Source organism: Shinella sp. R2-11 (genome assembly GCF_055330205.1).
Window position 1 is genome coordinate 1 of record NZ_JBVAPC010000012.1, and the last position, 55682, is coordinate 55682.

53 protein-coding genes, 1 tRNA gene and 2 pseudogenes (1 of these 56 running past the window's edge) are annotated in these 55682 nt (G+C 66.0%); 31 read left to right on the top strand and 25 right to left on the bottom strand.

Going from position 1 to position 55682, the window contains the following annotated elements:
• The 6 genes and pseudogenes from ACZ1A1_RS22930 to ACZ1A1_RS22955 all read left to right on the top strand — a co-directional run.
• Positions 1-148, top strand: a pseudogene (locus tag ACZ1A1_RS22930) (electron transfer flavoprotein subunit alpha/FixB family protein); the annotation flags it as partial.
• A 148-nt stretch (positions 149-296) separates the two neighbouring features.
• Positions 297-1169 carry a 3-hydroxybutyryl-CoA dehydrogenase gene (locus tag ACZ1A1_RS22935; RefSeq protein ID WP_415215795.1) on the top strand — a complete coding sequence of 291 codons (873 nt, stop codon included), beginning with the start codon at positions 297-299 and terminating at the stop codon, positions 1167-1169.
• 138 nt (positions 1170-1307) lie between these two features.
• Positions 1308-2291 carry a sulfate ABC transporter substrate-binding protein gene (locus ACZ1A1_RS22940; protein ID WP_463621738.1) on the top strand — a complete coding sequence of 328 codons (984 nt, stop codon included), beginning with the start codon at positions 1308-1310 and terminating at the stop codon, positions 2289-2291.
• 76 nt (positions 2292-2367) lie between these two features.
• Positions 2368-3189 (top strand): sulfate ABC transporter permease subunit CysT, encoded by an 822-nt coding sequence (cysT, locus tag ACZ1A1_RS22945; protein ID WP_463621739.1) that lies wholly within the window; start codon positions 2368-2370, stop codon positions 3187-3189.
• Entirely contained in the window at positions 3189-4088 is a 900-nt protein-coding gene (gene cysW / locus ACZ1A1_RS22950) for a sulfate ABC transporter permease subunit CysW (RefSeq protein WP_463621786.1), read from the top strand. Before cysT ends, cysW begins: the two co-directional genes overlap by 1 nt.
• Positions 4085-5107: a sulfate/molybdate ABC transporter ATP-binding protein gene (locus tag ACZ1A1_RS22955; protein WP_463621740.1), complete on the top strand. Its 1023-nt coding sequence runs from the start codon at positions 4085-4087 to the stop codon at positions 5105-5107. The genes cysW and ACZ1A1_RS22955 overlap by 4 nt, the downstream gene beginning before the upstream one ends.
• Positions 5108-5211: 104 nt before the next feature.
• Here ACZ1A1_RS22955 and tlpA read toward each other — a convergent pair whose 3' ends face one another.
• A complete protein-coding gene (gene tlpA, locus ACZ1A1_RS22960; protein WP_463621741.1) occupies positions 5212-5886 on the bottom strand; it encodes a thiol:disulfide interchange protein TlpA in 675 nt (224 codons plus the stop codon).
• Between the two features lie 23 nt (positions 5887-5909).
• Between tlpA and argH the strand changes: the two genes are divergently transcribed.
• The 4 genes from argH (at position 5910) to ACZ1A1_RS22980 (ending at position 11566) form a co-directional block, all read left to right on the top strand.
• On the top strand, positions 5910-7313 hold the full coding sequence (gene argH, locus ACZ1A1_RS22965) for an argininosuccinate lyase (protein WP_463621742.1): 1404 nt from the start codon (positions 5910-5912) through the stop codon (positions 7311-7313).
• Positions 7314-7417: 104 nt separating this feature from the next.
• Complete coding sequence (lptM, locus tag ACZ1A1_RS22970) at positions 7418-7603, top strand: LPS translocon maturation chaperone LptM (protein WP_463621743.1); 186 nt, start codon at positions 7418-7420, stop codon at positions 7601-7603.
• Positions 7604-7618: 15 nt separating this feature from the next.
• Complete coding sequence (lysA, locus tag ACZ1A1_RS22975) at positions 7619-8887, top strand: diaminopimelate decarboxylase (protein ID WP_424547586.1); 1269 nt, start codon at positions 7619-7621, stop codon at positions 8885-8887.
• Positions 8888-8992: 105 nt separating this feature from the next.
• Complete coding sequence (locus ACZ1A1_RS22980) at positions 8993-11566, top strand: TIGR02302 family protein (protein ID WP_463621744.1); 2574 nt, start codon at positions 8993-8995, stop codon at positions 11564-11566.
• 12 nt (positions 11567-11578) lie between these two features.
• On the opposite strand, the gene ACZ1A1_RS22985 is transcribed toward ACZ1A1_RS22980, so the two are convergent.
• The 3 genes from ACZ1A1_RS22985 to ACZ1A1_RS22995 form a co-directional block, all read right to left on the bottom strand.
• Positions 11579-11938 carry a response regulator gene (locus ACZ1A1_RS22985; RefSeq protein ID WP_463621745.1) on the bottom strand — a complete coding sequence of 120 codons (360 nt, stop codon included), beginning with the start codon at positions 11936-11938 and terminating at the stop codon, positions 11579-11581.
• Between the two features lie 201 nt (positions 11939-12139).
• Positions 12140-12685: a hypoxanthine phosphoribosyltransferase gene (hpt, locus tag ACZ1A1_RS22990; RefSeq protein ID WP_313196306.1), complete on the bottom strand. Its 546-nt coding sequence runs from the start codon at positions 12683-12685 to the stop codon at positions 12140-12142.
• A 101-nt stretch (positions 12686-12786) separates the two neighbouring features.
• Positions 12787-13455: a hypothetical protein gene (locus ACZ1A1_RS22995; protein ID WP_463621746.1), complete on the bottom strand. Its 669-nt coding sequence runs from the start codon at positions 13453-13455 to the stop codon at positions 12787-12789.
• Positions 13456-13639: 184 nt separating this feature from the next.
• Between ACZ1A1_RS22995 and ftsE the strand changes: the two genes are divergently transcribed.
• From ftsE to ACZ1A1_RS23015, 4 genes are all read left to right on the top strand, one after another.
• Positions 13640-14299: a cell division ATP-binding protein FtsE gene (gene ftsE, locus ACZ1A1_RS23000; protein WP_119259060.1), complete on the top strand. Its 660-nt coding sequence runs from the start codon at positions 13640-13642 to the stop codon at positions 14297-14299.
• On the top strand, positions 14292-15299 hold the full coding sequence (locus tag ACZ1A1_RS23005; RefSeq protein ID WP_318910117.1) for a cell division protein FtsX: 1008 nt from the start codon (positions 14292-14294) through the stop codon (positions 15297-15299). The genes ftsE and ACZ1A1_RS23005 overlap by 8 nt, the downstream gene beginning before the upstream one ends.
• A gap of 71 nt (positions 15300-15370) precedes the next feature.
• Entirely contained in the window at positions 15371-16078 is a 708-nt protein-coding gene (locus tag ACZ1A1_RS23010; RefSeq protein WP_463621747.1) for a YdcF family protein, read from the top strand.
• Positions 16079-16153: 75 nt separating this feature from the next.
• Positions 16154-16966: a lysophospholipid acyltransferase family protein gene (locus ACZ1A1_RS23015; RefSeq protein WP_463621748.1), complete on the top strand. Its 813-nt coding sequence runs from the start codon at positions 16154-16156 to the stop codon at positions 16964-16966.
• Here the strand turns inward: ACZ1A1_RS23015 and ACZ1A1_RS23020 are convergent.
• Positions 16945-17496 carry a gamma-glutamylcyclotransferase gene (locus ACZ1A1_RS23020; protein WP_415215806.1) on the bottom strand — a complete coding sequence of 184 codons (552 nt, stop codon included), beginning with the start codon at positions 17494-17496 and terminating at the stop codon, positions 16945-16947. The genes ACZ1A1_RS23015 and ACZ1A1_RS23020 overlap by 22 nt on opposite strands.
• A 77-nt stretch (positions 17497-17573) precedes the next feature.
• Between ACZ1A1_RS23020 and ACZ1A1_RS23025 the strand changes: the two genes are divergently transcribed.
• Positions 17574-18584, top strand: a complete 1011-nt coding sequence (locus ACZ1A1_RS23025) for a DUF2125 domain-containing protein (RefSeq protein ID WP_463621749.1) — start codon at positions 17574-17576, stop codon at positions 18582-18584.
• Here ACZ1A1_RS23025 and ACZ1A1_RS23030 read toward each other — a convergent pair whose 3' ends face one another.
• The gene (locus tag ACZ1A1_RS23030) at positions 18585-19514 is read right to left on the bottom strand and encodes a prephenate/arogenate dehydrogenase family protein (protein ID WP_415215808.1); all 930 of its coding nucleotides are present in this window, start codon (positions 19512-19514) and stop codon (positions 18585-18587) included.
• Positions 19515-19547: 33 nt separating this feature from the next.
• Entirely contained in the window at positions 19548-20315 is a 768-nt protein-coding gene (locus tag ACZ1A1_RS23035) for a class I SAM-dependent methyltransferase (RefSeq protein ID WP_318910112.1), read from the bottom strand.
• 91 nt (positions 20316-20406) lie between these two features.
• Here ACZ1A1_RS23035 and gloB point away from each other — a divergent pair, with 91 nt between their 5' ends.
• Entirely contained in the window at positions 20407-21171 is a 765-nt protein-coding gene (gloB, locus tag ACZ1A1_RS23040) for a hydroxyacylglutathione hydrolase (protein ID WP_463621750.1), read from the top strand.
• Positions 21172-21173: 2 nt separating this feature from the next.
• Here gloB and yddG read toward each other — a convergent pair whose 3' ends face one another.
• Together yddG and ACZ1A1_RS23050 are read right to left on the bottom strand one after the other, a co-directional pair.
• The gene (gene yddG, locus ACZ1A1_RS23045) at positions 21174-22055 is read right to left on the bottom strand and encodes an aromatic amino acid exporter YddG (RefSeq protein WP_463621751.1); all 882 of its coding nucleotides are present in this window, start codon (positions 22053-22055) and stop codon (positions 21174-21176) included.
• A gap of 36 nt (positions 22056-22091) precedes the next feature.
• Positions 22092-22868: a DUF3108 domain-containing protein gene (locus tag ACZ1A1_RS23050; RefSeq protein ID WP_313196295.1), complete on the bottom strand. Its 777-nt coding sequence runs from the start codon at positions 22866-22868 to the stop codon at positions 22092-22094.
• Between the two features lie 277 nt (positions 22869-23145).
• Between ACZ1A1_RS23050 and rpmB the strand changes: the two genes are divergently transcribed.
• Together rpmB and ACZ1A1_RS23060 are read left to right on the top strand one after the other, a co-directional pair.
• Positions 23146-23439, top strand: coding sequence for a 50S ribosomal protein L28 (gene rpmB / locus ACZ1A1_RS23055; protein ID WP_119259069.1), 294 nt, complete (start codon positions 23146-23148; stop codon positions 23437-23439).
• Between the two features lie 113 nt (positions 23440-23552).
• Positions 23553-24191, top strand: a complete 639-nt coding sequence (locus tag ACZ1A1_RS23060; protein WP_463621752.1) for a VUT family protein — start codon at positions 23553-23555, stop codon at positions 24189-24191.
• 13 nt (positions 24192-24204) lie between these two features.
• Here the strand turns inward: ACZ1A1_RS23060 and ACZ1A1_RS23065 are convergent, their stop codons facing one another.
• From ACZ1A1_RS23065 to ACZ1A1_RS23080, 4 genes are all read right to left on the bottom strand, one after another.
• A complete protein-coding gene (locus ACZ1A1_RS23065) occupies positions 24205-25227 on the bottom strand; it encodes an esterase-like activity of phytase family protein (protein ID WP_463621753.1) in 1023 nt (340 codons plus the stop codon).
• The gene (gene cobT / locus ACZ1A1_RS23070; protein ID WP_463621754.1) at positions 25217-27115 is read right to left on the bottom strand and encodes a cobaltochelatase subunit CobT; all 1899 of its coding nucleotides are present in this window, start codon (positions 27113-27115) and stop codon (positions 25217-25219) included. Before cobT ends, ACZ1A1_RS23065 begins: the two co-directional genes overlap by 11 nt.
• A gap of 16 nt (positions 27116-27131) precedes the next feature.
• Positions 27132-28130 (bottom strand): cobaltochelatase subunit CobS, encoded by a 999-nt coding sequence (gene cobS, locus ACZ1A1_RS23075; RefSeq protein ID WP_119259072.1) that lies wholly within the window; start codon positions 28128-28130, stop codon positions 27132-27134.
• Positions 28131-28246: 116 nt separating this feature from the next.
• A complete protein-coding gene (locus ACZ1A1_RS23080) occupies positions 28247-28879 on the bottom strand; it encodes a J domain-containing protein (RefSeq protein WP_463621787.1) in 633 nt (210 codons plus the stop codon).
• Between the two features lie 113 nt (positions 28880-28992).
• On the opposite strand from ACZ1A1_RS23080, the gene ACZ1A1_RS23085 reads away from it, so the two are divergent.
• Positions 28993-29274, top strand: a complete 282-nt coding sequence (locus ACZ1A1_RS23085) for a BolA family protein (protein ID WP_318910106.1) — start codon at positions 28993-28995, stop codon at positions 29272-29274.
• Positions 29275-29277: 3 nt separating this feature from the next.
• On the opposite strand, the pseudogene ACZ1A1_RS23090 reads toward ACZ1A1_RS23085, so the two are convergent.
• From ACZ1A1_RS23090 to ACZ1A1_RS23100, 3 genes and pseudogenes are all read right to left on the bottom strand, one after another.
• Positions 29278-30219, bottom strand: a pseudogene (locus ACZ1A1_RS23090) (transporter associated domain-containing protein); the annotation flags it as partial.
• The gene (gene aroB / locus ACZ1A1_RS23095) at positions 30177-31304 is read right to left on the bottom strand and encodes a 3-dehydroquinate synthase (RefSeq protein WP_463621755.1); all 1128 of its coding nucleotides are present in this window, start codon (positions 31302-31304) and stop codon (positions 30177-30179) included. The gene aroB and the pseudogene ACZ1A1_RS23090, both read right to left, overlap by 43 nt.
• A gap of 10 nt (positions 31305-31314) precedes the next feature.
• Positions 31315-31896, bottom strand: a complete 582-nt coding sequence (locus ACZ1A1_RS23100; RefSeq protein ID WP_415215817.1) for a shikimate kinase — start codon at positions 31894-31896, stop codon at positions 31315-31317.
• A 173-nt stretch (positions 31897-32069) separates the two neighbouring features.
• Here ACZ1A1_RS23100 and ACZ1A1_RS23105 point away from each other — a divergent pair, with 173 nt between their 5' ends.
• From ACZ1A1_RS23105 to ACZ1A1_RS23125, 5 genes are all read left to right on the top strand, one after another.
• Positions 32070-32219: a hypothetical protein gene (locus tag ACZ1A1_RS23105; RefSeq protein ID WP_119259121.1), complete on the top strand. Its 150-nt coding sequence runs from the start codon at positions 32070-32072 to the stop codon at positions 32217-32219.
• Positions 32216-33163, top strand: coding sequence for a site-specific tyrosine recombinase XerD (gene xerD, locus ACZ1A1_RS23110; protein ID WP_463621756.1), 948 nt, complete (start codon positions 32216-32218; stop codon positions 33161-33163). The genes ACZ1A1_RS23105 and xerD overlap by 4 nt, the downstream gene beginning before the upstream one ends.
• 77 nt (positions 33164-33240) lie before the next feature.
• Positions 33241-34194: an acetyl-CoA carboxylase carboxyltransferase subunit alpha gene (locus tag ACZ1A1_RS23115; RefSeq protein WP_313196286.1), complete on the top strand. Its 954-nt coding sequence runs from the start codon at positions 33241-33243 to the stop codon at positions 34192-34194.
• Positions 34195-34388: 194 nt separating this feature from the next.
• Positions 34389-35903, top strand: a complete 1515-nt coding sequence (locus ACZ1A1_RS23120) for a L,D-transpeptidase family protein (RefSeq protein ID WP_463621757.1) — start codon at positions 34389-34391, stop codon at positions 35901-35903.
• Positions 35900-36142 carry a sulfurtransferase TusA family protein gene (locus ACZ1A1_RS23125; RefSeq protein ID WP_313196284.1) on the top strand — a complete coding sequence of 81 codons (243 nt, stop codon included), beginning with the start codon at positions 35900-35902 and terminating at the stop codon, positions 36140-36142. Before ACZ1A1_RS23120 ends, ACZ1A1_RS23125 begins: the two co-directional genes overlap by 4 nt.
• Position 36143: 1 nt before the next feature.
• Here ACZ1A1_RS23125 and ACZ1A1_RS23130 read toward each other — a convergent pair whose 3' ends face one another.
• Entirely contained in the window at positions 36144-37313 is a 1170-nt protein-coding gene (locus ACZ1A1_RS23130; protein WP_463621758.1) for a CobW family GTP-binding protein, read from the bottom strand.
• A gap of 14 nt (positions 37314-37327) precedes the next feature.
• Entirely contained in the window at positions 37328-38440 is a 1113-nt protein-coding gene (locus tag ACZ1A1_RS23135; protein ID WP_463621759.1) for a D-alanyl-D-alanine carboxypeptidase family protein, read from the bottom strand.
• Positions 38441-38571: 131 nt separating this feature from the next.
• Between ACZ1A1_RS23135 and ACZ1A1_RS23140 the strand changes: the two genes are divergently transcribed.
• Positions 38572-39732: a M20 aminoacylase family protein gene (locus ACZ1A1_RS23140; RefSeq protein ID WP_463621760.1), complete on the top strand. Its 1161-nt coding sequence runs from the start codon at positions 38572-38574 to the stop codon at positions 39730-39732.
• Between the two features lie 59 nt (positions 39733-39791).
• On the opposite strand, the gene ACZ1A1_RS23145 is transcribed toward ACZ1A1_RS23140, so the two are convergent.
• Complete coding sequence (locus ACZ1A1_RS23145; protein WP_415215826.1) at positions 39792-40058, bottom strand: hypothetical protein; 267 nt, start codon at positions 40056-40058, stop codon at positions 39792-39794.
• Between the two features lie 159 nt (positions 40059-40217).
• Between ACZ1A1_RS23145 and ACZ1A1_RS23150 the strand changes: the two genes are divergently transcribed.
• Positions 40218-40294 (top strand) — tRNA-Arg (locus ACZ1A1_RS23150).
• Between the two features lie 19 nt (positions 40295-40313).
• On the opposite strand, the gene ACZ1A1_RS23155 is transcribed toward ACZ1A1_RS23150, so the two are convergent.
• Positions 40314-40694: a CAP-Gly domain protein gene (locus tag ACZ1A1_RS23155; protein ID WP_119259083.1), complete on the bottom strand. Its 381-nt coding sequence runs from the start codon at positions 40692-40694 to the stop codon at positions 40314-40316.
• 26 nt (positions 40695-40720) lie between these two features.
• The gene (locus ACZ1A1_RS23160; protein ID WP_463621761.1) at positions 40721-41437 is read right to left on the bottom strand and encodes an META domain-containing protein; all 717 of its coding nucleotides are present in this window, start codon (positions 41435-41437) and stop codon (positions 40721-40723) included.
• A 191-nt stretch (positions 41438-41628) separates the two neighbouring features.
• Between ACZ1A1_RS23160 and dxr the strand changes: the two genes are divergently transcribed.
• The gene (gene dxr / locus ACZ1A1_RS23165) at positions 41629-42804 is read left to right on the top strand and encodes a 1-deoxy-D-xylulose-5-phosphate reductoisomerase (RefSeq protein ID WP_463621762.1); all 1176 of its coding nucleotides are present in this window, start codon (positions 41629-41631) and stop codon (positions 42802-42804) included.
• A gap of 18 nt (positions 42805-42822) precedes the next feature.
• Here dxr and hemA read toward each other — a convergent pair whose 3' ends face one another.
• The 4 genes from hemA to ACZ1A1_RS23185 form a co-directional block, all read right to left on the bottom strand.
• Positions 42823-44037 carry a 5-aminolevulinate synthase gene (hemA, locus tag ACZ1A1_RS23170; protein WP_463621763.1) on the bottom strand — a complete coding sequence of 405 codons (1215 nt, stop codon included), beginning with the start codon at positions 44035-44037 and terminating at the stop codon, positions 42823-42825.
• Positions 44038-44277: 240 nt separating this feature from the next.
• Positions 44278-45084, bottom strand: coding sequence for an FAD binding domain-containing protein (locus ACZ1A1_RS23175; RefSeq protein WP_463621764.1), 807 nt, complete (start codon positions 45082-45084; stop codon positions 44278-44280).
• 12 nt (positions 45085-45096) lie between these two features.
• Positions 45097-47445, bottom strand: coding sequence for a xanthine dehydrogenase family protein molybdopterin-binding subunit (locus ACZ1A1_RS23180; RefSeq protein WP_463621765.1), 2349 nt, complete (start codon positions 47443-47445; stop codon positions 45097-45099).
• Between the two features lie 107 nt (positions 47446-47552).
• A complete protein-coding gene (locus ACZ1A1_RS23185) occupies positions 47553-48044 on the bottom strand; it encodes a (2Fe-2S)-binding protein (RefSeq protein WP_463621766.1) in 492 nt (163 codons plus the stop codon).
• 455 nt (positions 48045-48499) lie between these two features.
• On the opposite strand from ACZ1A1_RS23185, the gene ACZ1A1_RS23190 reads away from it, so the two are divergent.
• The 4 genes from ACZ1A1_RS23190 to ACZ1A1_RS23205 form a co-directional block, all read left to right on the top strand.
• A complete protein-coding gene (locus ACZ1A1_RS23190; protein ID WP_463621767.1) occupies positions 48500-48766 on the top strand; it encodes a YMGG-like glycine zipper-containing protein in 267 nt (88 codons plus the stop codon).
• Positions 48767-49022: 256 nt separating this feature from the next.
• Entirely contained in the window at positions 49023-50945 is a 1923-nt protein-coding gene (locus ACZ1A1_RS23195; protein WP_463621768.1) for an autotransporter assembly complex protein TamA, read from the top strand.
• Positions 50946-51047: 102 nt separating this feature from the next.
• A complete protein-coding gene (locus ACZ1A1_RS23200) occupies positions 51048-55220 on the top strand; it encodes a translocation/assembly module TamB domain-containing protein (RefSeq protein WP_463621769.1) in 4173 nt (1390 codons plus the stop codon).
• A 94-nt stretch (positions 55221-55314) separates the two neighbouring features.
• Positions 55315-55682, top strand: partial view of a chemotaxis protein CheW gene (locus tag ACZ1A1_RS23205; RefSeq protein WP_313196269.1) — the 5' portion only. The gene runs 109 nt beyond the window's last position; 368 of the gene's 477 nt are visible here — the first part of the coding sequence; the start codon lies at positions 55315-55317; the stop codon falls past the right edge of the window.

The following is a 55682-nucleotide window of genomic DNA, read 5'->3' on the forward strand; positions in this document are numbered from 1 at the left end:
CGCCATCCAGCACCTTGCCGGCATGAAGGACTCGAAGGTCATCGTGGCGATCAACAAGGACGAGGAAGCGCCGATCTTCCAGGTCGCCGACTACGGCCTCGTCGGAGACCTCTTCGAAATCCTCCCGGAGCTCGAAAAGGCGCTCTGAGCCGGTTTCATGCCTCCTTTCGCGACGATGATTTCACTGGAAAAATGCGTCGCGGGGCTTTATCACTTCCACCGGGCCGGCTCGACCGGCCCGGTATTTTTTTGCCTGCGCCGAGGGCGCGGACTGAAGTGACGGGGCGATTGGCGCTATGATCAAGAACGTCGGTATTGTGGGTGCGGGCCAGATGGGGTGCGGGATCGCGCATGTCGCGGCCCTTGCCGGCTACAAGGTCCATATCTACGACCTGTCGCCCGAGCGTATCGAGGCAGGGCTTGCCACGATCAACGGCAACCTCGCCCGCCAGGTCTCCTCCGGCAAGATGAGCGACGAGGACCGCAAGAAGGCGCTCGCGCTGATCAAGGGCTCCTCGGACATCAACGACCTTTCCGACGCCGATCTCGTCATCGAGGCGGCGACCGAGGACGAGACCGTCAAGCGCAAGATCTACGGCCAGGTCTGTTCCGTGCTGAAGCCGGAGGCGATCCTCGCCACCAACACGTCCTCGCTGTCGATCACCCGCCTCGCCTCGGCCACCGACCGGCCGGAACGCTTCATGGGCATCCACTTCATGAACCCGGTGCCGGTGATGAAGCTGGTGGAGCTCGTGCGCGGCATCGCGACCGAGGAAGGCACCTTTGCCGCCGCCAAGGAATTCGTCACCAGGCTCGACAAGACGATCACGGTCGCGGAGGATTTCCCGGCCTTCATCGTCAACCGCATCCTGCTGCCGATGATCAACGAGGCGATCTATACGCTCTATGAGGGCGTCGGCTCGGTCGAGGCCATCGACACGGCCATGAAGCTCGGTGCGAACCATCCGATGGGGCCGCTTCAGCTTGCCGATTTCATCGGCCTCGATACCTGCCTTTCGATCATGCAGGTGCTGCATGACGGGCTCGCCGATTCCAAGTATCGCCCGTGCCCGCTGCTGGTGAAATATGTCGAGGCCGGCTGGCTCGGCCGCAAGTCCGGCCGCGGCTTCTACGACTATCGCGGCGAGGTTCCGGTCCCGACCCGCTGACGGGCGGAGAATCCGCGAAGCTTCCCTTTCAGGGAAAAATGTTCCGCCTGTCGCCGCGTGCGCGACAGGCCCGTGCCTCGGAGACTGTCCGGCCGCTCGTTATTGTCTGCCCCATTCTCTCGCATCGGGGTTTTTCAGATGAAACGTTTGCTCCTTCTCGGCGTGGCCCTTCTCGGCCTTGCCGCTCCGCTCTCCGCCAACGCCGCCGACAAGCTGCTCAACGCTTCCTACGACGTGGCGCGCGAGCTTTTCGCCGCCGAGAACGAGGCCTTCGTGAAGGCGCATCCGGGCGTCACCATCGACCAGTCGCATGGCGGCACCTCCAAGCAGGCGCGCGCCATCGTCGAGGGCCTCGAGGCCGATGTCGTGACCTTCAACCAGGTGACGGACATCGACTTCCTCGTGAAGAACGGCTTCGTCGCCGAGGACTGGCAGAAGGCGTTTCCGAACAATGCTTCGCCCTTCTACTCCTTCCCGTCCTTCCTCGTGCGCGCCGGCAATCCGAAGAACATCAAGGACTGGTCCGACCTTGCCCGTGACGACGTGAAGGTCATCTTCCCGAACCCGAAGACCTCGGGCAATGCGCGCTACACCTATCTCGCCGCCACGGCCTATGCGAAGGAAGCCTTCAACGACGACCCGGCGAAGGTCGAGGAATTCGTCACCAAGATCTTCGACAACGTGCCGGTCTTCGACACGGGCGGCCGCGCGGCGACGACGACCTTCGTCGAGCGCGAGATCGGCGACGTCATCATCACCTTCGAGGCGGAGACCAAGTCGATCGCCAAGCAGTATGGCGAGGACAAGTTCGAAAGCGTCGTGCCCTCCGTCTCGCTGCTCGCCGAATTCCCGGTCGCGGTGGTCGACAAGGTGGCCGAGGCCCATGGCAGCCGGGATCTGGCAAAATCCTATCTCGACTTCCTCTATGCGCCGGAAGGCCAGAAGATCGCCGCCGAATTCGGCCACCGCGTCCTTGACGAGAAGGTCGCCGCCGAGTTCAAGGACCAGTTCCCGGACATCCGCCTCGTCAATGTCGACGACGTCTTCGGCGGCTGGGACAAGGTCTCGAAGGAGCATTTCTCCGAAGGCGGCACGCTGGACAAGATCTACGGCAGCCGCTGATCCCTCCCTCTTCATTCTTCAAGGCAGCCGGCGGGCGCAAAACCCGCCGGTTGTGGTATGAGAAAGGAACGTCCGTTTGAAACGGCGTGTACTGCCCGGCCTGCCGCTCGCGCTCGGCATCACCCTCGTCTATGTGGCCATCATCGTGGTGCTGCCGCTGGCGGCGCTCGTCTTCAAGGCGGCGAGCCTCGGGCCGGCGGACTACTGGCGCATCGTCTCCTCCGACCGCGCCCTTGCGAGCTACCGCGTGACGGTGCTCTGCGCGCTGGCGGCGACGGCCTTCAATCTCCTCTTCGGCATGGCGCTCGCCTGGGTGCTGGTGCGCTACCGCTTTCCCGGCCGCCGGCTGGTCGATGCGCTGGTGGACCTGCCCTTCGCGCTGCCGACGGCCGTCGCGGGCATTGCGCTCACCACGCTCTTCGCCGCCAACGGCTGGTTCGGCGGCCCGCTTTCCCATCTCGGCATCAAGGTCGCCTATACGCCGCTCGGCATCATCGTCGCCATGAGCTTCACCAGCATCCCCTTCATCGTGCGCACGGTGCAGCCGGTGCTGGAGGAACTCGATCCGGCGCTGGAGGAGGCGGGGCAGACGCTCGGGGCGAGCGATCTTTCCATCTTCGCCAAGGTCATCCTGCCGCTTCTGGCGCCCGCGCTGCTGGCGGGCGTCTCGCTCTCCTTCGCCCGCAGTCTCGGCGAGTTCGGTGCCATCATCTTCATCGCCGGCAACCAGCCGTTCTCGACGGAGATCACCGCGCTCCTCGCCTTCATCCGGCTGGAGGAATACGATTATCCCGCCTCCGCCGCCATCGCCTCCGTCATGCTGCTGACGGCCTTCGTCATGCTGGCGATCACCAATCTCATGCAGGCCCGCGCCCTGCGCTACACGGTGAGGGGCTGATCATGGCACATCACGCAAAGGGCAAGCCGCCGCGCGTCGGCGACAATCCCCTCTTCCGCCGCGTCCTGCTGACGGTGGTCCTCCTGCTTGTGGCGCTGATGATCATCGCGCCGCTCGTCGTCATCGCCGTCGAAGCCTTCTCGCGTGGGATCGACTATTTCGCGAAATCCATCGCCGATCCCGACACGCGCCACGCCATCCTGCTGACGGTGGTCACGGCGCTCATCGCCGTGCCGATCAACACGGCCTTCGGGGTCGCGGCCGCTTGGGCCGTCACCAAGCACGACTTTCCCGGCAAGCGGCTGCTAACCGTCGTCATCGAGATTCCCTTCTCGGTCTCGCCCATCGTCGCGGGTGTTTCCTATCTCTTCGTCTTCGGCTTGCAGGGGCTCTTCGGCCATGTGCTGGAGGCGGCGGGGATCAAGATCCTCTTCGCACTGCCCGGCATTGTGCTCGCCAGCATGTTCGTGACCGCGCCCTTCGTGGCGCGCGAGCTGATCCCGCTCATGCAGGCGCAGGGTCGCGATTTGGAGGAGGCGGCGACGTCGCTCGGGGCGAGCGGCTGGCGCACCTTCTTCTCGGTCACGCTGCCCAATATCAAATGGGCGATGCTCTATGGCGTGGTGCTGTGCAATTCGCGCGTGATGGGCGAGTTCGGCGCCGTCTCCGTCGTCTCGGGCAATATCCGCGGCCAGACCAACACGCTGCCGCTCCATATCGAACTGCTCTATCACGACTATAACGCGGCCGGCTCGTTTGCCGCCGCATCCATCCTTGCCGGCCTTGCCATCGTCACGCTCCTTGCCAAGGTGGCGCTGGAGCGGCAGGGCGCGGGCCGCGTGCAGCGCCCCTCCGCCCTTGCGGGCGCAGACAGCATCACTCCGGAGGTCAAGCCTTGAAGATCCGTCTCGAAAATGTGGTCAAGGAATTCGAGACCTTCCGCGCCGTGCACGGCGTCGCGCTCGATATCGAAAGCGGCGAGCTGGTCGCGCTGCTCGGCCCGTCCGGGTCCGGCAAGACGACGATCCTGCGCATGGTCGCGGGCCTCGAATATGCCGATGCCGGGGCGATCTATTTCGGCGAGGAGAATGCGACGGACATTCCGGTGCGCGAGCGCGGCGTCGGCTTCGTCTTCCAGCATTACGCGCTCTTCCCGCATATGACGGTCGGCGAGAACATCGCCTTCGGCATGAAGGTCTCCAGGGTGAAGCGCACGCCGCAGGCGATCGAGGCGCGCGTCAGGGAACTGCTCGACCTCGTGCAGCTCGGCGGGCTGAAGGACCGCTTCCCGGGCCAGATCTCCGGCGGCCAGCGCCAGCGCGTGGCGCTGGCACGGGCACTCGCCGTCGATCCGCGCGTGCTGCTGCTCGACGAGCCTTTCGGTGCGCTCGACGCCAATGTACGGCGGGACCTGCGCCGCTGGCTGCGCAAGATCCACGACGAGCTCGGCATCACCACGCTCTTCGTGACGCACGACCAGGAAGAGGCGCTCGACCTTGCCGACCGCGTGGTCATCCTCAACAAGGGGCGGATCGTGCAGGAGGGCACGCCCGAAGCCGTCTGCCGCAACCCCGCCGATGCCTTCGTGATGAATTTTCTGGGCGATGCCAACCGGCTCGACGCGGATATCCGCGGCGGCAGGGCCTATGTCGAGGACGTCGCCTTCGAGGCCGAGGGCGTCGCCGATGGCGGCGGGCAGATTCTTTTCCGTCCTGCGGACGTCACCTGGCGCGAGGACGGAGAGGGGATCGCGGCGAAGATCGTCCGGGTCATCGACCGGCCTGATTCGCGCCGCGTGCTGGCGATGACCGGCAGCGGCCAGCCGGTGGAATTCGACACCGCACCGGAATTCCCGCATCGCAAGGGCGAGGCGGGCTTCATCGAGATCCGCCGGCCGCGGGTCTACGCGGTGGCTTGAAGGGTTCGGGTGGCGGGTTCACCCCCCTCTGCCCTGCCGGACATCTCCCCTTGTGGGGGATTGCCCGGCAGGGCAGAGGGGGGTATCTCTGGCAAGGCTAGGCTTCAGCTCTTCGGCGCGGCCAGCGCGGCGTTGATCAGCGCCTTGGCATCCTCGCCGTCCCAAGCGGCGGGGCCGTTCATGGCGGAGATCAGGCAGCCCTTGTCGTCCATCAGCAGCGTGACGGGCAGGCCGAAGGCCAGGCCCTCCTTCTTCAGCGTGTTGAAGACGCCCATCGAGGCGTCTCGGTAATAGCCGAGATCGTGGACCTTCGTTTCTTCGAGGAAGGTCTTCGGCTTCTCGTCGTCGCCGGTGTCGATGTTGATCGCCACCACTTCGAACCTGTCGCTGCCGAGGTCCTTCTGCAGCGCATTGAGCGCCGGCATCTCCTCGCGGCAGGGCACGCACCAGGTCGCCCAGAGATTGACCAGCAGCGTCTTGCCGGCAAAGTCCGCGATGGTCTTCTTCTTGCCGTCCCGGCCGTCGAAGACGAGGTCGGGAAGAGGGCGATGTTCGTCGACCGTGCGCATGGCGGCGACCTCGCCCTTCGAGAAGGGCGTGATCGCGGCGGCCTTTTCGGCGGCGAGCGGGCAGGCGGCGGAACCGGCGGACGCGACCGCGCCATTGCCAGACAGGCTTTCCTTCACGTATATCGCTGCACCACCGGCGAGAAGTCCGGCGAGCCCGGCAATGGCGATCAGCTTTCCTGCCGGCAGGCCGAGTTTCTTCTTCACTGACATTTCATTCTCCAGGATAGGCACCCATGGCTGACGGCACTTCCGAGACGAAATCCTCGAACCAGATGTGGGGCGGCCGTTTCGCCTCGGGACCGGATGCGATCATGGAGGAGATAAATGCCTCCATCGGCTTCGACAAGAAGCTTTACGCCCAGGACATCCGCGGCTCAAAGGCGCATGCAGAGATGCTCGCCCATCAGGGCATCATTTCGGCGGACGATAAGGAAAAGATCGTTCACGGTCTCGACACGATCCTGTCAGAAATCGAGGCCGGCACTTTCACGTTCTCGCGCAAGCTGGAAGACATCCACATGAATGTCGAGGCGCGGCTGGCAACGCTCATCGGTCCCGCCGCCGGGCGCCTGCACACCGCCCGCTCGCGCAACGACCAGGTGGCGCTCGATTTCCGCCTCTGGGTCAAGGAAGAGTTGCAGAAGACCGAGAAGATGCTGACGGGCCTCATCGCCGCCTTCCTCGACCGCGCGGAAGAGCATGCCGAAACCGTCATGCCCGGCTTCACCCATCTCCAGACGGCCCAGCCGGTGACCTTCGGCCACCATTGCATGGCCTATGTGGAGATGTTTGGCCGCGACCGCCAGCGCGTGCGCCACGCCATCGAGCATCTCGACGAGAGCCCGATCGGCGCCGCCGCGCTTGCCGGCACCGGCTATAATATCGACCGCTACATGACGGCCAAGGCCCTCGGCTTCCGCGAGCCGACGCGCAATTCCATCGATACGGTCTCGGACCGCGACTTCGCGCTGGAGTTCCTCTCCATCGCCGCCATCGCCTCGGTGCATCTCTCGCGCCTTGCGGAGGAGATCGTCATCTGGTCGACGCCGCAATTCGGCTTCATCCGCCTGTCGGATGCCTTCTCGACTGGCTCCTCGATCATGCCGCAGAAGAAGAATCCCGACGCCGCCGAGCTGGTACGCGCAAAGACCGGCCGCATCAACGGCTCGCTGATCGCGCTGCTGACGGTGATGAAAGGCCTGCCGCTCGCCTATTCCAAGGACATGCAGGAAGACAAGGAACAGGTCTTCGACGCAGCCGAGAGCCTGGAGCTCGCCATTGCCGCCATGACGGGCATGGTGCGCGACATGACGATCCGCGCGGACCGGATGAAGGCGGCGGCGGGCTCCGGCTATTCCACCGCGACGGACCTTGCCGACTGGCTGGTGCGCGAGGCGGGCCTGCCCTTCCGCGATGCCCACCATGTCACCGGCCGCGCCGTGGCACTCGCCGAGAGCAAGGGCTGCGACCTTGCCGAGCTCTCGCTCGAAGACTTGCAGGCGATCCATGCCGCGATCACGGCCGATATCTTCAACGTCCTGACGGTGGAAGCCTCGGTCGCCAGCCGCAAGAGCTACGGCGGCACCGCGCCCTCGGAAGTCCGCCGGCAGATCGCCTGGTGGCGGCAGCGGAACTGATCAAACCGCTTGCAGGAATCATCAAGAGATTAGGGGTGCACAGGGCGGGCGAATTCGCTAAGGATGATGCCCACCCGATCACCGGCAATTCCAGGGAACGCTTCATGACACGCATCGATATCGGCAGGCTGGCTTTCGTGCTCTGCCTTTCCGCAGCGGTTCTGACCGCTTGTGGCCGCAAGGGCGATCTCGACCTGCCGGGCGGCGGACAGCCGGTCGTGAAGACCGTCAAGGGCAAGAAGGTCGAGCAGGTCGAAGACAGGCCCTTCGTCCTCGACCCCCTTCTCTAGTCTACGGATCAGGCAGTGAACCATTTCGAGCATCGCGACGGCATTCTCTACGCTGAGGACGTGCCGGTTCCGGAGATCGCCAAGGCGGTCGGCACCCCCTTCTACGTCTATTCGACGGCCACGCTGGAGCGGCACTACAAGGTGTTCTCCAAGGCTTTCGAGGGCGTCGACGCGCTGGTCTGCTACGCCATGAAGGCGAATTCCAACCAGGCGGTGCTGAAGACGCTCGCCCGGCTCGGCGCCGGCATCGACGTGGTCTCGGAAGGGGAACTCCGCCGTGCGCTCGCCGCCGGCGTTCCCGCCTCGCGCATCATGTTCTCGGGCGTCGGCAAGACGCCGCGCGAGATGGACCTTGCGCTTGAGGCCGGCATCTACTGCTTCAACGTCGAATCCGAGCCGGAACTAGACGTGCTGAACGCCCGCGCCGTGAAGGCCGGCAAGGTCGCCCATGTCTCCTTCCGCATCAACCCGGATGTCGACGCCCGCACCCATGCCAAGATCTCGACGGGCAAGAAGGAGAACAAGTTCGGCATCTCCTGGGAGCGCGCGCGCGCCGTCTATGCCCGCGCCGCGAGCCTGCCGGGCATCGAGGTCACCGGCATCGACATGCATATCGGCAGCCAGATCACCGAGCTGCAACCCTTCGACGACGCCTTCCGGCTGCTGCGCGAACTCGTCGAGACGCTGCGCGCCGACGGCCACACCATCGACCATGTCGATGTCGGCGGCGGCCTCGGCATTCCCTACAAGACGGACAATGCGCCGCCGCCGCTGCCGGATGCCTATGCCGAGATCGTCAAGAACCAGCTCAAGGGCCTCGGCTGCAAGATCGTCACGGAGCCCGGCCGGTTGATCGTCGGCAATGCCGGCATCCTCGTCACCGAGGTCATCTATGTGAAGGACGGCGGTGAGAAGACCTTCGTCATCGTCGACGCGGCGATGAACGACCTCATCCGCCCGACGCTCTACGAGGCCTGGCACGAGATCCAGCCGGTCGTCATCTCGGCGGCGAATGCGCCGCGCATCCGCGCCGATGTCGTCGGCCCGGTCTGCGAGACGGGCGACTATCTGGCGCAGGACCGCGAGATGGCACAGCCGAAGCCCGGCGACCTCATCGCCGTCGGCTCCGCCGGCGCCTATGGCGCGGTGCAGGCCGGCACCTACAACAGCCGCCTGCTGGTGCCGGAAGTGCTGGTCAACGGGTCCGAATTCCACGTCATCCGTCCGCGGCTTTCCTATGACGACCTGATCGGCCTCGATTCGCTTCCGGACTGGCTCGCCTGAGCCGCAGGCGGGGAATAGCGTTCACGATTTTGCGCATGCCCTCGTCTTCGCCACAAAGGATGCTATTTTCGAATGGTGACAAAGAGCGGCGGAGTGCGTTGATCGATGGCATCTGACAGGCAGCGCGGGAAGAAGGCGACCGGCAATCCGCTGGCGCGCCGGCTTGCGGCCAAACGCCTTGCCGCAAGGGCCGTGCTCTATCTCGAAGCGCTCGCGCCGCGCCTGCTGCCGGTCCTGCTCCTCATCGCCGCCTTCCTTGCGCTCACCTGGTTCGGTTATTTCCGCCATGCGCCGTTCTGGCTGCATGTCGTAACGCTCGTAGCCTTCGCGATCGGGTTCGCCATCCTGCTCGCCCGGCTGCGCGGTATTTCTTGGCCGTCGGTCGACAGCGCCGACCGCATGCTGGAGGCGCGCAACGCGCTGACGCACCAGGCGATCCGCGTGCAGGACGATAGGCCTGCGGTCGGCGACGCCTTCGGCGAGGCGCTGTGGCGCGAGCACCAGGCGCGCATGGCCCGCATGATCGGCGCGCTGCGCACCGGCACGCCCGAGCCCGACATCGCCCGCCACGACCGCCATGCGCTGCGTGCGGTGCCGCTGCTTCTCGTCGCCATCGCCTTTGCCTTCTCCTATTCCAACCGCGGCGGCCTGCTGGCCGATGTCGTTTCCTTCCAGGCGCCCGCCGAGGCGGCGCCGGACATGCGCATCGATGCCTGGGTGACGCCGCCGGCCCATACCGCGCGGGCGCCGGTGTTCCTCACCGGCAACGCGCAGGGTCAGCCGGCCGAGGCCGCGGAAGGCGGGATCCGCATTCCGCAATTCAGCGACCTGACGGTGCGCGTGACCGGCGGCAGCGGCAAGGAGGCTGTCGGCTATCAGGTGGCCGGCGAAAACACCGTTACCGCCATCCGTCCCGAGGCGGAAAAGCCGAAGGACGGGACGGCACCGGCACCGGCCGTCGGCGGCGCTCGGACCATGCATTACAAGATCCTGAAGGACGGCACGCTCTCGGTCGACGGCCGCAGCTGGACCTTCGCCGTCATCCCGGACCGCGTGCCGGAAATCGCCTTCGACGGCATTCCGAAGACGACGGTCGCCTCGGCGCTGGAGATCAGCTTCATCGCGAGGGACGACTACGGGCTGCAGGAGGCCCATGCGGAGATCGTCCCGGTCGACCAGCCGAAGGACGCCCGCCCGCTCTATCCGCTGCCGGAATATAGGCTCGACCTGCCGCGCCGCGCCGCGCGCGAGGCCAAGGGCACGACGAGCCGCAACCTTTCCGAACATCCGCTTTCCGGCAAGCGCGTGAAGATCACGCTCGTCGCCAAGGATGCCGCGGGGCAGGAGGGGCGCAGCCAGCCCGTCGAGATCGTGCTGCCGGCGAAGAACTTCTTCGAGCCGCTCGCCGCCGCCGTCGCCGAGGAGCGGCAGGTCTTCGCGCTCGATGCAAGGCAGTTGCCGCTTGCCATCACGCTCAACGAGGCGCTGACGATCCGTCCCGAGGAGACGATCCCGAATCTCACGCATTTCCTGCTGATCCAGTCGGCCGGCGCGCGCATGCGGCTTGCCCGCAGCGAAGACCAGATGCGCGATACGGCGGACTATCTCTGGGAGATCGCGCTTGGCATCGAGGACGGCAACCTGTCGCTCGCCGACCGGCGCCTGCGCGATGCGCAGAAGGCGCTTTCCGAGGCCCTTGAACGCAATGCCTCCGAGGAGGAGATCGCCAGGCTCATGAAGGAGCTGCGCGATGCGATGCAGGCCTATATGGAGGAATTGGCGCGGCAGGCGGCCAAGAACGGCCAGCAGCAGAATGCCCAGCAGCAGGGCCGCATCCTGCGCCAGCAGGATCTGCAGCGCATGATGGACCAGATCGAGAACCTGGCGCGCTCGGGTGCGCGCGACCAGGCGCAGCAGATGCTGTCCGAATTGCAGCGCATGATGAACAATCTTCAGGCCGGCCGGCCGCAGCAGGGGCAGGGCCAGCAGAACGACGCCATGCGCCAGCAGATGGACAAGCTCGGCGAGCTCGTGCTGAAGCAGCAGAAGCTGATGGAAGAGACCTTCAAGCTCGATCAGGCGCTGCGCGACCGCATGGAGCGCGGCGATCCGATGCCGGGCGAGGAGGACGAGGCGCAGCCGGGCGACGACGGCGCCAACCCACAGCCGTCCGACAAGATGACGGCGGACCAGCTTCGCGATGCCCTGAAGAAGCTTCGCGAGCAGCAGGACGGCCTCGGCAAGCAGCTCGGCGAATTGCAGCAGGCGCTCAAGGGCATGGGCATGGAGCCGGGCGAGGGCTTCGGTCAGGCCGGCCGCGAGATGAAGGATGCCGGCAAGGCCCTCGGCGAAGGTGAAGGAGAGGCAGCCGTCGGCAGCCAGGGGCGTGCGCTCGAGGCGCTGCGCCAGGGTGCGCAGAACATGATGAACCAGATGCAGGCGATGGGCCAGGGACAGGGGCAGGGCATGCCGCAGGCCGGGCGCAACGGCCGCGATCCCCTTGGCCGCGAGCGCGGCGGCGAGAATGGTAACGTCGAGATCGGCGGAGGCAGGGTTCCGGAAGAAATCGACATCCAGCGGGCTCGTGAAATCCTCGACGAGATCCGCCGCCGCCTCGGCACCGGCGGTTCGCCGGCCCTCGATCGGGATTACCTGGAGCGGCTCCTCGGGATTCGCTGAAACGGCGGAAAGTCAGGCGGCAAGCGCCATGGCGACGGCCCGGCGGATATCCGGCAAGCTGAACGGCTTGCTGACGACGTCGACGATCTTCGTCGTCAGGTCGTCGGCGCGCTCGCGCTGCTCCGCATAGCCGGTCATCAGCAGGATCTTCAGCGCCGGGTGGGCGGTCGACGCCTTGTGGGCGAGCTCGATGCCGTCCATCACGGGCATGCGGATATCGGAGAGCAGGAGGTCGAAGCCCCCGTCCGTCAGCGCGTCGAGGCCCGCGGCCCCGTCCGGCGCCTCGACGGTCTCGTGACCATCCATCCGCAGCGCCCGCGCCACGAAACGGCGCAGGGAGTCTTCGTCTTCGGTGATCAGGATCTTCGCCATCGCTTCCCCTTCGGGCCTGCTCATTGGCCCGGCATGAGAACGAAAAGACCAGACTTTCCTTGTCGATCCGTAAACGCGCGATGGAGGAAAGTGGGGTTGGCTGGAGCGTTTCCGCTTTCTCTGAATCGCGAAAACGCTCCAACTCCTTGGTCCTGCGCAATTCCGGACGCAAAACCGCTGCGCACTTTTGCTGGAATTGCTCTATTCCGCGTCGCCGGTGACGACGCCGACGAAGGGCAGCTCGCGGAAGGCATAGGCGACGTCCATGCCGTAGCCGACGACGAAATGATCCGGGCATTCGAAGCCGACATAATCGGCCTCCAGATCGGTCCTGCGCTTCTCGCGCTTGTCGAGCAGCACGGCGATCGTGACGTTGCGTGCACCGCGCTCGTACATCAGCTCCTTGGCGTAGCTGAGCGTGCGGCCGGATTCGAGGATATCGTCGATGAGCAGGATATCGCGGCCATGCACGTCGCTGTCGATGTCCTTGATCACCTTCACGCCCTGCGAGACGGTGCCCGCGCCGTAGCTGGAAAGGGTGATGAATTCCACTTCCGGCGCAAGGCCGGCGGCGTGCAGCGCGCGGGTGAGATCGGCGGCGAAGATGAACGAGCCCTTGAGCACGGCGATGACGAGGAGGTCCTTCGTCGGGCCGGCGGCGATCTGTGCCGCGAGTTCTTCGTTGCGCTTGGCGATCTGCGCGGCGTCGTAAAGCGTTTCGATCTTCTTTCCGCGGACAATCTGCATCGCGAGACGGCTCCCTGGGGTCGTGACAGAGAGTTCCGGCCACCATTCGAGGCGCAATCACGCCCGGAACCGCACCGGAACAAAGCAGCCGATTAGCACAGTCAGTTGGCCGGCGCACCCTCGCGGACGAAGGAAACCGAGACTTTCGGCACTTTTCCGCCGCCGTGCGGGATGCGCAGGGCGAAGTGCTCGCTGCCGCCGGGGGCGATGGTCGCGGCATCGAGCGCGACGCGCCGCTGGAGCGCGGCACCGCCGCCGTCGACGCGGATTTCGAGCGGCGGCAGGGTCTCCAGCTTGCCGCCGGCATTGTCCACACGGCCGTAGACGGAGAGCACCTTCATGCCGTTGCGGTCGTCGAGCGTGGCGCTGAGCCCGGCGACACGCAAGGGCTCGGCCACATCCGCGCCGGGCATGGCGGCCTTCAGCGCCGAGAGCCCGCCGGCATAGGCGAAGACGAAGAGGAACGCCGCCGTGACGAGGCCGGCGAAGGCGCGGCCCGGCAGGCGTTGCAGTCCCGTTTCCGCGAGCCGCGCGCAGGCGGTGGCGATCCGGAAGAGGAGGTGTTGGGAAAGCGGCTGAGTCCTTGCAGGACGGGCGGGATGGTGGTTGTCGTTCGAGGTGCGCGCGCCGGACGCGCGGATCACCACGAAATCGGCATCCACCACTTCGAGCCGCCTGGTAAAGCGCTGCCTTGCAGCCGGCGCCTTCGGCTCGGGGGGCAGGAGGTCGATCCGGCCCCTTGCCTGCTGCTTCGCTCTGAAGGCGTTCATCGCCACCTCCGCTGGCCGCCCTTCGCAAAATCCATGGCGAAAAGTCGGGCATTGAATGAAATCCTTACGAAACGTAAACCATACTGGTTAATGCTTCGGAAACCCGACCGTGAAAGAGCCGCTTTCCTGTGCGACGTCAGCCGCGGTACCGATGGGGTGACCGTTTCTAGAACCGGATTGGCCATTGATTCACTTCGAGAATGTCGGACTGCGCTATGGAATGGGGCCGGAAATCCTCCGGGACCTCACCTTCGATATCCCGCGCCGGTCCTTCCAGTTCCTGACGGGTCCGTCGGGCGCGGGCAAGACGACGCTTCTGCGCCTGCTTTTCCTGTCGCTCCAGCCGACGCGCGGCATCATCCGCACCTTCGACCGGGAAATCTCGACCATTCCGCGCGACGAATTGCCGATGCTGCGCCGGCGCATCGGCATCGTCTTCCAGGATTTCCGCCTGCTCGACCACCTGACGACCTACGAGAACGTGGCGCTGCCGCTGCGCGTGCGCGGCAAGGACGAATCCAGCTATCGCGCCGACGTGCTCGAACTCCTGAAATGGGTCGGTCTCGGCGAGCGAATCAACGTGCTGCCGCCGGTGCTTTCGGGCGGGGAGAAGCAGCGCGCGGCGATCGCCCGCGCGCTCATCGACCGGCCGGAGCTGCTGCTCGCCGACGAGCCGACCGGTAATGTCGATCCGCCGATGGCGCGCCGGCTGCTCAGCCTCTTCCTCGAGCTCAACCGGCTCGGCACCGCAGTGGTGATCGCTACGCACGACCTTTCCCTGATGGACCAGGTGGAGGCGCGGCGCATGATCCTCTCGCAAGGCAGGCTCGACATCTATGACTGACGCGCCCCGCGAAGCCAGCGAGAATGCCGCAGCCGCCCGCCGGCCGGAAATGCGCGTGCGCCCGACCGCGCCCATCGTGCCGCCGGCGAACGTTTCCGGCCGGGCGCTGATGTTCGTCATCGCCATCATGGCCTTCCTCGCCTGCCTCACCTTCGGGGCCGTCACCATGGTGCGGGCGACGGCGGCAAGCTGGCAGAGCCAGATCTCCCGCGAGATCACCATCCAGATCAAGCCGGACGACAATCTCGACATGGAGACCGCGCTCAAGGATGCGCGCGACCTCGCGCTCACCTTCTCCGGCACGCGCGGCGGTACCATCGTCGACAAGACGGCGACCGCCCGCCTTCTCGAGCCCTGGCTCGGCGAGGGGCTGGACATCGACGAATTGCCGGTGCCGCGCCTCGTCATCATCACCATCGACGAGCAGAGCCCGCCCGATTTCGCGGCGATGCGCAAGGCCCTGTCGGAGGCGATCCCGCAAGCCTCGCTCGACGATCACCGCACCTGGGTCGACCGTCTCGTCGCCATGGCCCGCACCACGGCCTTCATCGGCACGGGCGTGCTCGTCCTCGTCTTCTCGGCCATGGTGCTGACCGTGGTCTTCGCCACGCGCGGGGCGCTTTCCGGCAACCGCCATATCGTCGAGGTGCTGCATTTCGTCGGCGCCGAGGCGAGCTTCGTCGCCTCGGAATTCCAGAAGCATTTCCTGATGATCAGCCTCAAGGGTTCCTTTGCCGGCGGGTTCCTGGCGGCGCTCTTCTTCGCCATTGCGGGCTTCTGGCAGGGCCGGTCCATCGCCACGCCCCAGAGCGACCAGGCGACGGCGCTTTTCGGCTCCTTCTCCATGGGCCTGACCGGCTATCTCGGCATCGCGGCCACCATCGTCGTGATCGCGCTCCTGACGACGCTGACGGCGCGCTTCACCGTCATGCGCACGATTCACGAAATCGATCTCATCCGCTCCGATCCCTCGCGCACCGATCAATTGCCCGATTCATGACCTCTTGCGGGGTGGATCATCGCCCCGAAACGGACTATCCGTTGCCGCAATCCGGTTCTATGGGTCGAATCATGAACACGCTGGAACGGGCAAAGCAGGGATTGCCGGAGGGCATCTCGCGTGGCGAGGCACGGCGGCGCCGCCGCCGGCGGCCCGCCCGGCGGGTCGTGCGCGCCTTTCTGGTGCTCATCCTGCTTGCCGCCATGGCCGGCGCCGGAGGCTTTCTCTATTTCGCCGAGACCGTCGCCGCGCTCGAAGCGCCGCCCGAGCCGAAGGCGGACGCCATCGTGGTGCTGACCGGCGGCTACCAGCGCATCGACCGCGCCATCGATCTCCTGAAGAAGGGGGTAGGCGGGCGGCTGCTGATCTCGGGCGTCAATCCCGCGACGAGCGGCAACCAGCTGCGCAAGCTCACGCAAAGCTCCTCCGCGCTCTTCGAATGCTGCGTCGACATGGGCTACGAGGCGGTGGACACGATCGGCAATGCCAACGAGACGGCGCGCTGGATTCGCGACAACCAGTTCCGCCGCGTGCTGGTCGTCACCAACAACTACCATATGCCGCGCAGCCTGCTGGAGCTGAAGGCGGCCGATCCGGAGACCGACTTCATCGCCTATCCGGTCGTCAACACCGACCTGAAGAACGGCAACTGGCTGCGCCAGCCGGGCATCCTGAAGGCCATGCTCTCCGAATATCTCAAATATTGCCTCGCGCATGTGCGGGCCTTTGCCGGCGCGCGAAGCTGGTCGGGGCTGCGGGCCGACATGACCGGCAGTTGAGATCGCCGTGACGGGAGTTTCCCCGCCGGGGATTATCGTGTAGGGCGAAAGCACGTCCCGCTTACAGGCTGCCCGATGATCGCTTTCCGCTCCGTGCTCTTCAATGCCGTCTTCTACGTGAACCTCATCGTGCAGATGATCGTCTTCACGCCGGTCTACTTCCTGCTGCCGCGCAAGAAGGCCTATGTCATCGCCAAGAACTGGGTGCGCAGCAACCATTGGCTCTTCGAAAAGATCGTCGGCACCACCTTCGAGATCGAGGGGCTGGAGAACATTCCGAAGGGCGGCGGCTACATCTTCGCGCCGAAGCACCAGTCCTTCTGGGATGCCTATGCGCTGCTGCCGTGGCTCGACGATCCCTTCTACATCCTCAAGCGCGAATTGACCTGGATCCCGCTCTTCGGCTGGTACATCAAGAAGCAGCGCATGGTGCCGGTGGACCGCAGCGCGCGCGGCAAGGCCATGGCGGCCGTCATGCAGCGCACGAAGGCGGAGATGGAATCCGGCCGCGAGCTCATCATCTATCCGGAAGGCACGCGCCGCCCGCCGGGCGCGCCGCCGGAATACAAATACGGCATCGCCCGCCTCTACCGCGACCTCCAGGTGCCGGTCGTGCCGGTCGTCATGCATCCCGGCCTGTTCTGGCCGCGGCGCAAGTTCATCCGCCAGCCCGGCCATTTCAAGGTGCGCATCCTGCCGGCGATCATGCCCGGCATGGACCCCGACGCCTTCCTCGCCCATCTCGTCGAGGTGATGGAGACGGCGAGCGACCGCCTGCTCGTCGAAACGGTTGAGGCCAATCCGCGCCTCATCCTGCCGCCCACCGCCGAGCGGCGCCTCGCGGAATTGAAGGCGGAAGCGCGCGATCAGGCCGAGGCGCGGGCGTAAAGGCCTTCCGCCGCCCGGCCGACATCCTCCAGCCAGTGGTCGCGGATGCCCATCTCGCGCAGATGCGTCAACGTGTTGCGGACGTAATCCATGTTGTGGCCGGATTTTCCGGTGGCGGCGCTGACGGTACTGGCCGCTTCCGCCACCGTCAGCGAGCCGGCGAACTGGTGGTGGGCACGGTCGCAGATATAGGCGAGCGTGGCGACGCGGCGGCCGTCGCTCAACGTCGCGGGCAGCGTGCGTTCCTTGTAGACGTGGGTCACCAGCTCGCGCTCGCGCAGATAGTCCACCACCGCCTCGCGTTTTTCCGCAATAACGCGGAAGGCGACGCCGCGGCAGGAGCCGCCACGGTCGAGGCCGAGCACGAGGCCGGGCCTTTCCTCCGTCCCGCGATGCACCCAGGAGCGCACGCAGAGCGACCGGCGGAAGCCGAAGAGGTGGGCCGCCTGCCGTTCCTCGAACTCGAAGCCCGGATTCCACATCAGCGATCCGTAGCCAAAGACCCAGAATTCGTTCATATCCACCGTCACCTGGATCGTCTCTCAAAAAGCCGCCGCAATTGCCGGCATTGTCGCGCAAATCATCTTCGTCACCATTGGAGAACACTATGGCATCGTCAAGCCGCGCCGCCGACGCTTCCGGGGTTACGCGCAAGCTGATCCTGCTCGCCATCGCCGTCGTTCTCTTCGTGGCGCTCTATACGGGCGGCTGGTTCTATGCCGCAAGCTGGATCAAGGACCGGGCGGAGCGCGAGCTTGCCGCCTCCGCCCGAGGCATGCATTCGGCTGCGTGCAGCGATCTTTCCGTCCGCGGCTATCCGTTCCGCATCGGGGTGTTCTGCGATTCGGTCGCGATCGACGACCGTCCCTCCGGGCTTTCGGCGACCTTCGGGGCGCTCCGCTCGGCGGCGCAGGTCTATCGCCCCGGCCATGCGGTGTTCGAACTGGACGGGCCGGCGCAGGTGCGCGTGACACCCGACCTTGTCTTCGATGCCGACTGGGACCTGATGCATGCCAGCGCCGTTGCCTGGACGGACGGGCTCGACCGGTTCTCCGCCGCCTATGACGGGCTGAAGGGCAAGCTCAACATGCCCTCGGAAGGGCTGTCCGTCGGCATTGCCGCGGCCCATGGCGAGAAGCATGTCCGCCGGTCCGGCGAAGCGCTCGACATTGCCGCCTCGCTCGATGCGCTTTCGCTGGATATTGACGGCAAGGCGCTGCCGCCGATGAACGTCGCGGCCGACCTGACGATCGCCGATGCCGCCAAATGGCTGACCACCGAAGGCCCGCCGCCGAACCTGCCGCTCGGCACGAGCACGGAATTGCGAACCTTGTCGTTCGATCTCGGCGCGGGCCAGACGCTGGCGCTTTCCGGTCCCGTGACGGTGGGCGATGACGGCACCGTCTCCGGCGCGCTCGACCTCACCATCGGGGGCATCACGGCCTGGCGCGATCGTGTCTCGGAGCTGTTTCCGCAGGCCGCAAAGACGGCAAAGCGTGTCGCGGAGGCCGTCAAGGTTCTCTCGGGCGGGCAGGAGCGGGCCGTCGTGAAGGTCAATATCCGGCAGGGGACGGTCTATCTCGGCCTCTTCCCCGTCGCGGAAATCCCACCCCTCTGATCAGCCCTTCTTGTCGTCGACCGGGCGGCCGAAGTTCGGCGCGGCGGTGTCCTGGCCGGCGTCGATGATCGAGCGGCGGATGGCGCGGGTGCGGGTGAAGAGGTCGAACAGCTTGTCCCCGTCGCCCCAGCGGATCGCCCGCTGCAGATAGGCGAGGTCCTCGGAAAAGCGCGCCAGCATTTCGAGGATCGCATCCTTGTTGTGCAGGCAGACGTCGCGCCACATGGTCGGGTCCGAGGCGGCAAGGCGCGTGAAGTCGCGGAAGCCGGAGGCCGAATATTTGATGACTTCCGATTCCGTCACCGTTTCCAGGTCGTCGGCCGTGCCGACGATGTTGTAGGCGATGATGTGCGGCAGGTGTGAGACGATGGCGAGCACCTTGTCGTGGTGCTCCGTGTCCATCTCGTCGACCTTCGAGCCGAGCGCCTCCCAGAAGGCGGCGAGCTTGCGCTTGGCGTCCTTGTCGGTGCCGTGCACCGGGGTCAGGATGCACCAGCGGCCCTGGAACAGCTCGGCAAAGCCGGCATCGGGGCCGGAATGCTCGGTGCCGGCCAGCGGGTGGCCGGGGATGAAATGCACGTTCTTCGGCATGTGCGGCAGCATCTGCGCGACGACCGATGCCTTGGTGGAGCCGACATCGGTGACGATGGCGCCGGGCTTGAGGTGCGGGGCGATCTCTTCCGCCACCTTGCCGGAGGCGCCGACGGGCACCGAGACGATGACGAGGTCGGCGCCCTCGACCGCCTTGCCGGCGTCGTGGACATAGTCGGTGCCGAGTTCCAGCGCGCGGGCGCGGTCCAGCGTCTCCATGCTGCGGCTGGAGATGGTGACGGTCTTCGCAAGGCCCTTGGCCTTGACGGCGCGGGCGATGGAGGAGCCGATGAGGCCGATGCCGATCAGCGCGATCTTGTCGAAATGTCCGTCCGTCATGCCCGTTGCCCTTTTTTGCCGCTCGGGCCCGCTCTAGCGGGCGGGCCGGCTTTTGTCGAGGGTGCGCTCGCGCGTGGTGGGGATGCCCTGCGGGGCGAGCACGGGAACGAAGACGCGGCGCGAGGCGCGGGCGGCGACGGGCAGGCCCTGGTAGAGCCGCTTCTGGGCCTCGACGATGATGACGCCCGAGAACATCGGCCAGAGCGAGCGGCCGAGCCGCTCGAAGGCGCCGCGCAGCTTCTGCACGCCGCGCAGCTTGGAGGGCGGGAAGAACAGCGCCTCGGCGGAGGCGCCGGGGGTGAAATTGGTCTCGCGCAGCAGCGCGGTGAGCTGGCCGCGGGAATAGGGCCGGCCGGAGCCGAAGGGCGTATGCTCCATGCGCGCCCAGACGCCACGTCGGTTCGGCACGACGATGACGAGGCGGCCGCCGGGAGCCAGCACGCGCCAGAGTTCCTTCATCGTCTCGCGCGGGTTCTCGGCGAATTCCAGCGAATGCACCATCAATATCCGGTCGACCGAGGCGTCCGGCAGGGGCAGTTCCTCGTCGAAGATCAGCGCCGTCGAGGAAAGCTCGCCCGGCGGCCAGTTCACCGCGCCCTGGCCGGCGGGCATGAAGGCGAAGGTGCGCTCCGTATCGGCGCGGAAGCGGTCGAGATAGGGCACGGCATAGCCGAGCCCGACCAGCCGCTCGTCCGGCAGCCGCGCCCAGAGCGAGGCGAGCGCCATGGCGATCGAGTGATCGGCAAGGCGGCCGAGGGGCGAGTGGTAGAATTCGCGGAGGTCGACGATATCTGCATGCATGGACAAGATGTTAGCGATGGTCCGGTGGACTTCAAGGCCGATTGCCTTACATTCGCCCGCGATGCCCTGCCGATGTGACGAGGAATGGACCATGACCCCGCTGGAAATCGAACTGTTTGCCTGCCGCAGCGATAATTTCGGCGTGCTCCTGCACGATCCGGCGACGGGCGCGACGGCGAGCATCGATGCGCCGGAGGAAAAGCCGATCCTCGAGGCGCTGGAGCGCCGCGGCTGGCGCCTCAGCCATATCTTCACCACCCATCACCATGGCGACCACGTGGAGGCCAACCTTGCGCTGAAGGACCGCTTCGGCGCGACGATCATCGGCCCGGCGCGCGAGACCATTCCGGGCATCGACCGCAAGGTGGATGGCGGCGACAGTTTCGATTTCGCCGGCCGGCGCGTCGAGGTCATCGCGACGCCGGGCCATACGCTCGGCCACATCTGTTTCCACCTGCCGGAGGAGAAGCTGCTCTTTGCCGCCGACACGCTCTTCGCGCTCGGCTGCGGCCGGCTCTTCGAGGGCACGCCCGCGCAGATGTGGGATTCTTTATCGAAGCTCGCGGCGCTGCCGAAGGAGACGACCGTCTATTTCGGCCATGAATACACGCTGTCGAATGCCCGATTTGCGAAGACTGTGGACCCGGAGAACGTGGCGCTCGCGCATCGTGTCGAGGAGATCGAGGCGCTGCGGGCCGCCGGTGCCTTCACCGCGCCGACGACCATCGGCCTCGAAAAGGCGACCAATCCGTTCCTGCGCGCCGCCGACCCGGCGATCCGCCGCCATCTCGGCATGGAGGGGGCGAGCGATGTAGAAGTCTTCGCCGAAATCCGCGGGCGGAAGGACCGGTTCTGAGATCAGGCGGGGCTTGCGACCTGCCGCCTGAAGATCATGTCCTTGGCGGCCAGCACCGCCCCGCCCGTCACCAGCAGGCAGGCAAGCGCGATGGTCCAGCTCGGCTCGGCAAAGCCGGAAAGCACGAGGACCAGCGTGGAGAGCAGCGGCGCGGCGTAGCTCGCAGCGCCGAGGATCTGGATGTCGCCGTTCTTCACCCCGAAATCCCAGACATAGAAGGCGGCTCCCACCGGCAGCAGGCCGAGGCCGGCGACGGCGAGCCATTCGAAGCCCGTCTGCGGCCAGATCGTCGTTTCCAGCAGCAGGTGGCAGATGAGCGACAGGATCGCGGTGGCAAGGCAATAGCCGGTCACCACGTCCGTCGAGACGGCCTCGAAGCTGCGGGTGGCCAGCGAATAGCCGGCCCAGGTGAAGGCGCAGAGGAAGGCCGCGCCATAGCCGATGAGATAGGCGCTGTCGAAGGCGACGCCGTTGCGTCCGACGATGAGCGCGGTGCCGCCGAGGCCGAGCAGCGTGCCTATCACATGGTTCCAGCGCAGCGTCTCGCCCGGCAGCAGCGCCGAGCCGGTGACGATGAGGAGCGGCCATAGATAGGCGATCAGGCTCGCCTCGACTGCCGGCGCGTTGCGCAGTGCCGTGAAGTAGAGGAAGTGATAGCCGAAGAGGCCGAGGATGCCGGTGACCCAGACCTTCGCCGGCTGCCTCAGCAGGCGCGCGCGCTGCGGCCGCGCGACGAGCACGGCGATGCCGGGCAGGCTGCCGATCAGGAAGCAGACGGCGGAAAGCTGGAAGGGCGGCATCTTGCCGGAGGCCGCGGTGAAGAGCGCCAGCAGCGCCCACATCAGGATCGCTGTAAAGCCGATCAGGGTTGCACGTGTCTTCAAGCGATCGCTCCGCCGGTCTGCCGACCGGCAGCCGTATCAACCGCCGAAGCGCGTGGCCGAGACGGTGACGGGGCCGAGCTTGGTCGGAATCCTCACATAGACCGGAGCATATACATTCGCTTCCTCGGCCTTGGCAAACCAGATTTCCATCGTGCTCAGCCTGCGCAGGTATTCGACGTCGTCGCGGCCCTTCTTGTAGCCGGACTTCGGGATGAAGCGGATGCCGCAGACCACGGCCTCGCCCTCGAAGCCCTTGGTGGAATAGGGTTTCGTGCCCTTCGACGTCAGCTGGAGATCCATGCGGGATTCACCGTCGAAGATCGGCAGCGTCTTGGGGCAGATGCGCTTGCCGGCGGGGATGATGAGGCCGGAGATCGGGTCGAGCACCGCGCGCATGTCGGCGCTGGAGACGGGCACCCAGTTGTCCGGCTTCCGGCGCGCCGGCACCATGCTGGCGTGGATGACGTTGCCGTTGCGGAAGGTCACGTCGATGGCGCGGCCGCGCTTGCCGCTGCGGTAGGTCACCGAATAGGAGGTGGCGTGCAGGTTGTCGCGCCCGATGGTGCCGGAAACGGAGGTCGTGCCCTGCGTGCGGGAGAAGATGTCGGCAAGGCCGGCCGAATGCAGGCTGCCGGAAATGGTGTAGCGGTTGCCGGAAAACGCCGAGCGGAAGCTGGCGGTGGCGACCGGCAGGCCGGAAAGGCGGATGCTGTAGTCCGTCTGGTGCTGGACTTCCGCGGCCGACAGGGGGCCTGCGCCGCCCAGAAGCGCAAGCGACACCGCTGCGCCAGCAATCCAACCTCGCCCGTTCATCGTCTCGTTTCCATCTCTTCCGACAAAGAAATCGTCTAGCAGACGCCCGCCTAGCCCGCCATTGCGGCGATTCTACGCCGTGGAAAATCGCGCCTTTGCCTGCTATTGCCTGCAAATCATGACACTTGGCAACTGAATTCCCGCTGAACGGCAGGTTTGGCTTGACGTCGCCGGCCAGTGTGACTATAGAACCGCAACTTTCCAAAAAGGCCAGACGGACTGCGGCCGGTTTCGGTGCCGGAAACGTATTGTCCTGAACAAGAAAAATAGGTGTACCATGTCCCGTAGTTGCGAATTGACCGGCAAGGGCGTCCAGTCGGGCAACAATGTGAGCCACGCGAACAACAAGACGAAGCGCAAGTTCCTGCCGAACCTGTGCAATGTCACGCTGATTTCCGATGCCCTCGGCCAGCGTTTCCGTCTTCGCGTTTCCGCAGCCGCTCTCCGCTCGGTCGAGCACCGCGGCGGCCTCGATGCCTTCCTCCTGAAGGCCGAAGAGAACGAACTGTCGATGCGCGCCCGTCTGCTGCGCCGCCAGATCGCCAAGAAGACGGCTGCCGCTGCCGCCTGATCCAGGCAACAGGCCGAAGCATTCTCATTGAGGCTTGACCGCTCTGCGGGCAGGCCTCAATGCTTTGCGCACACATCGCTACTCCAACTGGTGGCATCACCCAGGATAAAAAAATGCTCGCGAACCGCGTTACCCTTATCTATGTCCTCCTGATGACGGCCGTGGTCGTCGCCTCCAACGTGCTGGTGCAGTACCCGCTTTCGGGCGAGCTGTTCGGCATCGCGCTCGGCGATCTCCTGACCTATGGCGCATTCACCTACCCCGTCGCCTTCCTCATCACCGACCTCACCAACCGCCAGTTCGGCCCGCGCGTCGCGCGCCGCGTCGTGGCGGCCGGCTTCCTCGTGGCGGTGCTGTTCTCGATCGGCGCATCCACGCCGCGCATCGCCATCGCCTCCGGCTCGGCCTTCCTTGCCGGCCAGCTGCTCGACATCTCGGTCTTCAACCGGCTGCGGCGGCAGACCTGGTGGCGCGCGCCGCTGATCGCCTCGCTGATCGGCTCGGTGCTCGACACGATGATCTTCTTCTCCTTCGCCTTCGCGCCGGCCTTCTCGGTCTTCGGCCCCAACGACGCCTTCGCGATCGAATGGGCGCCGGTGCTCGGCGTCTTCACCTCGGAAGCGCCGCGCTGGATTTCCTGGGCGATGGGCGACTTCTCCGTGAAGGTGCTGGTCGGCCTCGTCATGCTGCTGCCCTACGGTGCGCTGATGAGCCGGCTGATGCCGATGCCGGGTGTCGAGAAGGCGGCCTGAGGCGACGTAACGCCTATTTTTCCGAAAGCAGGCGGAATTCCAGCATCAGGTTGCGCTGGAGGATGGAGTGGTTGTCGTCGGAAACGACGATGATACGGATATCGTCCTTTGCCATCGCCACCACGTCCAGCCCTTCCATATTGTCGATCTGCTGGCGAAGGTCGGCGTCGATCAGCACCTCGCCGTCGACGACCGCGCCGGGGCGGATCGTGTCGCCGGCAATCCGGCGAATGCGCATGCCCATGCCGTCCGACAGGCGGAAGCGGCGCTCCAGGAGGAGGAGATCGCCGTTCGGCAGGAAAGCGCCGTCGGTGATGTCCCAGGGGTCGCTGCGCTTCACCGCGAAGAGGCCGGCGCGCGGGCCGGCGAGCACGGCGGCGAAGACATTGCCGTCGGTATCGAGGCTGCGCTCCGTCACGGCGACCGGCACGGCGCCGAGCGGGCCTGCTGCCGGCGACATGGCAAGCGTCTCCATGCCGCGGTTCCTGCGGATTTCCCGCCGCTCTATGGGCAGCGGCAGGCGGCGCTTCGGCCTGGCGTCCATGAAGCCGGGATCGGGATAGGCGTCGATCCGGTGAAGCCCCTCGAAGCTGACGAGGAGTTCGCCCCTGCCGATGGCGAGGCCCTCGGCATCCATCTTCTCCTTGGGGTTCCCGTCGCGGCCGTCGCGGTCGATCATCGAGCGGATCTCGATATCCGCGAGGCCGCTCAACCGGCCTTCGCCGTCGCGCTCGATGCGGCCGGTCAGCCAGTGGCCGGTATCGAGCACCGAGACGAAATGTTCATGGTCGTCGCGGAAGCGGATCGCCGAGACGGCGCCGAGCAGGGGGCTTGACGACGAATAGGCGATGCCCCCGAGGAATTCGAGCTTGCCGAAGATGCGCCGGTCGGAGCCCGGCGTAAATTGCGTGATGGTGCGGCTGGAGACGGGAATGTCCGCGGCAAATACCGGCCGCGCGAGCGGCAGGCAGAGCAGGGCGCAAAGGGCGATTGCGGGAAGGGCTGGCCGTTCCCGGAGCCGCGCCCTAGCCGGCACGGCGCCCCGCCGGGCGGCGAGCGGTCGATTCGTCGGCGAAGAGCGAGGCGAGCTGTTCGGTCATGGCGCCGGCCAATTCGTCCGCATCGACGATGGTGACGGCGCGGCGATAGTAGCGCGTCACGTCATGGCCGATGCCGATGGCGAGAAGCTCGACGGGCGAACGCGTCTCGATTTGTTCGATGACCGCGCGCAGGTGCCGTTCCAGATAGTTGCCGGGGTTCACCGAAAGCGTCGAATCGTCGACGGGCGCGCCGTCCGAGATCATCATCAGGATGCGGCGCTGCTCCGGGCGGGCGAGCAGGCGGTCATGCGCCCAGATCAGCGCCTCGCCGTCGATGTTCTCCTTCAGGAGGCCCTCGCGCATCATCAGGCCGAGATTGCGCCTTGCGCGCCGCCACGGGGCGTCGGCGCCCTTGTAGACGATGTGGCGCAGGTCGTTGAGGCGGCCGGGCGATTGCGGCTTGCCGCTGGCGAGCCACTTCTCGCGCGACTGGCCGCCTTTCCACGCCTTGGTGGTGAAGCCGAGGATCTCGACCTTCACGCCGCAGCGCTCCAGCGTGCGGGCAAGGATATCGGCGCAGGTGGCGGCGACGGTGATCGGGCGGCCGCGCATGGAGCCGGAATTGTCGATCAGCAGCGTCACGACCGTATCGCGGAAGGTGGTGTCCTTCTCGCGCTTGAAGGAGAGCGGCTGCATCGGGTCGATGATGATGCGCTGCAGGCGGGCGCTGTCGAGATAGCCCTCTTCGAGGTCGAATTCCCAGGCGCGGTTCTGCTGCGCCATCAGGCGGCGCTGAAGCCGGTTGGCGAGGCGGCCGACGGCCCCTTGAAGGTGGGCGAGCTGCTTGTCGAGGAAGGCGCGCAGGCGATCGAGCTCCGCCTCGTCGCAGAGTTCCTCGGCGGTGATCGTCTCGTCGAATTCCTGCGTGAAGACGCCGTAGTCGACCTTCTCGTTGAAATCGGTGAAGGGCTGGTTCGGGCGGCGGACCTCGCCGGGCTTTTCCGTCTCGTCGCCATCGTCCTCGACGAGATCGTCGTCGGAGATTTCCGCGCCGTCCATCTCGCCTTCGTCCATCTGCTCGTCGGACGTCTCGTTCTCGTCGGCAGGCGCAGAATCGTCGCCGGCATCTTCCTGGCTGTTATTGTCTTCCTGCTCGTCGCTGCGCGGCTGGTTCTCGTCCTCGGGCGTTTCCGAATCGTCCGGTTCGTTCTCGTCCTCGCCGTATTGCTCGGCGACGTTCATGGAGGCGAGCATGTTGCGCACGACGCGGGAGAAGGCCTGCTGGTCGTTGATGGCGGAGGAAAGGCCCTCCATGTCCTTGCCGGCCTTGTCCACGATGAAATCGCGCCAGAGGTCGAGCACCTTGCCGGCCGAGGCCGGCGGGGCCTGGCCCGTCAGCTTCTCGCGCACGATGAGCGCGACGGCCTCTTCCAGCGGGGCATCGGCCTGGCGGGTGATCGCGCCGAAATTGGCCTTGGCGTATTTCTCCGTCAGCATGACGTTGAGGTTCTGGGCCATGCCGTGCATGCGGTTGGAGCCGATCGCCTCGACGCGCGCCTGCTCGACGGCGTCGAAGATCGCGCGGGCATCCGCGCCCTGCGGCGACATGGTCGCGTGGATGCGGGCGTCATGGCAGGCCTTGCGCAGCGCCATACTATCGCCGAGGCCGCGGGTGAGCGCGACTTCCGCCGGCGAAGGGCGCTTGGACAGCTCGGGCAGGCGGATGCGCTCGCCGGTCATGCCGGGGCGCTCGTTGGCGAAGGTGACCTCCACCTCCGCATCGCCCGAGACGGCGCGCACGCAACCCGTCACCGCGCGGCGGAACGGTTCCATGTCCACAACGCCGCCGGGTCTCGGCTTCGAATTGTCTCCGCGAGCTGCCATGCGCTTCACCCTGCCGTCAGGCGGTCGCTTCCAGGACGATGTTGGCGGCGCTTTCCTTCAGCTCGATGCCGAAGGCGCGCTGGTAGAGCTCGGCCACCAGCGTGCGCTCCAGTTCGTCGCACTTGTTGAGGAAGGTGACGCGGAAGGCGAAGGCGACGTCGCCGAAGATCTCCGCATTCTCCGCCCAGGTGATGACCGTGCGCGGGCTCATCACGGTCGAAAGATCGCCGTTGATGAAGGCGGCGCGGGTGAGGTCGGCGACGCGCACCATGCGCGAGATCGTCTCGCGGCCGTCCTTGCCGGAAGCGAGGCGCTTCACCTTGGCGGCGACGATGTTCACCTCGTTGTCGTGCGGCAGGTAGTTGAGCGTGGTGACGATGGACCAGCGGTCCATCTGCGCCTGGTTGATCTGTTGCGTGCCGTGGTAGAGGCCGGTCGTATCGCCGAGGCCGACCGTGTTGGCCGTGGCGAACAGGCGGAAGGCGGGATGCGGGCGGATGACGCGGCTCTGGTCGAGCAGGGTCAGGCGGCCGGAGGATTCCAGCACGCGCTGGATGACGAACATCACGTCCGGGCGGCCGGCATCGTATTCGTCGAAGACGAGCGCGACATTGTGCTGGTAGGCCCAGGGCAGGATGCCGTCCTTGAATTCGGTGACCTGAAGGCCGTCCTTGACGACGATGGCGTCCTTGCCGACGAGGTCGATACGGCTGACATGGCTGTCGAGGTTGACGCGAACGCAGGGCCAGTTGAGGCGGGCGGCGACCTGCTCGATATGGGTCGACTTGCCGGTGCCGTGGTAGCCGGAGACCATGACGCGGCGGTTATGGGCAAAGCCGGCGAGGATGGCGAGGGTCGTTTCGCGGTCGAACAGGTAGTCCGGATCGAGGTCCGGAACATAGGCGTCCGCCTTGGAATAGGCCGGAACCCGAAGGTCCGTATCAATGCCGAAAACCTCCCGTACGGAAACAGTGGTGTCCGGGAGGTTGGAAATATCGAGATCCATCTTGCTCATCACGTCTCCGCGGGCGGCGGCCTTACCTCCACCCCAAATTTATTGCACGCCAACTATGCCTTTTGCTTGACCGCATTATACGCGGCCGGGCGATTCCGCCCGACTTCGCAAATGCTCTAGCAGAAGCCGGCCTGCTTTAACAATTGATATGCTTGGATGACCGCGCGAAAACGCTCTTCCGAGCCCCTGTCTCCGCCATTTGCATCCGGGTGATGCTTTTTGACAAGCGTTTTATAGGCGGACTTGATGTCCTCCGTCGTCGCATTGGCGGAAAGGCCGAGCGTGTCGAAGGCCTTGGCCTCCAGCGTCTTCAGTTTTCGCGCGCGGGGCTCCATCTGGGGCCTGCGGCCCTTGCCTTCGTTGAAGAGGCCGAAGGGATCGCGGATGCGCTGATTTGCCCCGGCCGTGCCGGAGCGCGCCGTGCCCTGCGCCGGGCCGTTCTTGGCGGCCTTGTTGACGCCGATGGTCCAGGTGGGGCGGTGGCCGGTGATGGCCTCCTTCTGGTAGCGCGCGATCTCGCCGTCGGACAGGCCCGAGAAGTAGTTGTAGCCCTTGTTGTATTCCTTGACGTGCTCGAAGCAGAACATGAAATACTGCCCCTCGGCATTGCGGCCGACGGGTGCGCGATGCACGGCATTCTCCTCGCAGCCGTCCCACTGACAGGTCGGCGCGGAACGTTCGGGACGCTCCACGCGCCGCTTCGTGCGGATGCGGTCGAAGTATTTGGAATCGAGTTTCATGGCGCTAATTATGGGGCTCCGGAAGGCCCGCAACAAGAATTGACAAAGCGGATTGTTGCTGGCTTTGTGGGACTATTTTTCTGCGTCGCGGCCTCGCATTCCCGGCCGCCGAAGGTTCCGCAATGTCCATGAAATCCAGCATGACCGGCAAGCTCGAAGCGGCCTTCTCGCCCGAGCGCCTCGAAGTCCTCAACGAAAGCCACCTGCATGCCGGCCACCAGCCGGGGTTCGACGGCGAGGGCGAGACGCATATGCGTATCCGCATCGTCTCTTCGGCCTTCGCCGGCATGAGCCGCGTGGCGCGCCACCGGGCGATCAACGAGGTGGTGAAGGCGGAGCTCGACGCGGGTTTGCATGCGCTCGCCGTCGAGGCGGCCGCACCCGGCGAGCCGACGCGCTGGTAGTCGCTACGTGCCGGCCGGCCCGGGCTCGACCGGGCGGATGCGCAGCTTGGTGATGCGGTTCTTCACCCGCTTCATGACGATGAAGCGCTTGCCGTAGAAGGTGAAGGCCTGCCGCTCCTCCGGGATCGATTTCGATTCGTGGATGACGAGGCCGGCGATGGTCGTCGCCTCCTCGTCGGGCAGGTTCCAGGTGAAGGCGCGGTTGAGGTCGCGGATCGAGACGCCGCCGTCGACGACGAGCGAGCCGTCAGCCTCCTGCCGCACGCCCTGCATGTCGACGGCGGTCTCGTCGGAGATATCGCCGACGATCTCCTTCAGGATGTCCTGAAGCGTCACCACGCCCTGCACCTCGCCGTATTCGTCCACCACGGTGGCGAAATGCTCCTGGCGGCGCAGGAACGCGGCGAGCTGCTCCTTCAGCGTCGTCGTGTCGGGCACGAACCAGGGTTTCTGCGCGACCCTGGTGATGTCGAGGTTCCTCGGCTCCACGCCGGGTTCGGCGAGCGCGCGCAGAAGGTCCTTGGCGTGGACGACGCCGACGATGTTGTCCACTGAACCGGCCCAGAGCGGCATGCGCGTATAGGGGCTTTCCAGCACGGCCTTGACGATCTCCTCCGGTGGGTCGCCGGCATTGAGCGCCCGCATGGCGGTGCGGTGGACCATGATGTCGGAGACTTCCAGCGCGTCGAGATCGAGCCCGCTCGTAATCCTGTCGCGGTCGGATTTTGCAGCGCCCCCGTCCCGGGAGCGCTCGCCGTCCGCCTCGCGTGTTTCCTGATGCGAGCGCCAGAGGGCGGCAATCGACGAGCGCTGCCGGAAGATGAGGGCGGCGGCGACCAGGCCGAGGACGAGAACGACCCACGGCCAGACGGGAGACGCGAGCGCGGCGGACGTTTCGCCGGTCATTTCGGCAGCTTTTCCTTGAGGAAGGCGACGACTTCGGATTGCGGCACGTCGTCGGCGACGAAGGACTGGCCGATGCCGCGCGTCAGGATGAAGGTGAGCTTGCCCGCCTTGACCTTCTTGTCCTGCGCGATGGCGTCCATCAGCTTCTCGGCCGGCGGCAGGCCGCCCGGAATCTCGCCCATCGTGGTCGGCAGGCCGACCTCGCGCAGATGCGCCTCGACGCGCTTGCCGTCGTCGGGGCTGCAAAGGTTCATCCGGGCGGAGAACTGATGGGCGAGCACCATGCCGATGGAGACACCCTCGCCGTGGACGAGGCGGGCGCTGTCATATTGCGTCGCGGCCTCCAGCGCATGGCCGAAGGTGTGGCCGAGATTGAGGAGGGCGCGCTGGCCGTTCTCCCGCTCGTCGGCGGCGACGACGTCCGCTTTCGCCTGGCAGCTCGTGGCGATGGCCGTAATACGCGCCTCGCCGCCGGCAAAGACGTCGCGCCAGTTCTTCTCCAGCCAGGCGAAGAAATCCGGCTTGTCGATGAGGCCGTATTTGGCGACTTCGGCGTAGCCGGCGCGGAATTCGCGCGGGGAGAGCGTGTCGAGCACGTCGGTATCGGCGAGAACGAGATCGGGCTGGTGGAAGACGCCGATGAGGTTCTTGCCGTGCGGCGAGTTGATGCCGGTCTTGCCGCCGACGGAGGAATCGACCTGCGCCAGAAGCGAGGTCGGCACCTGGATGAAGCGCGAGCCGCGGCGCACGATGCCGGCGGCAAAGCCGGTGAGGTCGCCGATGACGCCGCCGCCGAGCGCCACCACCGCATCGTTGCGCTCGATGCGGGCGGCAAGCACGCTGTCGCAGACGCTGATCAGGTGCTCGAAGCTCTTGGTCTTCTCGCCGGCCGGCAGCACGAGCGAGACGGCCTCGATGCCTTCCGTCTTGAGGGCGGCCATGAAGCCGTCGAGATAGATCGGCGCGACATGCGCGTCGGTGATGACGGCGACCTTGCGGCCCTTGAGGCGGCTTGCGATCTCGCGACCGGCGGCAGCGATGAGGCCGGGGCCGATCAGGATATCGTAGGAGCGGTCGCCGAGGTCGACGCGCACGGTGCGGCGCGCGGTGGCAGTGGCAGTCATGGTCATCTCGTCAGGGTTTGCGGGCGGCGGCGGTGATCGCGGTGAGCACCTCCTCCACCATGGTTTCCTTCTTCACGTCGCGCGACATCACGGTCAGATCGGCTTCCGCATAGATCGGGTAACGGGCATTCATGAGGTTTTCGAGCGTCTGGCGCGGGTTCTCCGTCTTGAGCAGCGGGCGGGTGTCGCGCTTGCTGACGCGCTCCCACAGCACGTCGAGATCGGCTTTCAGCCAGACGGTGAGCCCGCCGCGCTTGATGTTGCGGCGGGTGTTCTCGTTGATATAGGCGCCGCCGCCGGTGGAGACGACGCGCGGGCCGGAGCGCAGCAGCCGTTTGATGACGCGGGTTTCCAGCGCGCGGAACTCGGCCTCGCCATAGGCGGCGAAGAGGTCGGTGATCGACATGCGCGAGACGCGCTCGATCTCGTGGTCGGAATCGACGAAGGGAATGCCGAGCGCCTGCGCCGTCATGCGGCCGATGGCCGATTTACCGGCGCCCATCAGGCCGATCAGGACGAGGTTTCGCTTGCCGAGTGCGGCGCGGGCCTCGGCGGCGAGCGTGAGAGGGGCCTGGTCGATCAGCTCGGTCATGGCGTTTTCCGGGGTTTCGCTCCTTTCCGTATCGACAAAAGCGCCGGAAGCGTCAAGCCTGCGCGGTGTCGGAGGCTTCGGATGGCCGGCGCTTCGAGGCCGATCCCGGGCCTGCCGCCCTTGCGCTTGGCGGATGGCGGGGCGATATAGGGGGCATCGCCCCGGAGACAGCCATGCCCACCCTTTTCCGCTTCCTGTTCTTCTGCGCCGTGATCGTCGGATCGGTCTATGGCGTGATGGTGGCGCTGGTGACCTTCGTCGAGCCGACCGAGCGGGAGGTGACGATCCGTATCCCCTCCGAACGGGTGAACCCGCCGCAATGAGGGACCCATCCGCACTCCAGGTCGAGTCCTTCCTCGAGATGATGAGCGCTGAGCGGGGCGCGGCGGCGAACACGCTGCAATCCTACGAACGCGACCTCGAGGATGTGCGGTCCTTCCTCAACGAACGCGGCGTGCGCCTTGCCGAGGCGGCGCCGGACGATCTCAGGGCCTATCTCGGCCATCTCGCACGGCAGGGATTTGCCGCGTCCTCGCAGGCGCGGCGACTTTCGGCGCTGCGGCAGTTCTTCAAGTTCCTCTATGGCGAGGGCCTGCGGGGCGACGATCCGACCGGGATCCTCGATGCACCGAAGAAGGGGCGCTCGCTGCCCAAGACGCTGAGCGTCGACGACGTCACGCGCCTGATCGGCCGGGCGGAGGCGGAAGCGGCGGAGCCGGGCGGCAACCTTCTCCTCAAGCGGCGCATGCATCTGCTGGTCGAGCTGCTCTATGCGACGGGCCTGCGGGTCAGCGAGCTGGTCTCGCTGCCGGCAAGCGTGCTGGCGCAGACGGGACGCTTCCTCATCGTGAAGGGCAAGGGCAACAAGGAGCGGCTGGTGCCGCTGTCGCGCGCCGCCGTTTCGGCGCTGGAGGCCTATGGCGAGACGTTGGCGGCCGCGATCGGCGACGATCCGGCGACGGGCAGCTTCCTCTTTCCGGCTGAGAGCAAGGAGGGGCACCTGCCCCGCCAGGTCTTCGCCCGCGACCTCAAGGCGCTGGCCGGCAGGGCGGGCATCAGGGCCGCGACGCTCTCGCCGCATGTCCTTCGCCATGCCTTCGCCAGCCACCTCCTGCAGAACGGCGCGGACCTTCGCGCGGTGCAGGAACTGCTGGGTCACTCGGACATTTCCACGACACAAATCTATACGCATGTGCTGGAAGAACGGCTGCACCAGCTCGTTCAAACCCATCACCCTCTTGCCAAACAGGCAAAAAAACCGGATTAGGACCCCTCCGCTTGCGACTGGCCTTTCGGCCGAGCGCAGCCTGGCGCGGTTTGAGCAAACGATCGGAAACGCATCTCATGCACAACTACCTCGATTTCGAAAAGCCCATCTCGGATCTCGAAGGCAAGATCCACGAGCTGAGAAAGCTTGCGGAAGAAGATGAGAGCATCGACACGAGCGACGAGGTCGGCAGGCTGGAAGTCCGCGCCCGCGAGGCCATGGCGGATATCTATTCCAAGCTGACGCCCTGGCAGAAGACGCAGGTCGCGCGCCATCCGCAGCGTCCGCATTTCGTCGACTATGCCGCGCAGCTCTTCGAGGAATTCACCCCGCTCGCCGGCGACCGCAAGTTCGCCGAAGACGAGGCGATCCAGGCCGGCCTCGGCCGGTTCCGCGGCGAGGCAGTCGCCATCATCGGCCAGGAAAAGGGCAACGACACCAAGTCGCGCCTCAAGCACAATTTCGGCAGCGCCCGGCCGGAAGGCTACCGCAAGGCGATCCGCGTCATGGAAATGGCCGACCGCTTCGGCCTGCCCGTCATCACGCTGATCGACACGGCCGGCGCCTATCCGGGCATCGGCGCGGAAGAGCGCGGCCAGGCGGAAGCCATCGCCCGCTCCACCGAGATGTGTCTCAATGTCCGCGTGCCGATCGTTTCCGTCGTTCTCGGCGAGGGCGGCTCGGGCGGCGCGATCGCGATCGCCACGGGCGACCGAGTCTACATGCTGGAACATGCGATCTATTCCGTGATCTCGCCGGAAGGTGCGGCCTCCATCCTCTGGCGCGATTCCACCCGCGCCAAGGAAGCGGCGAGCAACATGAAGATCACGTCGGAGGACCTGAAGGCCCTCGGCGTCATCGACGGCATCATTCCCGAGCCGGTGGGCGGCGCGCATCGCGATCCGGCCGCCGTCATCGGCCGCACGGGCGACGTCATCGCCGCCGCGCTGAAGGACCTTTCGGCCAAGCCCGGCGACCAGCTTCGCAAGGATCGCCGCCAGCGCTACCTGAATATCGGCCGCCAGCTCTGACCTGCCGGCCGGGTCCGCACCCTTTCGCCCCATCTCGGCCACAATCCTTGTGTGTGAAGGGGGCTGCGGTCGTCCGGCAGTCTCGCGAAAGAATTCCCGGTTAAGAGTTTATGAAGTATAAGCCGGTTACGACTGCGCGTCCCGCCCTGCCGGCGCGACGGCTCGCGATCTGACGATAGTTCACGGACCCTTGCATGCGCCTCACCGTTCTTGCCGCCGTTTCGCTTCTCGCCGTGGTTACCGCGGGATGCACCAATGAGACGCTCGACTCGTTCGACAAGGTCGACGTCGACATTTCCAGGGTGTCCAGCAAGACCGGCTACCAGCTCTCGCCGGCGGTGCTGAGCAAGTTCTCCAAGATGAACATCGACCGGTCCTCGCCGATCATGCTGCGCATCCTGAAGGAGGAGGGGCGGCTGGAAGTGTGGAAGGCCGACCGGTCCAACCGGTTCCAGATGGTGCGCAACTACAAGATCTGCGCCTGGTCCGGCAAGCTCGGCCCGAAGACGAAGGAAGGCGACCGCCAGGCGCCGGAAGGCTTCTATCCGCTCTCGCGCGGCCAGATGAACCCGAATTCGAGCTACTATCTCGCGATCAACACCGGCTTTCCCAATACGTATGACCGCGCCAACAAGGCGAGCGGCACCAACCTGATGATCCATGGCGCCTGCTCCTCGTCGGGCTGCTATTCGATGACCGACGAGCAGATGCTCGAAATCTTCGCCTTCGCGCGCGACGCCTTCGACGGCGGGCAGAAGACGGTCCAGCTCCAGGCGTTCCCCTTCCGCATGACCGCGGAGAACATGGCGCGCCACCGCGACAATCCGAACATCGAATTCTGGAAGATGCTGAAGGTCGGCTGGGATCACTTCGAGATCACCAAGCGGCCGCCGGAGGTCAATGTCTGCGAAGGCAAGTATGTCTTCAACCAGCAGGCCGACAAGCCCTTCTCGCCGGTCGGCGCCTGTCCGGCGATGACGACGCCGTCTTCGCTCGACGTCGCGCTTTCGAGCTACAACAAGACTTATGCCACGGCCTATGCCAAGGCGATGAGCAAGTACCAGGGCACCGTCTGGATCGAGCCGTCGGAAGCCCAGCGCAAGGCGATCGTCGCCGACCAGCGCAAGGGCCGCGAGCTTGCCTATGCGCCGACGGGCAATTCGCTCGATGCCGGCAAGCTGATGACGCAGCAGGAGATCGAGGCACAGAAGCGTAAGGCCGAGGAGGCCGAAAAGCGCAAGCTCGAAGCGGAAGAGCGCGCGAAGCAGGCGGTCGAGCAGGCCAGGCTCGATGCCGAGCAGAAGAAGGTCAAGGAAGCGGAAGACCTTGCGGCGGACGTTGCCGCCGAGAAGGCGCAGAAGCAGGCGCACGGCGCAGGCGCTCTCCCCGTTCCTGAAGAAAACCCCGGCGTGACGGTCGTCGAAAAGCCGGAGAAGAAGCCGTTCTGGAAGCTCTGGACCGCTAAGGAAGAGCAGCCGGCCAAGGTCGCGCCCGTCGCGGAGGCCTCGCAGCAGGCCGGCGAGACGAAGGTCGATGCCGGGCAGCAGGCGCAGAAGGAAGCGCGCAACCCGGCCACGGCCGCAAGCGCCGAAAAGGCGAAGAAGCCGGCGGATGCGGCCGGCACGCAGCCGGTGCCGGAAGAGAACCCGGCCGTCGAGGTCGTGGAGCAGGCGCCGAAGAAGCCCTTCTGGAAGTTCTGGCAGAAATGAGTTCCCCGGCGGGCGATGTCGAGGTCTACGATCTGCGCGGCCTGAAATGCCCGTTGCCGGTGATGAAGGCGCGCAAGCGACTTTCCACCATGGCGGCGGGCGCCGGCCTCTGGGTCGAGACGACCGATCCGCTCGCCGTCATCGACATTCCCCATTTCTGCCAGGAGGACGGCCATCTGCTCGAAGCGAGCGAGCGCGTCGAGGCCGGGCACCGTTTCCTGATCCGCAAGAAGGCCTGAGCTAGAGTTTCAGTCCGGGTATGGCGAGCGGGTTGTCGGTGAGCGCCGCGCGGTCCGGGCGGTCGATCTTCGGCGTGCCGGTGAAGGTGTCGAATAGGTCGCGCACGAAGGCTTCCGGCAAATCCCTGGTGATCAGCACCAGCCGCGTGCGGCGGTCGTCCGGGTCCGGCCATGCGGCAAGCCGCTCCGGCGGATGGAAGACGCTTTGCACGCCCTGCAGCACCAGCGGACGCTCCGGGCTGTTGCTCATCAGCACGATGCCCTTCATGCGCAGCAGCTTTTCGCCATGGGCCGAGCGCAGGAGGTCGATGAACATTTCCAGCGCCATCGGGTCGACGGGGCGGTCGTGGACGATGCTGAAGGAGCGGATCGTCGCATCGTGCCGCGTCACGTCATGAGCGTGCTGGTGGTGGTCATGCCCATGGTCATGGTCGTGATGGTGATGCCCGTGATGGTGATGCCCGTGATCGTGCCCATGCTCATGATGGTGGCCGTGCGCCTCCTCGTGCAGCCAGCGGCGGACGTCCGGGATCTTGCTGCCAGGATCGTAGAGGCCGTTGGCAAGAAGGTCCGGGCCGGCAAGGCCGGGCGTGTCGACATCCGCGACCGCGGCGCGCGGGTTGAGCGCGGCGATCTCCCGCCTGACGGCGGCGAGCGTTTCGGCGTCGGCAAGCGAGGTCTTGCTGATCAGCACGCGGTCGGCGACGGCGACCTGCTTGACCGCCTCGGGATGGTTGGCGAGCGTCGAGAGGCCGTTGACGGCATCGACCACGGTGATCACGCCGTCGAGGCTGAAGGACTGGGAGAGGACGGGATTGCCCATGACGGCCTGGAGCACCGGGGCGGGATCGGCAAGGCCGGTCGTCTCGATCACGATGCGCTTCAGCGGCTGGATCCTGCCGGTCTGCATGCGATCCATCAGGTCGGCGAGCGTATCGACGAGCTCGCCGCGGATCGTGCAGCAGAGGCACCCGTCGGAAAGCTCGATGATGCCGTCGCCCGACTGCTCGACGAGCAGGTGGTCGATGCCGACTTCGCCGAACTCGTTGATGATGACGGCCGTGTCGGTGAGCGTCGGGTCCTTCAGGAGGCGATTGAGCAGGGTCGTCTTGCCGGCCCCGAGAAAGCCGGTCAACACGGAAACCGGCACACGCCGCTCGGCAAGGGTCATGATCATCCGTCCTGTCAGAAAGTCGGCCGCGGGATCGGGATCGGCACGTTGACCATATCGCCGATGTCGCCGGCGGCAACCTGTTCGCCGGCTACCGGCTTTTCTTCCTCGCCGGCCATCAGCCCGGCATAGACGAGCCTCAGGGGCCGACTCACCTCGTGGATATAGGGAGAGGTCAGCTTCTGGCGGCCGGCCTCGTCGCGGCCCTCGCTGCGTATCTTGGCGGCATGCTTGGAGCAGATATCGGCGGAGATGTCGGCGACGATGTCGCGCGTCTCGCCATAGGGGCGGAGCTGACCGAGCGTCGGCACGTTGCCGGTGCGCGTCGTCAGGCCCTTCTGCAGCATGCCGGCGGAGATGTCGGCGCGGGCGCCGAGGCTGTCGGAGCCGAGCACCACGGAGACGACGCTGCGGCCGTTGCGGGTCGCCGAGGAGACCTGGTTGAAGCCCGACGCGCAGATGAACCCGGTCTTCATGCCGTCGGCGCCGTCGAAGCGGCCGATCAGCATGTTGTAGTTCGGATATTGCTTCTTGCCGGTGGTGAAGCCTTCGAGCGCGAAATAGTGGGCATATTGCGGGAACTCGCGCTTCAGCGTCACGGCGAGCACGGCAAGGTCGCGCGCCGTCGTGTACTGGCCCTTGCCGGGCAGGCCGTGCGGATTGATGAAGTGCGAGGAGCTCATGCCGATGCGGGCGGCTTCCGCGTTCATGCGGTCGACGAAGCCCTGTTCCGAGCCGCCGACCGATTCGGCAAGGGCGACCGCGACGTCGTTGGCCGACTTGACGAGGATGATCTTCATCGCGCTGTCGAGCGTCATCTTCTGGCCGGGCTTGAAATACATCTTGCTCGGCGGTTCGGAAGCCGCGTTCTTGCTCATGACGACGGGGCTTTCCAGCGTCTTCTCGCCGGCCTTGATGGCGCGGAAGACCGTATAGGCCGTCATCAGCTTGGTGAGCGAGGCCGGATACCAGCGCTGGAACGCATCCTCGTGCTCGATGACCTTCAGCGTGTTGACGTCCACCAGCATGCGGGGATTGGCCGCGGCGCTACCTGCCGCAAGGGACGTGGTGAGCAACAGGGCGGAGCCCAGAAACCATGCGCTCCGGCGCGTCGTTCGTCCGTTCATCTGCAAAGGCCTGTCCTCGAAATCGGGAGTTGTCTCGAACCGTCGCCCTATTTAACCTATATGGCATCGAGATGGCAAAGCCATCGAACACCGGTGGCCGACTTTCAGGCCGAAATCACAGGAAGTGTTGCATGCCCGTTCTGAACCGCGCCGCAGAATTGCAGGATGAAATCGCCGGGTGGCGCAGGCACCTGCACCGGGAGCCGGAATTGCTCTTCGCCGTGGAGAAGACCGCCGCCTTCGTCGCGGAGAAGCTGCGCGAATTCGGCGTCGACGAGGTGGTGACGGGCATCGGCCGCACCGGCGTCGTCGGCATCATCCGCGGGAGGGGCGAGGGGCGCACCATCGGCCTTCGCGCCGACATGGATGCGCTGCCGATCGACGAGACGAGCGGCAAGCCCTGGTCCTCCGCCGTCAAGGGCAAGATGCATGCCTGCGGCCATGACGGCCACACGGCGATGCTGCTCGGCGCGGCGAAGTACCTTGCCGAGACGCGGAATTTCTCGGGCAATGTCGCGGTCATCTTCCAGCCGGCCGAAGAGGGCGGCGGCGGCGGCAACGAGATGGTCAAGGACGGCATGATGGAGCGCTTCGGGATTGCCGAGGTCTACGGCATGCACAACCTGCCCGGCCTGCCGGTCGGCGCCTTCGGCACGCGCCCCGGCGCGATCATGGCGGCGACGGACGAGTTCAACATCAAGGTGAAGGGCCGCGGCGGCCATGCGGCGCTGCCGCACAAGACGGTCGATCCCATCGTCATCGGCGCGCAGGTCGTGACGGCGCTGCAGACCATCGTCTCGCGCGTCGCCGACCCCATCGCCTCGCTCGTCGTCTCCGTCACCAAGTTCAATGCAGGCTTTGCCCATAATGTCATTCCCGAGGAAGCGCAGCTTGCCGGCACGGTGCGCACGCTGAGCCCGGAGATGCGCGAGGAGGCGGAGGCCCGCATCCGCCAGATCTGCGCCGGCCTTGCCGCCGCCCACGGCGCGGAGATCACCGTCGCCTATCACCGCAACTATCCCGTCACCGTCAACCATCCGGAAGAGACCGGCCACGCGGTCGACGTGGCGCGCGGGATCGCCGGCGAGGCGGCGGTCCATGCCTCGCTCGACCCGATGATGGGCGGGGAGGACTTTTCCTACATGCTGCTCGCCCGGCCGGGCGCCTTCATCTTCGTCGGCAACGGCGATACCGCCGGCCTGCACCACCCCGCCTACGACTTCAACGACGACGCCATCCCGCATGGCGTGACCTACTGGGTCAAGCTCGCCGAAAGCCGGCTTGCCGCCTGACGCGAAGGCCCGGCTGCCGAAGCGGCAGCCGGGTACCTTGGGGGGATCGTCGCCGGCGATCAGCCGCAGACCTTGACCTTCTTGACGACGAGGTTGCCCCACTTGTCGTAGTGCTTCACCTTCTTCCAGTAGCAGTCGTAGCCGTAGTCGTCATAGACGGTGACATAGCCGCCATTGCCCCAGCCATGACCGTGGCCGTGTCCCCAGCCGTGGCCATGGCCATGACCGAAGCCGAAACCGATGGAAAGGCCGCCGGCCTGCGAGGGGGCGGCGAAGGAAAGCGCTGCGAGGGTTGCGACGGCAGCGGACAGGATGAACTTGCGCATGGGACATTCTCCTCTGGGTTCAGGGGATGGAGCCATCTCCATCCGATGACCCGAATGTCCCACGATCCCGCCCGCCGGGCTGTTCCGCAGGGAACTCGGCAAAAGGGCACCGAAAATCGCTTGGCTTAGGCGCGCGGCTTTTGTATGGGTGCAGTCAGTGGTCCCGTAGCTCAGCAGGATAGAGCACCAGATTCCTAATCTGGGGGTCCCGCGTTCGAATCGCGGCGGGATCACCATTTTTTCCGAAGAGGATTATCAGACGTCTTCCGTCTCGCGCTCGGGCGTGACGACGCGGGGCTTCGCGCGCACGGCGGGGACGATGGAGGGCTTTGCGACGACCTTCGGCTGCGGAGCCTTCATGCCGAGCATGTTGCGGATGCGATCCGAGACCAGCGGGCGGAAGCGGCTGGCGCGGAAGGGCATGTCGACGGCGCCGTAGCCTTCCGGGCCGTCGTCGTTGCCGCGGTAGAGCTCCATCAGCTTGATGCCGTAGAAGTCGCCGTCGACATAATGGCGGTAGTGGCCGGCCCAGCGGACCGTATAGATCTGGCCCTTGCGGATGCCCTGGTCGATCGAGACGTTCTTGAAGCGGTCGTTGATGCAGACCACCTTCTGGCCGACGCGGAATGTGGGCATGCGCTTCTCTCCCCCCGGGTGCTGCCTCAGCCGGACTTGTGGCAGGTGACGCCCGGCGCGTTCTCGCCGCGGGTGAGGTCGTAGAGCGTCGCCTCGTCGCCCTTGGTCCACCATTCGTAATGGCCGCCGGCATATTTCGCGCCGGAGGCGGCCATGACGTTGGCGGCGATGACCGTCTCTTCGCCGATGCGCAGGACGGCCAGCGAATTGGCGCCGACATTGATATATTCGACGCTGATGCGCTCATCGGCGTCGCACTGGTAGTTCAGCGTCTCGCGCACCACGCTCTGTTCCGGTCCCGGCAGGCGGATGACGATATCGGTGTTGTTCTTGAGGCCGGCGAGGCGGATCGCCGGGGCGCCCTCCTTGCCCGTCAGGTGCAGGATGCCGTTTTCGAGCTTCCAGGAGGTGACGGTGCCGAGCGCGTCGAAGAACTTCTGCTCCTGGTCCATGATGGCCGGGGCGCACATCTTGCGCGTGGCGGCGGCGGGGGCGAAGGCGATGTTGCCGTTCTGCACCTTCAGCTTGCCGCGATAGGTGTTGCAGCCGCCATTGCCGCCATAGGAGCCATCCGGCTTGATCTCGAGCGTCGTCTGCAGGTTGTCGATGACACCGTTGCCGCCGATATCCTCGGCCAGCCAGGTGCCGCCGAGACCGCCCGGGACCGGCTCGTCGGCATAGGCCGGAACTGCCGCCAGAAAGGCAAGGCAGGCGAGGGTCCATACTCTCAGGCGTCGGTGCACGAATTTCTCCAATCGCGTCAGCGCGGAATGCCGCTTTGCCGGGACGTTATGGCCGTCCGGGCGAAAAGGTCAAGCCATGGGTTCCAGAAGAGTAGCCGTGCCCTTGCTTTACAGCATTTCCATGACTTGTTGCAGGCGTCTTTCGCCTGTAGAGCCTTTTGCTCGATAACAAGAAAACCGCGGAAATCACCATGGCTCCCGATACGCGGCCGAAGCGCCGCATCACCATTCTCGGCTCGACAGGCTCCATCGGCACCAGCACGCTCGACGTGGTGCGCCAGCTCGGCGGGCGCGAGCGCTACGAGGTGCTGGCGCTGACCGGCAACGGCAATGTCGACCTTCTCGCCGCGCAGGCGAAGGACTGCGGCGCGCGGCTGGCGGTGACGGCGGACGAGAGCCGCTACGGCGCACTCAAGGATGCGCTTTCCGGCAGCAGCATCGAGGCGGCGGCCGGGCGCGAGGCGCTGCTTGAAGCGGGTTCCGCGGATGCCGACTGGGTGATGGCGGCGATCGTCGGCACGGCCGGCCTTGCGCCGACGCTGGCGGCGGCCAGGAAAGGCGCGGATATCGCGCTTGCCAACAAGGAATGCCTCGTCTCGGCCGGCGATCTCTTCGTCAAGGCGGTGGCGGAAGGCGGCGGGCGGCTCATTCCCGTCGACAGCGAGCACAGCGCGATCTTCCAGGCGCTGGAGGACGACCAGCGCCACGCCGTCGAGCGCATCGTGCTGACGGCATCCGGCGGTCCCTTCCGCACCTGGAGCCGCGAGCAGATGGCGGGCGTGACGGCCGATATCGCGCGGGCGCATCCCAACTGGTCGATGGGCCTCAAGATCTCCATCGGCAGCGCCTCCATGTTCAACAAGGCGCTGGAGATGATCGAGGCGAAGCATCTCTTCGACGTCAGACCGGACCAGATCGAGGTGATCGTGCATCCGCAGTCGATCATCCATTCCATGGTCGGCTATGTCGACGGCTCGGTGCTGGCGCAGCTCGGCGCACCGGACATGCGCACGGCCATCGCCTATGCGCTGACCTATCCCGAACGCTCGCCGCTCAATGTCGACCGGCTGGATTTCGCAAAGCTCGCGCGGCTCGATTTCGAGGCGCCGGACGAGGCGCGCTTCCCGGCGCTCCGGCTTGCCCGCACGGCGCTCACGCGCGGCGGCCTGCAGGGCGCGGTGATGAATGCCGCCGAGGAAGTGGCGTTCCATGCCTTCGTCGCGGGGCGCATCGGCTTCCTCGCCATGGCGGATATCGCCGAAGCGGTGATGGACAGGCTCAGCCACCTGCCGCCGGCCTCCTCCATGGACGACGTCTTCGCCGCAGACGAAGAAGCCCGGCGGGTGGCCGCCGGGCTTGTCGGGTAACCGCTTCGTCTTTCCGTATCAGGCGACGGCGCGGGCCAGCGCACAGCGCGACCACAGCGCATGCAGCGCGCCGACCAGATGCTCGATATCGGCATCGGTGTGCAGCGGCGTCGGCGTGATGCGCAGGCGCTCGGTCTTCTTCGGCACGGTCGGGTAGTTGATCGGCTGGACGTAGACGCCGAAATTGTCGAGCAGCAGGTCCGAGATCCACTTGCATTTGGAAGCGTCGCCCACCATCACCGGCACGATATGGCTCGGGTTCGGCATGTGCGGGATGCCGTTGCGGTCGAGCGTCGCGCGCAGCCTGCGCACGCGCGCCTGGTGGGCGAGGCGCTCCACCTGGCTTTCCTTGAGGTGGCGGATCGAGGCGAGGGCGCCGGCTGCGAGCGTCGGCGGCAGGGCCGTCGTGAAGATGAAGCCCGATGCGAAGGAGCGGACGAAGTCGCAGAGCGCAGCGGAACCGGCGATATAGCCGCCCATGACGCCGAAAGCCTTGCCGAGCGTGCCCTCGATGACCGTCAGCCGGTGCATCAGGCCCTCGTGCTCGGCGATGCCGCCGCCGCGCGGGCCGTACATGCCGACGGCATGCACTTCATCGAGATAGGTCATCGCGCCATACTTGTCGGCGAGGTCGCAGATTTCCTTGATGGGGGCGATGTCGCCATCCATCGAATAGACCGATTCGAAGGCGATCAGCTTCGGCGCCCTGGGATCGGCGGCGGCGAGCTTGGCTTCGAGGTCCTTGAGGTCATTGTGCTTCCAGATGACGCGCTCGCATTTCGAGTGGCGGATGCCCTCGATCATCGAAGCGTGGTTCCCGGCATCGGAGAAACAGATGATGCCGGGGATCTTGGAACAGAGCGTGCCGAGCGCGGCCCAGTTCGAGACGTAGCCCGAGGTGAAGAGCAGGGCCGATTCCTTGCCGTGCAGGTCGGCGAGCTCTTCTTCGAGGAGCACGTGATAATGGTTGGTGCCGGAGATGTTGCGGGTGCCGCCGGCACCGGCGCCACACTGGTCGATGGCGAGCTTCATCGCCTCGACGACCTTCGGGTGCTGGCCCATGCCGAGATAGTCGTTGGAACACCAGACCGTGACGTCCTTTGGGCCTTCCGCCGTGTGGCGCGTCGCCCTGGGGAAGCTGCCCTTGTGGCGCGCGAGGTCGGCAAAGACGCGATAGCGGCCTTCCTGATGCAGGCCGTCCAGCTCGTTCTTGAAGAAAGTCTCGAAGTCCATCCAGAGTCTCCAGTCCGGCGAAATCCCGGGCATCATCGTCATTGGCTGTCGTTCAATCGGCTACACCCGGCCCGGCTTCGCCGCAATGCGAAGCGCTGCGGCAAATCGGCGCCACCTTTGAACCATTCCAATGTATCCTAAGGCCCCAAAGGCCATTTCATGTTGATGCATGTCAAGTCTGCATGAAAAAAGGACGGCCTCAACCGTCCTTTTCATCGAACAGTTTCAGCTTTTGCGACGCTATCCGGCGGCGGTGGCGGCGACGGCGCGCTTGGCCATGACCTTCACGAGGTTCGCGCGGTATTCGGCGCTGCCATGGATATCCGACAGGAGGTCGGCCGCATCCACGGTAACGCCGGCCGCCGCATCCGCCGACCAGTCGGCGGCAAGCGCCGCCTCCAGCCCGGCATGGCGGAAGACGCCGTCCGCTCCCGCTCCCGTCACGGCCACCCGCACGCCGCCATCCCCCGCCTTCGCCACGAAGACGCCGGCCATGGCATAGCGCGAGGCCGGGTTGGGGAACTTGGAATAGCCCGCCTTCGCGGGGGCCTCGAATGTAACTGCCACGACGATTTCGCCATCCTCCAGCGCCGTCTCGAAGAGGCCGGTGAAGAAGGCGTCGGCGGGGATCTCGTGCCTGTCGGTGACGATGGTCGCCCCCAGCGCCAGCATGGCGGAGGGGTAGTCGGCGGCCGGGTCGTTGTTGGCGATGGAGCCGCCGATGGTGCCCATATGGCGGACATGCGGGTCGCCGATATGGGAGGCGAGATGGCAGATCGCCGGGCAGGCGGCCTTCAGCTCCGCCGAGGTCGAGACCTCGTAGTGGGTCGTGCCTGCGCCGATGCGCACGCGGTTGCCGCTCACCGATATGCCCTTGAGCTCGGCGACGTGACGCAGGTCCACGAGGTCCGAAGGGGCGGCGAGCCGCTGCTTCATGGTCGGGATCAGCGTCATGCCGCCGGAGACATATTTCGCCTCGTCGGAGGACGATTGCAGCTTGGCCGCGTCGGCGACGGAGGAGGCGCGATGGTAATTGGTTGCGTACATGGCGTCCTCCCGTCAGTTGCTTGCCGCCAGCGCCGCCCAGACCTTCTGGGGCGTCGCGGGCATGGTGAGGTCATTGTTGCCGATGGCGTCGGTGATGGCGTTCATCAGCGCCGGCGGCGAGCCGATGGCGCCCGCCTCGCCGCAGCCCTTGATGCCGAGCGGATTGTTCGGGCAGGGCGTGACCTGGTGCGAGACCTGGAAGGAGGGCAGGTCGTCGGCGCGCGCCATGGTGTAGTCCATGTAGCTCGCCGTCAGGAGCTGGCCGGTTTCCGGGTCGTAGTGCACGCCCTCCAGCAGCGCCTGGCCGATGCCCTGCGCGATGCCGCCATGCACCTGCCCCTCGACGATCATCGGGTTGATGATGTTGCCGAAGTCGTCGGCGGCGACGAACTGGACGATCTTCGTCTTGCCCGTTTCCGGGTCGACCTCGACCTCGCAGATGTAGCAGCCGGCCGGGAAGGTGAAGTTGGCCGGGTCGTAGAAGGCGCCTTCCTTGAGGCCCGGCTCCATGCCGGAGGGCAGGTTGTGCGCGGTGTAGGCGGCGAGCGCCATCTGGAACCAGGGCACCGACTTGTCGGTGCCGGCGACCTTCAGCGCGCCGTTCTCGACGACGATGTCGCTCTCGTCGGCTTCCATCAGGTGCGCCGCGATCTTCTTGGCCTTGGCCTCGACCTTGTCGAGCGCCTTGACGACGGCGGACATGCCGACCGCGCCGGAGCGCGAGCCGTAGGTGCCCATGCCCATCTGCACCTTGTCGGTGTCGCCATGCACGATGGAGACGCTGTCGATCGGCACGCCGAAGCGGTCGGCGACGAGCTGGGCGAAGGTCGTCTCGTGGCCCTGGCCGTGGCTGTGCGAGCCGGTCAGCACTTCGATCGTGCCGACGGCGTTGACGCGCACTTCCGCCGATTCCCACAGGCCGACGCCCGCGCCGAGCGAGCCGACCGCCGCCGACGGCGCGATGCCGCAGGCCTCGATATAGCAGCTCATGCCGATGCCGCGCTTCATGCCGCGGCTCGCGGCCTCCGCCTTGCGGGCGGGGAAGCCGTTCCAGTCGGCGGCCGCCATGGCCGCCTCCAGCGAGGCTTCGTAGTCGCCGGCGTCGTAGTTCATGATCACAGGCGTCTGGTGCGGGAAGGAGCGGATGAAGTTGATGCGGCGAAGCTCGGCCGGCGAGACGCCGAGCTCGCGCGCCGCGGTCTCCATCGTGCGTTCCAGCAGATACGTCGCCTCCGGCCGGCCGGCGCCGCGATAGGCGTCGACGGCGACGGTGTTGGTGTAGACGGCCCGCACATTGGCGTGGATGGCCGGGATCGCATATTGGCCGGAGAGCAGCGTGGCGTAGAGATAGGTTGGCACCGAGGAGGAGAAAAGCGACATGTAGGCGCCGAAATTGGCGACGGTGTCGACCTTGAGCCCCGTGATGCGGTTGTCGGCGTCGAAGGCCATCTTGACGGTCGAGACGTGATCGCGGCCATGGGCGTCGGTGAGGAACGCCTCGGTGCGGTCCGCCGTCCATTTCACCGGAACGCCGGCCCGCTTCGAGGCCCACAGGCAAACGATCTCCTCGGGATAGATGAAGATCTTCGAGCCGAAGCCGCCGCCGACATCGGGGGCGATGACGCGCAACTTGTTTTCCGGCGCGACATTGTAGAAGGCGCTCATGACGAGGCGCGCGACATGCGGGTTCTGGCTCGTCGTGTAGCAGGTGTAGTGGTCCTCGGCGGAATCGTAGATGCCGAGCGCGGCGCGCGGCTCCATCGCGTTGGGCGCGAGGCGGTTGTTGACGATCTTCATCTCGGTGACATGGACGGCGGCGGCGATGGCTGCATCCGTCGCGGCGCTGTCGCCGATCTCCCAGTCAAAGATGAGGTTGCCGGGAGCTTCCGGGTGGAGCTGCGGCCGGCCGGGCTCCAGCGCCTTCACCGCGTCGGTGACGGCGGGCAGGACCTCGTAGTCGACGATAACGGCCTCGGCCGTGTCGCGCGCCTCGCCGAGGCTGTCGGCGACCACCACGGCGACGGCGTCGCCGACATAGCGCACCGTGTCATGGGCGAGGGGCCGCCAGGCGCCCATCTTCATGGGCGTGCCGTCCTTGGAATGGATCATCCAGCCGCAGATCAGGTTGCCGATGCCGTCGTCGAGCATCTGCCTGCCGTTGAGCACGGCGATGACGCCCGGCATGTCCTCAGCCGCCGACGTGTCGATGCTCCTGATCCTCGCATGCGCGTGGGGCGAGCGCACGAATGCGGCGTAGCGCATGCCCGGCACGGACATGTCGTCCGTGTAGCGCCCCTGGCCCATGAGGAACCGCTTGTCTTCCTTTCGCGCGACGCGCGCGCCGATGCCTTCGACACCCATCTTCATCTCCTCCAGAGAAGTGAGGCAGCAGGCGCCGGCCAACGGGCGTTCGGGATTTCACCGTCGCGCAACTGGCCGCCTATCGGCTACTGCCTGTTGCCTGACGCCTATTCCGCAGCCTGCCGGCCCGCCGCGCTCATTTCTTCCGCAGCGGCGAGGATGGCCTTCACGATGTTGTGGTAGCCGGTGCATCGACAGATATTGCCTTCGAGATTCTCGCGCACCGTCTGCTCGTCGAGCTTTCCGCCATGGCGGTTGATCATGTCGACGGCGGTCATCACCATTCCGGGCGTACAGAAGCCGCATTGCAGGCCGTGATTGGCCTTGAAGGCGGCCTGCACGGGATGCAGCTCGCCATTGGCCGCAAGGCCCTCGATGGTGAGGATTTCGGAGCCGGCGGCCTGGGCCGCAAGGATGGAACAGCTCTTCACGGCCTTGCCGTCCATGTGCACCACGCAGGCCCCGCACTGGGACGTGTCGCAGCCGACATGGGTTCCGGTTAGACTGAGCTGGTCGCGCAGGAAATGCACGAGCAGGGTGCGGTCCTCGCACTCCCTGCTCACCTTCCTGCCGTTGACGGTCATTGCCACTTTCGCCATTCGTTCCTCCCTGGCGGTTCATGCACCGCTGGGCCGTTCGATCCGACGTGACATGCAGCGGGCGTCCTCACGACGCGGGCCCGGGATCTAATGACGCCAGCATTGTCCTTGCATGCATCTGTTCCGGCACTGCGGGTGCGACGGGAATTCCTCCTCCCCGGTGCACCCCAACAGTCATATCATTTGACGTTTTGACCCGGCGATCAACCGGTACTTTCGGCGGCGGATGAAATTTCTCGTGAGCGGCCGCATGGCGGGCGAGTCAAAACGAAGCGGAAACGCTGTTTATTCGCGCCGTAAAAAAATACTTTCCAACCATGGACTTCCCTATTTCAGGCGATATTTTCATCGTCGGACAGACCTGACCGTCGCGGACGGCCCCGGTATGTTGCTGAGTAGAAGGGGACAGGGTGGACCCGGAAAACCGGGCTGCCGTTCAACTTTGGAGAAGGTTCATGAAGAAAGTCATTGCGCTCGTTCTGGTCGGCATGGCCGTTGCCAGCTGCACGCAGACGGAAAAGGGTGCGGGTATCGGCGCCGTGTCCGGCGCGATCATCGGCGGTGCCGTCACCGGTAACGTCCGTGGTGCGGCTGTCGGTGCCGCCATCGGCGGCGTTTCCGGCGCCGTGATCGGCAGCGTCGCCGATCAGCCCGGTCAGTGCTACTACCGCGACCGCCACGGCCGCCGTTATATCGACCGTTGCCCGCGCGACTATTATTGATCGCCCACGGCTGCAACCTATGCGAAGCCCCGGATGTCCTCCGGGGCTTTTGCTTGCCCGCCGTCGGCATAAAATCGCCTTCGGTGCTTCAAATATCGCGCGCCTGCGTGTAAAACCGCCGTTAACATTACGGAAAACCTAACACGTTAGGGTCTTTTCCTGCCTGAGAGCTCCGGATGGATCGGAGCGCCTGAAGTCCGTGTCGGAAGCCATTCGCTCACCGCACCTTAAGGAGAAAGGCGACGGATAGCTGCGGATGCGGGATAAAGTGAACCGGCCGGAAAAGAGTTTTGCGTTTCTGAAGGCTGGCACCGCCCTCGCGGTCGCCGCGGCGCTTGCCTGTGGTCCGCTGACCGCGAATCCGGCCCTTGCCTTCGAACTCTTCGGCATGAAGTTCTTCGAGAAGGAGAAGGACACTACCGAGGTCATCGATCCCGTCGACTATTCGCTGACGCTCGATCCGGGCACGGAGGACGGCGACCTCAAGAAGGCCGTCGAGAATGCCGCCTATCTGAAGCAGGACGAGGGCAAACCGGTCTCCGGCGACCTCGGCCTCGTCATCAAGGCGCGTGACGACCGCGATCGCATCCTTGCCGCGCTCTACGAGAACGGCCGCTATGGCGGCGTGGTGAACGTGACGGTCAACGGGCAGGACCTCGATTCCCTGCCGCCCAATCCGGAATTCAACCATCGCGGCGCGATCCCGGTGACGATCAGCGTGGAGCCCGGCCCGGTCTTCACCTTCGGCGAGGTAGCCTTTTCGGGCGATGCCGAGGGGCGCAATCCGGCCGATTACGGGCTGGTGCCCGGTGCGCGCGCCGATTCCACCATCATCCTCAAGGCCGGCGAGAAGGTCGTCGTCGATCTCAAGGCGGAAGGCCGGCCGCTGGCCAGGCTGACCGAGCGCAACGCCACCGCCGACCACAAGACGCAGACCGTCGACGTGGTGATCGCCGCCGAGGGCGGGCCGGTCGCGCCCGTCGGCGAGGTCGGCGTCAACGGCACCAAGACCGTTGATCCCGATTTCGTGCAGCGCTATTCGCGCATCAATGCCGGCCAGCCCTATTCGCCGGAAGCGCTGACCAAGGCGTCGGAGCGGCTGCGCGCGCTCGGCGTCTTTTCCAGCGTGACGATCCGCGAGGCCTCCAAGCTCGCGCCCGACGGTTCGCTGCCGATGACCATCGAGGTCTCCGAGGGCAAGCACCGCTATTTCGGCGTCGGCGCGCAATATTCGAACACGGACGGCTTCGGCCTGCAGGGATACTGGGGGCATCGCAACCTCTTCGGCCAGGCCGAATCGCTGCGCATCGAAGGGTCGGTCAACCGGATCGGGGAATCGGATATCGGCGATCTCGACTATTCGACCGCCATCCTCTTCTCCAAGCCCGGCGCTTTCGGCCCGGCCTCGACGTTCAATGCCAGCCTCAAGGCCTCGATCGTTGACCCGGATGCCTACAAGGCGTTCACCACCACGGCGGCCGCGGGCGTCAGCGTCGAGCTTTCCGACAAGGACACGGTGAGTGCGGGCGCCGAGCTGAGCTGGGCCGATGTCGAGGATGCGTTCGGCAAGAACAAGTACCTGACGGCGAGCATCCCGATCGAATATGTGCGCGACACCCGCGACGACAAGCTGAACCCGACGGAAGGCTACCGCTTCCTGATCAACGCGAAGCCGAGCTACGAGACGCAGCGCGGCACGTTCTTCTCCAGCTTCGAAGGCGCGATCACCGGTTACAAGGCGCTCGGCGCGGAGGATCGCTTCGTGCTCGCGGGCAAGCTTGCGGGTGGCACCATCATCGGCGGCGACCAGCTTTCCGACATTCCGGCGACGCGCCGCTTCTATCTCGGCGGCGGCGGCACGGTGCGCGGCTACGGCTACCAGGAGATCTCGCCGCGCAACGGGGCGAACCAGCTCCTCGGCGGGCGTTCCTACATGGCGGCGTCGGCGGAAGTCCGCATCGGGATCACCGAGACGATCGGCCTGGTGCCCTTCATCGATGCGGGCACGGTCTCGACCGACGAGGTCCCGGATTTCAAGGATATACGGGCCGGCGCCGGCCTCGGCCTGCGCTATGCGACGCCGTTCGGGCCGCTCCGCCTCGATGTCGCGGTGCCGCTGAAGAAATATCCCGGCGGAACCTCCTTCGGGGTCTATGCCGGCATCGGCCAGTCCTTCTGACTGTCGCCCCAATTTTCATCTAGGCTCTTGATCGCATGCGCGATTGGGATTCTAGACGTTGAGGAGCGATTCCGCGCTCCCCGCACGCGAAATGGATGAAGCATGAACAGGCTTTCCCGAATTCTCCGCGCAACGCTCCGCTATGTCGGCTACGGCCTTGCCGTCCTCGTCGTGCTCGCCATCGCGCTGCTGGGCTTCGTCGGGTTTTCGGACACCGGCGCGCGCCTGGCGGTTTCCTATGCGCAGAAGATCGCGGCGGCGAACGGGCAGGTCGTCTCGATCAGCGAGCCCTCGGGCCTCCTGACGGGCAAGCTGCGGGCCGGCACGATCACGCTCGGCGACGAGAAGGGGACCTACGCGGAAATCCGGGACCTTGCCGTCGATTGGTCGCCGCTGCAGCTCCTGTTCTTCAGCTTCGATGCATCGCGGGTTTCCGCTTCGTCGGTGTCGCTGCTCCGCCTGCCGGAAGCGAAGGCCGATGCGGAAACCACGGAAAGCAAGCCGTTCAGCCTGCCGGTCGAGGTGCATGTGGATTCGCTCGCCATTCCCGAGCTCTTCGTTTCGGGAACCGTTGCCGGCCGCGGCCAGCGCATCGTCGTGTCGGGACGGGGCGATGCGACGGCGGACAGCGTGGCGATCAAGCTTTCGGCCTCCGAAAAGGCGCGGCCCGATGCGCGCATCGCGGCGGATATCGTCTTCAATCCGGCGGCCAACGAATTGCGGCTCGAAGCCGATGTCGCCGAGCCGAAGGGCGGCATCCTGGCGGGGCTGCTCAAGCTGCCGGACGAGCCGGCCGTGGCGATCCGCCTGACGGGCGACGGCCCGCTCTCGCAATGGAAGGGACGGCTTTCCGCCGCGCTCGACGGCACGGAAATGCTGCGGGTTGACGGCCGCCATGATCTCGCGCAGGGCGGCCTGCACAACATCGCGCTCAATGGCGGCGGCACGTTCGATGCCCTGATGCCGCCGCAGCTTCGTCCGCTCTTTGCCGGCGAGACCGGCATCGACGTGGTCGCCGCCTTCGACGGCTCGGACATGCTGCGTATCGAAAAGGGCGCGATCTCGACGGGCGCGATGACGCTTGCCGCCTCTGGCACGCTGAGCGCCAAGGGCAGCAACGACCTCGACGTCAAGCTTTCCGGCAAGGACGGTCCCATCGATTTCCGCTGGCCGCTCGCCGATGGCGACGCCCAGGTGGTGATCCACGACGCCGACCTTTCGCTGACCGGCGAGGCGAGCGCGGCAAGGCTCGAGGCCAATGCGACCATCGCCGCCGCCGAGCTGCCCGCCGGGCGCATCCAGGATATCCGCCTTGCCGCCCGAAGCGAGGCCTTCGATGTGGCGAACCAGTCCGGCCGCATCGACGTGACGCTCGAAACCGGCGCCATGGTCTTCGCCAATCCTGATGTCGACCGGATGGTGAAGGGGCCTGCGAAACTCACCGCGACACTGAATGTCTCGCCCGGCGAGATCGCCTTCGATCCGGCGACGCTCGAAAGCGCCAGCATCGGCGGCACGCTTTCCGGCCGCTACGGGCTGGAAAGCCGCGAGGCGGACGTCAATTTCCGTCTCTTCGCCCTGCCGGCCGTGCTGCCGCCGGCCCTTGCCGGCAAATTCGACACGACGATCGCGATGGAGGGCCGGGTTCGGCTCGCTAGCGATGGCGGGCTTCAGGTTTCCGGCCTGACGGTGAAGTCCGGCACGCTGGAGACGGCGGGCGATGTCTCGTTCGCCAGGGGCAATGTGGAGGCCGCGCTCACCGGCAAGGTGCTGAATCTCGGCAAGCTGCTGGCGGATGCGGCGGGCGAGGCCGCGTTCGAGCTTTCCGCGACGGGGCCCCTTGCCGGGCCCGACGTTTCCGCGAAGATCACCTCCAGCGGAGCGACGCTTTCCGGCCGAACGCTCAGCGACCTCGTGGTGACGCTCAAGGGCAAGGCGGTTGCCGACAGTCCCTCCGGCGAACTGACGGCGACCGGCGCGCTCGACGGGCAGGCGATCAACGTGCGTTCCAGCATCACCTCGGAGGGCGGGCGCATCTCCGTGCCGGTTCTGGAGGCCGAGATCGGCCCGAACACGCTGAAGGGTTCGCTGGCGCTGGCGCCGAACTTCATGCCCGACGGCACGATCCGCTTCGATTTCCCCGATCTCGGCCTGCTTGCCGCCATGGCCGGCCAGCAGGCGGCGGGCGACCTGTCCGGACAGGTCGAGATCGCGACGGGCAACGGCAAGACCTCGGCCACCGTGCAGGCGTCCGGCGCCTCGATCCGCCGCGATGCCGTGAGCATTACAAAGCCCGCCGTCGACCTTTCCATCACCGACCTTGCGACGGCGGCGATCACCGGCACGGTGCGCGCCGAGCAGGTCGCCTCGGGCGAGAACAAGCTGGAGGCGCTGAAGCTTGCCTTCACCCGTGAGGGACAGGCGACGAATTTCGATCTGACCGGCCGCCTCGACGGTGCGCCGCTCCTCACCAGGGGCAAGGTGCTGCAGCGGGAGGGCGGGCTCGATATTGCCCTGCAGGCCTTCGAGGCCGCGCCGCGCCGCATTGCCGTCAAGCTCGCCAAGCCGACGACGATCGGCGTGACCGATGGCGTCGCGACGCTCGACGGGCTCACCATCCAGGCGGGCAGCGGTTCGGTTGCCGTTTCCGGCAAGGCGGGCGAGACGCTCGACCTGTCGCTGCGGCTCAATGCCCTGCCGGCCGCGCTCGTCAACAATTTCGCCGCCGGGCTCGATGCGGACGGCGCGATCGGCGGCACGGTGACGGTGAAGGGCAAGGCGGCGGCTCCCGTCGTCAACTATGCGCTCGACTGGAAGGGCGCGGTGACGAGCCAGACGCGCGGTGCCGGCATCGGCGCGCTCGACATCAATGCCAAGGGTGAATTCGCCAACAACCAGGTGCGCCTCGACACGGTTCTTTCCGGCGATGGCGGGCTTTCCTTCCGCGGCGGCGGCACGGTCGGTATCGGCGGGGCGACGCCGCTCGGGCTGAAGTTCAACGGCACGGTGCCGTTCGGCATCCTGCAGGGCCAGCTTTCGGCGCAGGGCTTCGTGCTGACGGGCAATGCCAATGTCGACCTTACCATCGGCGGCACGGCGGCGGCGCCTTCCGTCACCGGCAGCATAACGGCGAGCGGGGCGCGCCTCGTCGACGTGCGCCGCAACCTTGCCGTCGAGAACCTCACGATCCGCGTCAACATGAACGGGCGCCAGGCGGTGATCGAGACCGTCTCCGGCAAGCTGGCGAGCGGCGGGCAGCTTTCGGCGAGCGGCACGGTGGGGATCGATCCTGCGAGCGGCTTTCCCGTCGACGTGGCGATCAAGCTCGGCGACATCGTCTATGTCGACGGCACGCTGGTGAACGCGAACGTTGCCGGCGACCTGACGCTGAAGGGCCCCGTCGCGGACCTGGCGCTTGCCGGCAAGGTGCGCATCAACAAGGCGAACATCACCATTCCGCAGAAGCTGCCGGCATCGCTTTCGGAAATCGACATCAAGCACCGCAACGCGCCGGCGGACGTCAAGCGCATGACCGCGGACGTCCAGCGCCAGCAGGGCTCCAGCGGCGCCTCGCGCGGCATCGCGCTCGACCTCACCATCGAATCGCCGGGCCAGCTCTTCGTGCGCGGCCGCGGCATCAATGCCGAGATGGGCGGCAATCTGAAGATCACCGGCACGTCCGCCTCGCCGGTCGTTTCGGGCGGTTTCGAGCTGGAGCGCGGGCGCATGGAGATCCTGACGCGCCGCCTCGACTTCACCAGCGCCCATATCGGCTTTGCGGGCGGTCTGGTGCCGACGGTCGATCTCGTCGCCTCCAGCACGGCCGGCACGACGGAAATCACCGTGACCGTCGCGGGCCTTGCCAGCAACCCGACGGTGACCTTCGCCTCCTCGCCCTCGCTGCCGCAGGATGAAATCCTGGCGCAGCTCATCTTCAACCGCTCCATGTCGAACCTTTCGGCGGTGCAGATCGCGCAGCTTGCCTCGGCGGCCAGCCAGCTTGCCGGCGGCAACTCCACCGGCCTGCTCGACAGCCTGCGCAGCAAGCTCGGCGTCGACGACCTCGACATCACGACGGATGCCGAGGGCCGGGCGGCGGTGTCGGCCGGCAAATATCTCAACGAGCGGACCTATATCGAGCTGAAGCAGGACCCGGAGACGAACGGAGCGAAGGCCGTGATCAACCTCGATGTCGGGCGCGGGCTGAAGCTGCGCGGCGAGGCCGGCAGCGCCGGCAGCGCGGGCGCGGGCATCTTCTACGAGAAGGAATATTGATGCCGCGCGTGGCAATCCGCGACGCGTTTGAAAGATTTTAACCAGAGCGTGCATAGGATCGCCGGGAGACGCAGACCAACTGGGAAGATCCTCGATGACCTCCATCAAGACGGCCGGCTTTGCCGGCGACACGCTCGAAATCATCGCATTCCGCCTGCACGATCAGGAATTCTGCGTGAAGACGACCACGATCCGCGAAATCCGCGGCTGGGCGCCGTCCACGCCGATCCCGCATTCGCCGCCGGACGTCATCGGCGTGATGAACCTGCGCGGCACGGTGATCCCGATCATCGATCTCGCGCACAAGCTCGGCATGAAGAGCACGGAAGCCAACGAACGCAGCGCCATCGTGGTCGCCGAAGTCCACAACATGGTCGTCGGCCTCGTGGTCGACCGCGTGTCGGACATCCTGACGATCCGCAGCGAGCAGATCCAGCCGGTGCCGGAAGTGACGACATCCTT

Coding starts and splice junctions, on each gene's coding strand:
- ACZ1A1_RS22935 (WP_415215795.1), top strand. CDS start 297: ATGATCAAGAACGTCGGTATTGTGGGTGCGGGCCAGATGGGGTGCGGG.
- ACZ1A1_RS22940 (WP_463621738.1), top strand. CDS start 1,308: ATGAAACGTTTGCTCCTTCTCGGCGTGGCCCTTCTCGGCCTTGCCGCT.
- tlpA (WP_463621741.1), bottom strand. CDS start 5,886: ATGTCAGTGAAGAAGAAACTCGGCCTGCCGGCAGGAAAGCTGATCGCC.
- argH (WP_463621742.1), top strand. CDS start 5,910: ATGGCTGACGGCACTTCCGAGACGAAATCCTCGAACCAGATGTGGGGC.
- lptM (WP_463621743.1), top strand. CDS start 7,418: ATGACACGCATCGATATCGGCAGGCTGGCTTTCGTGCTCTGCCTTTCC.
- ACZ1A1_RS22980 (WP_463621744.1), top strand. CDS start 8,993: ATGGCATCTGACAGGCAGCGCGGGAAGAAGGCGACCGGCAATCCGCTG.
- ACZ1A1_RS22985 (WP_463621745.1), bottom strand. CDS start 11,938: ATGGCGAAGATCCTGATCACCGAAGACGAAGACTCCCTGCGCCGTTTC.
- hpt (WP_313196306.1), bottom strand. CDS start 12,685: ATGCAGATTGTCCGCGGAAAGAAGATCGAAACGCTTTACGACGCCGCG.
- ACZ1A1_RS22995 (WP_463621746.1), bottom strand. CDS start 13,455: ATGAACGCCTTCAGAGCGAAGCAGCAGGCAAGGGGCCGGATCGACCTC.
- ACZ1A1_RS23005 (WP_318910117.1), top strand. CDS start 14,292: ATGACTGACGCGCCCCGCGAAGCCAGCGAGAATGCCGCAGCCGCCCGC.
- ACZ1A1_RS23010 (WP_463621747.1), top strand. CDS start 15,371: ATGAACACGCTGGAACGGGCAAAGCAGGGATTGCCGGAGGGCATCTCG.
- ACZ1A1_RS23015 (WP_463621748.1), top strand. CDS start 16,154: ATGATCGCTTTCCGCTCCGTGCTCTTCAATGCCGTCTTCTACGTGAAC.
- ACZ1A1_RS23025 (WP_463621749.1), top strand. CDS start 17,574: ATGGCATCGTCAAGCCGCGCCGCCGACGCTTCCGGGGTTACGCGCAAG.
- ACZ1A1_RS23030 (WP_415215808.1), bottom strand. CDS start 19,514: ATGACGGACGGACATTTCGACAAGATCGCGCTGATCGGCATCGGCCTC.
- ACZ1A1_RS23035 (WP_318910112.1), bottom strand. CDS start 20,315: ATGCATGCAGATATCGTCGACCTCCGCGAATTCTACCACTCGCCCCTC.
- gloB (WP_463621750.1), top strand. CDS start 20,407: ATGACCCCGCTGGAAATCGAACTGTTTGCCTGCCGCAGCGATAATTTC.
- ACZ1A1_RS23050 (WP_313196295.1), bottom strand. CDS start 22,868: ATGAACGGGCGAGGTTGGATTGCTGGCGCAGCGGTGTCGCTTGCGCTT.
- rpmB (WP_119259069.1), top strand. CDS start 23,146: ATGTCCCGTAGTTGCGAATTGACCGGCAAGGGCGTCCAGTCGGGCAAC.
- ACZ1A1_RS23060 (WP_463621752.1), top strand. CDS start 23,553: ATGCTCGCGAACCGCGTTACCCTTATCTATGTCCTCCTGATGACGGCC.
- cobT (WP_463621754.1), bottom strand. CDS start 27,115: ATGGCAGCTCGCGGAGACAATTCGAAGCCGAGACCCGGCGGCGTTGTG.
- cobS (WP_119259072.1), bottom strand. CDS start 28,130: ATGAGCAAGATGGATCTCGATATTTCCAACCTCCCGGACACCACTGTT.
- ACZ1A1_RS23085 (WP_318910106.1), top strand. CDS start 28,993: ATGTCCATGAAATCCAGCATGACCGGCAAGCTCGAAGCGGCCTTCTCG.
- aroB (WP_463621755.1), bottom strand. CDS start 31,304: ATGACTGCCACTGCCACCGCGCGCCGCACCGTGCGCGTCGACCTCGGC.
- ACZ1A1_RS23100 (WP_415215817.1), bottom strand. CDS start 31,896: ATGACCGAGCTGATCGACCAGGCCCCTCTCACGCTCGCCGCCGAGGCC.
- ACZ1A1_RS23105 (WP_119259121.1), top strand. CDS start 32,070: ATGCCCACCCTTTTCCGCTTCCTGTTCTTCTGCGCCGTGATCGTCGGA.
- xerD (WP_463621756.1), top strand. CDS start 32,216: ATGAGGGACCCATCCGCACTCCAGGTCGAGTCCTTCCTCGAGATGATG.
- ACZ1A1_RS23115 (WP_313196286.1), top strand. CDS start 33,241: ATGCACAACTACCTCGATTTCGAAAAGCCCATCTCGGATCTCGAAGGC.
- ACZ1A1_RS23120 (WP_463621757.1), top strand. CDS start 34,389: ATGCGCCTCACCGTTCTTGCCGCCGTTTCGCTTCTCGCCGTGGTTACC.
- ACZ1A1_RS23125 (WP_313196284.1), top strand. CDS start 35,900: ATGAGTTCCCCGGCGGGCGATGTCGAGGTCTACGATCTGCGCGGCCTG.
- ACZ1A1_RS23130 (WP_463621758.1), bottom strand. CDS start 37,313: ATGACCCTTGCCGAGCGGCGTGTGCCGGTTTCCGTGTTGACCGGCTTT.
- ACZ1A1_RS23135 (WP_463621759.1), bottom strand. CDS start 38,440: ATGAACGGACGAACGACGCGCCGGAGCGCATGGTTTCTGGGCTCCGCC.
- ACZ1A1_RS23140 (WP_463621760.1), top strand. CDS start 38,572: ATGCCCGTTCTGAACCGCGCCGCAGAATTGCAGGATGAAATCGCCGGG.
- ACZ1A1_RS23145 (WP_415215826.1), bottom strand. CDS start 40,058: ATGCGCAAGTTCATCCTGTCCGCTGCCGTCGCAACCCTCGCAGCGCTT.
- ACZ1A1_RS23155 (WP_119259083.1), bottom strand. CDS start 40,694: ATGCCCACATTCCGCGTCGGCCAGAAGGTGGTCTGCATCAACGACCGC.
- dxr (WP_463621762.1), top strand. CDS start 41,629: ATGGCTCCCGATACGCGGCCGAAGCGCCGCATCACCATTCTCGGCTCG.
- hemA (WP_463621763.1), bottom strand. CDS start 44,037: ATGGACTTCGAGACTTTCTTCAAGAACGAGCTGGACGGCCTGCATCAG.
- ACZ1A1_RS23175 (WP_463621764.1), bottom strand. CDS start 45,084: ATGTACGCAACCAATTACCATCGCGCCTCCTCCGTCGCCGACGCGGCC.
- ACZ1A1_RS23180 (WP_463621765.1), bottom strand. CDS start 47,445: ATGGGTGTCGAAGGCATCGGCGCGCGCGTCGCGCGAAAGGAAGACAAG.
- ACZ1A1_RS23185 (WP_463621766.1), bottom strand. CDS start 48,044: ATGGCGAAAGTGGCAATGACCGTCAACGGCAGGAAGGTGAGCAGGGAG.
- ACZ1A1_RS23190 (WP_463621767.1), top strand. CDS start 48,500: ATGAAGAAAGTCATTGCGCTCGTTCTGGTCGGCATGGCCGTTGCCAGC.
- ACZ1A1_RS23195 (WP_463621768.1), top strand. CDS start 49,023: ATGCGGGATAAAGTGAACCGGCCGGAAAAGAGTTTTGCGTTTCTGAAG.
- ACZ1A1_RS23200 (WP_463621769.1), top strand. CDS start 51,048: ATGAACAGGCTTTCCCGAATTCTCCGCGCAACGCTCCGCTATGTCGGC.